Below are 57671 nucleotides of genomic sequence, written 5' to 3' on the forward strand. Positions count from 1 at the left end.
TTTTTCTAATCCAGTCTACTTATCAGCCCAGCGATAATTTAATGGAACTTTTGCTTATGGTTGATGCTGCTAAAAGGGCGTCAGCACATTATATTACGGCAGTTGTTCCTTATTATGGTTTAGCCCGTCAGGATAGAAAAGATAAACCACGTGTAGCAATCGGTGCTAAATTGGTAGCCAATTTACTAAAATCAGCAGGTATTCACCGTATCATGACGATGGATTTACATGCTGCACAGATACAGGGTTTCTTTGATATTCCGGTTGATCACCTGGATGGATCAGTAATCTTTGTGCCTTATATCAAAAGTTTAGGTTTAAAAAACTTAACCATTGCATCGCCGGATATGGGCGGTTCGTATAGGGCACGTACTTTTGCCAAGTTTTTTAATGCTGAAGTAATTATTTGCGATAAACGCCGTAAACGTGCCAATGAGATCGAATCGATGTCGATTATTGGGGATGTAGCCGGACAAGATGTGGTATTAATTGATGATATTTGCGATACTGCCGGAACCTTATCAAAAGCGGCTGCTTTGATTATGGAAAACGGTGCAGCAAGTGTTCGGGCGGTTTGTACACACGCTGTATTATCAGGCAAAGCAGTAGAAACGGTGGAGAACTCGGTATTAACTGAATTGATTGTTACCGATACGATCCCGTTAAAAAAGGAAAGTTCAAAAATCAGGGTACTGAGTACCGCCAGTTTATTTGCCAGGGCAATTGCCAATGTAAATGAACATGGTTCAATTAGTGACCTGTTTAGGGTTTAGTTGGGTTAACTGTAGTAACTGGTTAATCGGTTAATTGTAGATATTTTCAGTTAACCAATTTGAACAATAATCAGTTAAACATAAAAAAGAGTTTAAAGAAGGTGGAAGGTAGAGGGTTGAAGGCTTGCGGTCTTGATACTCGATACCAGATACTTACTACTAATAATTAAATATAAATAAAATGAAAACAATCGCAATTAGCGGTTCTCCAAGAGAGAACGTAGGGAAACGCGATGCCAAGGAACTTCGTTACGAAGGTAAAGTTCCGGCGGTATTGTATGGTGGAAAAGAGCAACAACACTTAGCTGTGGTTATTGCTGATTTAAGAGATGTTATTTATACCCCGGAAGTAAACTTTGTAGAAATCGATGTTAATGGTGCTAAAACCAAAGCTATCGTAAAAGATACTCAGTTCCACCCACTTACCGATGTATTATTGCACATCGATTTTCTTCAGTTATTTGACGATAAAGAAATCGTTATGGAAATCCCGGTTAAATTAACAGGAACATCTCCAGGTGTTAAAATGGGGGGTAAGTTGATCCAGAAATTACGTAAACTACGTGTTAAAGCTTTACCAGCTAACATGCCACAAAACGTAGAAGTAAGCTTAGAGAAATTAGAAGTAGGTAGTTTATTCCGTGTTCGTGACCTTCAGGGTGATAAATACGTAATCACTAACACTCCTGAAGATACTATCGTTTCTGTTGCAATGTCTAGAGCATTAAAACAAGCAGAAACTGAAGCTGCTAAAGGTAAAAAATAGTAAGCTGATCTCACAGATTAATGTGATTACACAGATTTTAAAAGCGGTGCAAAAGCAATTTTGTACCGCTTTTTTGTTTTTAATGCGTAGTCGCTACTTTAAGCTTTAAGCTTTGGTCTTTTTGCTTTTACCTTAAACCTTAAACCTTCAGCCTTCAGCCTTTTTATTTATCTTTGCCCCATGAAATATCTTATAGTTGGCTTAGGAAATATCGGACCGGAGTATGCGCACACCAGGCATAATATTGGCTTTGACATTGCCGATAAACTCGTAAAAGACCTGGGCGGTAGCTTCGATAATGTTCGTTTGGCTTATTATGCTGAGGTTAGTTTTAAAGGCAAAAAACTGCATGTCATTAAACCAACCACTTTTATGAACTTAAGCGGTAAAGCCGTGAACTATTGGATGAAAGAGTTGAAAATAGCGCCAGAAAATGTGCTGGTTGTGGTAGATGACCTTGCATTGCCGCTTGGAAAGCTGAGGTTAAAATTACAGGGTTCCAGCGCTGGTCATAATGGGCTAAAAAACATAGAAGAAGTTTGCGGTGGACAAAATTATGCACGTCTTCGGTTTGGCATCGGAAACGATTACCCTAAAGGCAGGCAAATAGATTTCGTTTTGGGTTTGTTTGATAAAAATGAACAGTTAGAACTTCCTGCATTAATCGATAAAAGTGTAGAGTTGATTAAAAGCTTCGTTACCATCGGGCCTGCCCATACCATGACAGCTTTTAATAAATAAATAGTTAATGGGCTAACTGTTCATACTGTCATCCTGAGCGCAGCGAAGGATCTTTTGTAATTTAAATCTCAAAGGAGTGTAGTCCAAAAAAGGTCATTTGAAGAGCAATTACAGTAGCTCTTTTAATGTTCATCCTGCTTTCCATTTCAAGTCCAGCGCTGTGGGCTTTCCATTTCAATCAGGTCTAAAATGGCAGTGTCTATGCTGTTATTGAAGGGTTAAATAGCATAGTTTGCCAACATCCCGTTAGTTCTAAGTATCCGTCAAAACCCAAATTCTATTACTGTACTTGCCACCTAAACCGAAGGGATCGCTTTAGATAAATTTACCATATAAAAATATACTTATATGCCCTTAAATGCCTTACATGTTAAATAACCAGGCATTTCTCTTTACACCTGCCACCACAGATAATTTTGCTGCCCTAGGCCACCTAAACCCGATCGCAGTGGTTCCGATGCCTCATCAGCAGCTTGTATTATGCAATAATTTGCATCGGAAAAAACGGAGAGCGGGACTGCATCAATCCAAAAGCATCTGCATTTGATTTCCAGCAAAAAGAAACTTATTGGTAATTGAGAGCAATGGTTGGAGTTTGCTGCCTTTAATAAGCTAATAAACTCAGAGATTAACATCTATTTTTTTAAAAAAAACACCCTGAAATAAATCCGATAGCAATCGGATCAGGGTGACGACTAAACAAGGTTTTGTTAAACAAAAAAAAAGACCATCTTTCGATGATCTTTCCTGTAAGTATGTTTAGTTTTGTTTATTTAACTTTTTCCTGAGCTCTGGCAATGTAAGCATCAATTAATTGTGCCTCTGCACTTTCCGGATATTGCGTTTTTACTTTGGTATAAGCTTCAACAGCACCTTTGAAATCATTTTGGCTTTCGTTAACCAATCCTAATTTCTTTAAAAACATTGGTGAAGTAAATTTACTTGCTTTATCAGCTGCTTTTTTATAATACGTAGCTGCTTGTTTATAGTCTTTCAACTCGCTGTAGGCGTCGCCTAATAAACCTAAAGCCAATGGATCTGCAACCGGGCTGCCTGTAGCACTATATTTGCTTAATGCCTCTATAGCTTGTTTATACTCGCCTTTACGTAAGTAGATGCCACCTAAATAAAGGTTAGCTAGGTTTGCCGATTTGGTGTTATCATATTCTTTAGCAATCTGCTCAAAACCCGGGTAACCGCCTTCACCTTTAACCGCTCTGTTCGATAATGAATCTACACCAACAAATTGTTCTGCTTTATACATTTTGCTGGCAGCTTCCTCAGCACGACCTTTTAAATACACGCCTTGATACCAAAGATATATTAACACTAATAAAACTACAGCACCTGCGATAAACAGTAAGCTCTTATTATTCTCTTGTAAAAATGAACCTTTTTTAGTTGGTTGAATTGTCTGGTTATCTGTTGTAGACATGTTTGTTTAAAAAATTTAAGATTGCAAAAATACATTTTTCAATCAAAGTATCAACCTTTATTTTGAAGTATTTAATTAAACATTAGTTATTTAGGGTTCCATAATTGCAAAACTGTCATGATCATTAACGTAACAAGCTGATTAGTGTATTAAACCAGGTTTGGTTATCGCTAAAAATCCCGGTGTGGTTAATTACCAGGTACACGGTTTGGCTTTCAGAGCGGCTCACAATGGATTTGATTCTGATCGGCTGCCAGAATGCACCAAAATTTTTGGCTGATGAAGCCGGAAATAAATCGTCGAATCCCATATAAACCTCTTCTATATGAGATAGTGGTAGCTCCAGTTGTTCGTCGCCGGTAATAAAAATGCCATTTGAGGCTAGTAGAATGTTACCCTCGTGATTGTGGACTGGCTTTAAAAACGAAAATAAATCAGCGATTTTTTTCATCCAGTTCGAATTTTTATTGCTGTTCAGTTCATGGTCATAAGACCATAGAACATTTCCTTCTAACATTTTTTGTGCAACCATTATGTTCTCCTTGAGATGAAAGTACAATTTTTTTAAATGTTATTAACGTTTATTTTAAACAATGGGTTTTAAGAAGCTAAAAAAGGGTAAATTTGTGACATATTTATGTGGTTAAAAAATATTACCCTTCTAAATTTTAAGAACTATACAGATGCAGACCTCCATTTCTCGGAAACTGTAAACGTATTTACAGGTAATAATGGCGCCGGCAAAACGAATATGCTTGATGCGATTCACTACCTCTGCCTGTGTAAAAGTTACTTTAATCCCATCGATAGCCAGCAGATCAAAGCCAGTGAAGAGGTTTTTATGATTCAGGGCGATTTTGACCGCAATGAAAAAAACGAAAAAATTTCCTGTGGTGTAAAACGAAACCAGAAAAAGCAATTTAAGCGCAATAAAAAAGAATATGAGAAACTGGCCGATCATATCGGCCTTTTTCCGGTAGTAATGGTTTCTCCCTATGATGTAAATCTGATTATGGAAGGTAGTGAAGAACGCAGAAAGTTTATCGATAATGTGATTTCGCAGACCGATGCACATTACCTGGATCAGTTGATTACCTATAACCGTATTTTGTTGAACCGGAATGCTTTGCTTAAACAGATTGCCATTACCAGAAAATATGATCCTACACTGCTCGAAATTTTAGATGAACAGTTGGTGATGGCCGGCAATAAGATATTTACGGTCCGTAAAGCTTTTATGGATGAGTTTATTCCGCTATTCAATCAATACTATACTTATCTTACCGAAAACAAGGAAACTGTAGAGCTGAACTATCAATCGCAATTGAATGAGGCAACTTTTGAAGAATTGTTGAAAAAATCGGTAGAAAAAGACCGTGTACTGGAGCGGACTACAACCGGTATCCACAAAGATGAACTGGCTTTTGTCATCAGTGGTATGCCTTTAAAAAAGTTTGGTTCGCAGGGGCAGCAAAAGTCTTTTTTGATTGCCTTAAAAATAGCACAATATGCCTATCTTGCTAAAAATAAAGGATTTAAGCCTTTGCTTTTGCTGGATGATATTTTTGATAAACTGGATGATAACCGTGTTCAGAAACTCATGCAAATGGTTTCACATCATGATTTTGGACAGATATTTATCACAGATACAGGAAAAGAAAGAGTAAAATCTATTTTTGAAAAAATAGAAGTTGATGTAACTTTGTTCGAAGTAGATAACGGAAACATACAAAATGCGTAAACCCAATGATGTTACCTTGAAAGATGCGATCAGCAAAATGCTGGACGTGTATCGGTTGCGCCGTAAGTTTGATGAAACCTCAATCTTATCCATCTGGCCAGAAATAATGGGGACTGCCATTGCCAACAGAACCAAGCAGATTTATATTCATGAAAGAAGACTGTTTTTGAGGATAGAATCTTCTGTAATCAAAAATGAACTGATCATGGTGAGACAGGGAATCATCCAGAAGTTGAATGAGCACGCCGGCAGCGAGGTAATTACCGAAATGGTGTTTTTGTAAGACATGACAAAAGGGCAAAATCGTAAATTTTTTTGCCCTTTATATTTAATAAGACTCCAGACTAAGAACTCTGAACTCCCAACTAACTCCTGCCTCCGCCAAATATCTTTGCCAAAATCCAGATTACCAGCGCAACCACCACTACAACTACAATTACGCCTACCCAAACGCCGGCTTTAAATATACCTTCTACCAGCTCACAACTGCTTAAGGTGGTGCATAAAAATGCAATCAGTACTAAAGGGAATGCTTTTTTCATATTTATGTTAATTTGTAATAGCTAACATTGAATACCGGAGAAAGTTTTAATAAATTCCTGGATTCGTCTTGCTGAACTTGTTTTCGCATTGTCATCTAGAGTTATATCTGTGGTGTTGGATGTTTCCACCTGATTGATTCAGTAGATTTCTCGACTTCGTTGCACGCCGCTCGAAATGACGGACTAAGGATTATTCTCAAAAAAAATCGCCATCTCTGCAGCCTGGGCTTGCCTGAAATGACGATTTTCGTTAATTTATTTCAGATGGTTTCTCTTACATTTTCCACCTGACATCCTCCATCCTAATTTATTTCCCGTTTACTTTTAACAGTTCAACTTCAAAAATCAAAGTGCTGTAAGGCGGAATATCCTGTCCTGCACCACGTTCGCCATAGGCCAGATTGTAAGGGATATAAAATTTATATTTCGAACCCGCAGGCATTAATTGTACACCCTCCGTCCATCCTGGGATCACACGGTTTAGTGGAAAAGAAATCGGCTCGCCTCTATCATAAGAGCTGTCAAATTGTTTTCCATTTAATAAAGTACCTTTATAATGTACCAGTACCGAATCGGTAGCCTGTGGCTTAACACCGGTGCCGGCAGTTAAAACCTCATATTGTAAGCCACTTGCAGTGGTCTGTACACCTGCGCGTTTTTTGTTCTGTTCTAAGAAATCTTGTCCTTCTTTCATGATGGGTGCGTATTTAATTTTATTTGCTGCCTCTTCAGCCTTGTTTTTTATTGATGATGCCTTGGTCAGCGCTTCGTTTATGCATTGTTGGGCCTGCTGTTGCGTTAACAAAACCTTGCCGCCGGTAAATGCATCTTTCAGGCCTTTTAACAGTACGTCGTAATTTAAGGTAGAAAGGCCGGTTGTTTTTAAACCTGCACCAATTGAAGTGCCAAAAGCATAACTGGTCGAATCTAAAGCAGATTTCAAACCTGCGGCAGGAACTGGTTGTTTACTCGTTATAGTGGTTTTTTTAGCAACAGGCTTTTTTGCTGCTGTTTTGGTTTGTGCATAAGATGCAACAGCGATACCAGACAGGCATACCGCTAAGAAAATTCGTTTCATTGTTTGTGATATGGTGTAGTTAATTCTAACAGGTTAAAATGATGGATCATATTTAAGGCCGAAAGATACAAAATAGATAAAACAATAAAACCCCGGATATTCGGGGTTTTATTGTAATTTTTTGTGTTTGCAATTAGAAACGTTCGTCTGCCTTGAAGAAGAAGTTACCTTCAATTTCTGCATTTTCATCAGAATCTGATCCATGAACCGCGTTTGCATCGATTGATTTTGCATATTTCTGACGGATTGTACCTTCTGCTGCTTCAGCCGGGTTAGTCGCACCGATCAATTTTCTGAAATCTTCGATAGCATTATCTTTTTCTAAAATAGCGGCAACAATTGGTCCTGAAGACATAAAGCTCACTAAATCTTTGTAAAAAGGACGCTCAGCATGAACCGCATAGAACTGACCAGCAGTTTCCGCTGTAAGTTTGGTATATTTTAATGCAATGATTTTGAAACCAGCATTAGTGATGTCGTTAATGATTGATCCAATATGGCCATTTGCTACTGCATCAGGCTTAATCATGGTAAAAGTTCTGTTTGTGCTCATCGTGTTTTGATATCAATTTTTTGCAAAAGTACATTTTAATTGATGAATAATCAATAAACCGCTCAGCATACTATTCCTATATCTTCTAAAATACGGACAGGCTACCCTAAAATCTTTAAATCCTGATCAATCCTATTTTAAATTTACTTAGCTTTGCAGCGCAAAAAATATATGCTTACACTAACTGAATTAAAAACATTATTGGCTACGCCACAACGAATTGTGATTACTACACATCACAAACCCGATGGCGATGCAATGGGATCATCCCTGGGTTTATATGGATATTTAATTCAAAAAGGCCACCATGTAAAGGTAATCACTCCAACCGATTACCCTACTTTTTTGCATTGGATGCCAAATAACAGCGATGTCATTATTTTCACAGAAGCGCAGGAAAAAGCGGCGCAGCTGGTGGAGGAAGCTTCTCTTATCTTTTGCCTCGATTTTAATACCTTAAGCCGTATTAATGAATTAGGTGAATTGGTTAGGGCTGCGGCTGCCAAAAAGATTATGATTGATCATCATCTCGAACCAGAAGATTTTGATGATTACCGTCATTGGGATATCAATGCCTGTGCTGCCGCACAATTGGTTTATGATTTTATTGTAAACCAGTTACAGGATGGTGAGCTGATCAATAAAGATGTCGCATCTTGCCTGTACACGGGGATCATGACCGATTCAGGATCTTTCCGGTTCTCATCGGCAACAGCTGAAGTATACCGTATTGCCGCGAACCTGATCGATTTAGGCGCAGACCAATCGAAAATCCATGAATTGGTATACGATAACTCCAGTGAAAACCGGCTGCGTTTTTTAGGCTATTGCCTGTCTAATAAACTGGAGGTTTTAAGAGACTACAATACTGCCATTATCTCGGTTACAAAAGAAGAATTGGCGCAATACCACAGCATTACCGGCGATACAGAAGGCGTGGTAAACTATGCCCTGTCCATTAACGGCATCCGTTTGGCTGCTTTAATCATAGAACGTACCGATAAAGTTAAATTGTCTTTAAGGTCTACAGGAGATTTTCCAGCCAATGAAATCTGTAAGAAATATTTTAACGGGGGTGGGCATAGAAATGCGGCCGGTGGTGCATCAGAAAAACCTTTAGCTGATGTAGTAAACGAATTTAAATCGATATTAGCAGAATACAAAGAACAATTGATAGCTTAGAAACAAAGAACTAAAACAATAAAAATTTTAAAAAGTCAAATTAATAAATGAAAAAGGGAATTATTATTCTAGCAGCAGCCGCTTTAGGTTTAGCAGCATGTAAACAAGAAAAAAAGGGAGCTGGTGGCTTGTTGTATACGATCCATCACTCGGCAGGTAACGAAAAAATCAAGGAAGGCGATATCGTTAAAATGAATTTTATTCAAAAAAACGATAAAGATTCAGTTTTAGCAAACACTTTCGATAGCGAAACTCCTGCAGTTTTCCCTGCACAGAAAAAAATGTACGCGGGCGATATGAACGATGTTTTAACATTATTTGGAGAAGGTGATAGTGCTACTTTTAAAGTGAACCTGGATACGATGGCATTTCATAGTAAACAGCCTAAGCCAGAGCAGTTCAAAAATGATAAATACATTACTTTTACGGTAAAAATCGAAAAAGTATTTAAGAAAAAAGCTGGTGAAGCTGACTCCACTTTTAATAAAAGAGCTCAGGAGTTTTTCCAGGCTGATTATAAAGCCAGTACTGAAAAGAAAAAAGCCGCTGAACCCGCTAAATTAAAAGCTTATTTAGAAGATACTAAACTAGCCACTAAAACTACCGCAAGTGGTTTACACTACATTATCGAAAATCCGGGAAGTGCGGAAAAACCGGCTTTAGGCGATACCGTATTAATTGAATATACTGGTAGGGTAACTAAAAAAGGAAAAGACGGTAAATATAAAATCTTCGATACCAGTGATGAGAAACTGGCTAAAGCAGAAAATGAATTTAAACCAGGTAAACCTTACGGCCCTCAAAAAATGCCAGTTGGCGGTACAATTCCAGGATTTACCGAAGCCTTACAATTAATTGGCAAAGGTGGTAAAATTAAAGTAATTATCCCTTCTAACTTAGGTTATGGCGAACAAGGCGCACCACAAGTAGGTATTATGCCTTTTAGCCCGATTGCTTTCGATTTAGAAATTAAAGATATTATCAAAGGAAAACCAGCCTCGGCAACTTCAGCTACAGGAACAACCGCACCGGTTAAAAAATAGTCTCTTTGAATATATTTTAAATCCTGCTTATTCATTTAAGCAGGATTTTTTTTTGCCTTTTTTTTTGACGCTGAACAAAGAAATAAAATCTTACAAAGATGTTCAAAAACTTATTATAGCCTATCTTTGTATGATCAGATGAAGTAGCTTGCTTTCCGAAAATGGATCACAGGCGAATTTTAATTAATATTATTAAATGAAAAAAGGATTAATTATTTTCTTGGCAGCATTAGGACTATCTGCCTGTAACAAGTTCGAAAAGGGTGAAGGAGATATGACTTACAAGATCTATCAAAGTGAAGGTAAGCCAAAAATTCAGGAAGGCGATTATGTAAAGTTAAATGGTGTTCAGACAGTAGAAACCAATACCAATCCCGATTCGGTAATGGTAAATACTTACGATAATGAACGTCCTGCATTCTTTGCTATTAGTAAATCGATGTTTAAAGGCGATTTGGCCTCTGGCCTGAAACTGCTGGGGGAAGGGGATAGTGCTGTTTTTAAATTGAATCTGGATTCGATGGAGAAATATTCTGGTCAGCCGAAACCAAAAGGATTAAAATCGAACATTGCATCGTTTACCATTAAAATTGAAAAGGTTTTACACAAAGGAAAGGAACCCGATTCTATTTTTGAGGCAAAGAAAAGACTTTTTTTCGAAGCCGAATACAAAGCATTAAACGAGAAAAATAAAAAGGTCGAGCCTGCCAAAATAGCCAAATATGTTGAAGAGAACAACTTAAAAGTAACTACGGCACCTTCTGGCTTGCAGTATGTAATTTATGCCCCTGGCAACTCAGAAAGAGCAACCTTAACAGATACTGTATTAATTGATTATACCGGCCAGTTTACCAATAAAAAATCAAATGGAGCATTAAATGTTTTTGATACTTCAAATGCTAAAATTGCAAAAGAGGCCGGAATTTTTTCTGAAAATGTACAATATGTGCCACGAGGTTTACCATTGGGCCAATTGCCACAGGGCGTAATCCAGGGTATTCAAATGATTGGAGTTGGTGGTAAGATTAAGATGATTTTGCCATCGAAACTGGGTTTTGGCGAAAATGGCGGTGGACCGATCAACCCATTTACTCCATTGGTATTTGATGTAGAATTAAAGGGCATTATTAAGCCGAATGCGGCCGCACCATTAGCAAAGTAAATTTACAGAATCTGGTAGGTTTTGAAACTTGCGGGGTTATTAAAGAAGTCAGGTTTTTGAAACCTGACTTCTTTTTTTGTGAATTAAAAGAACATTTAAGAAAAGTTTGGCTGCTGCAGATATTTAGCTAAACCCAATCCTTGAAAGGCCTAACCGTTAAATTGGAGTTATAATATCTTTCCTCTTCGGTTACCTCTTTACCTATCCAATCTGGCAGATCGAAAGTTTCTTCTTCGCTTTCCAGTTCAATTTCGGCAACAATTAAGCCTTCGTTATCGCCAGAAAATACATCAATTTCCCAAAGTTTGCCGTTAAATTCAATTTCGTAACGGGTTTTTGAAAGTTCGGAAGCCGAAAAGTTATCCAGTAATTCGGTGGCTTCGCCAACCGGGATTTCATATTCATATTCTAAGCGTGTGGCGCCAATGGTTTCACCTTTTATGGTTAAAAAACCTTTGCTTTCCGTTGCCCTTATCCTTATCGTTTTGGTTTTATCTGTTAACAGATAACCCTGCCTTAAAAGTTTTCCTTTAGGCTTAGCCAGCTTATCCCAATTTAGCTGATGAATCAAAAATTTGCGCTCTATTTCTTTTCCCATTTTATCTTGCCCTTTTCTGTAAATCTGCAACAGGCATACTGATCAACCTCCCGATAGGCTGTTTGCCGCGATAGGTGATTACGCGTAACATACTGGCGTCTTTAGGTACCTGTAAAGCTGCGGTGTATTTTGGATAAAAGCGATCGGGTGTGGAGTTATCAAAACTGTAGTAAATATCCAAGCCCTCTATTTCTGTGGTCAGTTCTACCATCAGCTGTTTATCAGCATTTCGTTTTACGGTAAAAATAGGATCATAAATAGCAGGTGAATACTTGATCTCTGCTAAATCCAATCGCTTGAAATGCTGTTGCGTACGATCAACAAAATTTGTCCAGTTTTTCTTTTCAACCGGACTCCAAATGGATTCGGCAATGGCAAATGCACGTGGATAAAGCATGTATTCAACCTGACGGAAGGTAAAAATCTGTTCTGTCCAAAGGTTTGCTTGTGCACCAATAATGTACTTTGCATTTACACCTGCAGGAACAGGATTAAACTGATAAGCTTTATTTAACCTAAGCGAAGCATATACTTTTGGCTCGGTAATGGCATCAGCCTGCATATAATCCAGATAGGCGAAATCAGTCGGACTCATCACCACGTTATGTTTATCGTTAGCGGCCTGGATGCCATATTTCATTCCTCTCCAGCTCATTACTGCAGCTGTTGGGGAAACACCTCCCTCAAGAATTTCATCCCAGCCCATAAATTTTTTTCCTTTTGAAATCACGATCTGTTCTACACGTTTTTCAAAATATGCCTGTACCTGCGGCATGGTTTTCAAACCTTCGCGAAGCATTATAGCTTTAATCTGATCGTTCTTTTCCCAAAAATTATGCGGAGCTTCATCGCCACCCATGTGGATGTATTCGAAAGGAAAAAGTTTGGCAACCTGGGTAATGACCGAATCTAAGAATACATAAACTTTTTCATTGGCCGGACAAAGTGTATTATCAATCAAAGCCGTTGGTGGCGCACCACGGCTCCAATCCATTATTTTCTCGCCTGAGCGAACTTTATAGTTTACCGCATCTGGCGTGCAGGATAACTCTGGATAGGAGGCAATAATGGCTAAACTATGCCCTGGAACATCAATTTCCGGTAATATGTTTACAAAACGTTCTTGCGCATACTGAACGAGTTCTTTAATATCTTCCTGAGTATAAAATCCGCCATAGGTGCGGGGCTCATCCGGCGTAGGTGGAATAAAATCACCGAAAGTTCCGGTTTTTTTAACATTCCAGGCACCGGTTTCGGTTAATTTTGGTAAGCCTTTTATTTCGATCCTCCATCCTTCATCATCTGCAAGGTGTAAATGTAAGAGGTTGAATTTATAACGTACCATGCCGTCAATAAACTGTTTTACTTCCTGTTTGGTAAAAAAATGACGGGCAACATCGAACATTAAACCTCGCCAGCCTAATTTCGGATAATCTATTACATCAACGCAAGGTGCTTTCCATTTGATGCCATTTACAAGCTCTTTACTTTCTATTTCGGCAGGGAAGAGCTGAAGTAACGATTGAACGCCGTAAAAAATACCTGCCGGCTGATTAGCCGCGATGACAACCTGCGTAGGATTAACGTTCAATTTGTAGCCTTCCTTGCCCAATTGTGCATCTTCTTGCGTATTTAAAATTAGTTTGATGGTAGGATGTGTCGAATTGCTTACCGAACTCACGAATTTTCCGGTGGCAGTAGTAATTCTGTCAGAAAGATAATTTATAGATCGACCTAATTCTGCACTTTTAACCGCCTGTATAATCACATTTTGGGGTAATGTAAAGGTTCCCGTCTTTTTTACCAACGATACAGGCTCAGGTATAATGGCGATTGGTGTTTGTGTTATTTCACTTTCAGCATCGCCGATTTCAGTTTCGCTAACAATAGACTGAGCAGAGATATTAGCTGCGAAAAAACAGCAGGAGATAATCAGGAATAATTTTTTCATTAATATCATTAAAACAGATTGACCGGATAAGTATAATCCGCAATTTATTAAAAAAGATTTTAAATGAAGTAATTTAGGTTGATAGAATATGAATAGTGTATGGCGTTTAAAACGCTTTTCTTCTCATCATTATGGTTTGCACAACGCTATACAAAACGCTGGTATTCCAATCATTTAGGTAGCTGTAGCTTTTATTAATCTTTGATGGGTGAACTTAAGCATACAATAAAACTTAATTTACAAAAACTGTTTCAACCATTCCTTGGCTTTCTGATCATCCGCAAATGATTCCATCGGGATGGGCGGATTTTTAAACTTAAATACAATCTTCATAATCAATTGCGATAAACCGGGTTTCGAAACCATTGCCATAGCCTTATAGATTTGAGGCAACTGCTCGGTTGAAAACTTTCGCGTTTCTTTGTCTGGTACGGGAGAATTTTTTAAGTAAATTAACAAGGGAACTTTTTTGTTATTGGTGATTTTCCTGACCAGCTCAACATTGGCCTTAATATTCTCTACGGTACGTAAAATGCTTTTACTGTATGAAATCAGTATGCCATCATCCGTTAATAAATAATCGGCAATTTCGCCTTCTACAAGCTGTTTATCTTCCATTTTATCAGCAGATCGTTTTTTTCCTATAATATTATTTAAACTCCTTTATTCAGATGTGATTTTTAAAATTCTATTTTTTGTAATCTTCGTTTCCAGTAGAATGAGTATAAAATAAATTGCTAACAATACCATGGTAGTAAAAAATGTTTCGACATTTTTCTGATTGATTATCAAATCTAAAAAGCAGGTTAAAAATAAAAGGGAAAGCACTGCCAGAATAACTGTTGATGGTACAGATAACCTGAATTTATAGTACTCTACATTTATTTCTTTTGGGAAACTGATAATTATTTTAGGTAAGAAACTTTCGAATGAGGTTTTAATCCTGGTGAATTTTAAAGTCTTTTTATCCTCATTACCAAGAAAATATTTATCGGTACCAATGTTTATTGTCTCAAAAACGAAATCAAGCATCTGGCTTCTCTTTAAACTTCTGTTCCTCAGTCCTCGCTCAAGATCCTCTTTTTCGGAGCGATTTAATAAATATGTTTTTTTAAAATAGAGCATTATATTATTCTTTTAAAATAAGTTTTTGATAAATCTTTAACTATAAAATAAAGGCTTGATCATGCTGTACCTATTGGCTTTCTTTATTGAGATTAGTCTTGATGGCACGAACAAAAGCTTCATGTATATTTTTGCAAAATGGGCTTTGCTGATCTTTCAACCGCTCCGGATGCCATTGTACAAATAGTAAAAAGGATTTTCCTTTAGGTTCAATCCGCTCCATGGCTTCGGTAACCCCATCAGGAGAAATGGCACTCACCACGAGTCCTTTCCCTGTTTTATCTGTACTTTGGTGATGATTGCTATTTACCAATCCCTTATCAGTATTCACAATCTGGCTTAGCCATGAAGAGGGATTAACGATAATCTCATGATAGCGGTCAGATTTATCGTGCATTTTGGAATGATCAAATTTGCCCCATGTTGGAATGTCGGGAATTAAAGTGCCTCCAAAAAACACATTTCCGACCTGCATGCCCCTACAAATGCCCAGAACAGGAATGGAATGGGCTTCCGTATAGGTTAATACCTTAAATTCGAATTCGTCGCGTTTTTCATTAACATCATCATCGTAACAGTAAGGATAATATTCAGGCTGGTTATAAAATCGAGGATGTACGTCTTCACCACCAGTTAAAACAATGCCATTACATTTTTTGATCTCGTCGAAATTATCATGTTTATATCCAAGTTGGATTACTGAAACATCTCTATCGTAAGATAATACCCAGTCGCGGTAAATTTCATATTTACTACAATCGGTAACGCCAATGATTATTTGATCAGCCATGATGGTTTTGGACTCGTTGTTTTGAGATTTAATTTAATCCGATAGACAACACTAAAGATGGGTAAAAAGGTATAAAATTAAAAGCAATTGCTATAAATTGTTTTTAAATCTGATATCTTCAGCTACAAAAAATCAAACAAAATCCAATCTTTTGTATTATAGCTGTATACTCTTATCTTAAGTCATATGCGAACATTGCTTACTTCTGCTCAAATGCGCAGCGCTGATCAGTTTACCATTGCCAACAAGCCCATCGCATCAATCGATTTGATGGAAAAAGCTGCCAGAGCTTTTGTGCAGTGCTTTTTGAGAGATCAGTTTAATACCAATAAAAGCGTGGCTATATTTTGTGGGAAGGGAAATAATGGAGGAGACGGACTGGCTATTGCGCATTTGCTTATTGCTAACGGGTATGAGAATTTAAAAGTTTACCTTGTTAATTTCGGCGAAAAACAAAGCAACGATTTTGCGATCAACCTGCAACGGATGGAGGAAACGCGCTGTAAAAAAACAATCATCAACCAGGCTTCAGATTTAAAAAGTTTGAAGGCCGACATCATTATCGATGCCATTTTAGGTTCCGGCTTAAATAAACCGCTAAGCGGAGAATTTGAAGCGCTTGCGGAGAACATAAACAAGCTGAATAAAAAAGTGTATGCGGTTGACGTACCTACAGGCTTTTTTGCTGAAGGCAAATTACCTCAAGATTATAATGGGATAAAAGCCTATAAAACCATTTGTTTTCAACGGCCAAAGATTAATTTTTTCTTTCCGGAGTCGGCCATGGCGACTGAAAAATATGAGGTAGTTGATATTGAGCTGGATGAAGTTTTTATCCAAAAGCAAGAGGCAGATTTCTATTTGTTAGAATCGCATGATATAGAAAAAATCCTGCAGGCGAGAAAACTGTTCAGTCATAAAGGTACTTATGGCCATGCATTGATTATTGCAGGGAATAACCAAACCATGGGCGCAGCCTTGCTTGCTGCTATGGCCTGTTTACATACCGGGGCAGGGTTAACAACTGCCTGTATTCCACAGGCTGGATTAACCGCCTTAAATGCTTCATTGCCAGAGGTAATGGCCTTGACAAGGGATGAATACACCAGGATAGAAAACCCTAAAAAATATCAGGCAATTGCTATTGGCCCTGGTTTAGGTATCGAAACTGACCATGAAAGACTATTGGAAAGTTTGATTATGGCAAAATACCCAATGGTTATTGATGCAGATGCGCTGAATATTTTAAGCGAAAGGTCCGATCTGTTAGATAAGCTTGCTGCAGATACCATTATCACCCCGCACATGAAAGAATTTGATCGATTATTTGGAGAACATGATAACTGGTGGGACAGGGTGCAAACGGCTAAATTACAAGCCAAGAAACATGGAATCGTTATCGTGCTCAAAAATCAGTATACTTTTATCTGTTTGCCAACGGGTAAGGTACTGATCAATCCTACAGGTAATCCGGCAATGGCACAAGGTGGAATGGGGGATGTGCTTACCGGCATCATTGCAGGGTTTAAAGCACAGCAATATTCAGCAGCAGATGCTGCTATTCTGGCCTGCTATATTCATGGAAAGGCGGGGGATCATTTAGCGGAGGAACAATTTGTGATTCCTGCATCTCATCTTGCTACTGGAATATCAAAAGAAATTAAAGCCCTCATGTCTCAATAGTCTAGCCGGCGTGGTGGGGAAAAACTTTATAAACCTACTATACTTCTGGTTCAGAATGTATAGCTTAAGGGAATATTTAAATAACAGATATCATAAATACGGAAAACAAATTTTATGGCACAAAAAGAGTACACGCTGAATGAGTTAATTCAGGAATCGGCAGAGAATCCAAATGAAAATGATTTTTTTGAATTAGAGAAACCGGCCATGCTGGAGGTAAATCTGAAAAATCAAAAAATCCTCGCAAAGGCAGGTTCAATGGTAGCTTACATTGGAAATATCGATTTCAAAAGAGAAGGGTTATTAAGTAAAGGGTTGGGTGGCTTAATAAAAAAAGCGATATCTGGAGAAGGTACCTCACTCATGCATGCCAAAGGAACCGGCAAATTATATCTGGCAGATGAGGGGAAGAAAGTAAAAATCATCAAACTGCAAAACGAGGCCGTTTTTGTAAATGGCAATGATGTTTTAGCGTTGGAAGAGAATATTAAAAATGAAATAAAGATGCTAAAAAGCATTGCCGGAATGATGAGTGGCGGTTTATTTCAGGTGAAACTATCAGGCAGCGGTTATATTGCCATAACCACACATGGCGAACCAATTTTATTAAGGGTAACGGCTAACCAACCGGTGTATACCGATCCGAATGCTACGGTAGCCTGGTCGGAAAATCTAACGCCAAACATTAAAACCAATTTAACTTTTGGTTCTTTTATCGGTAGGGGAAGTGGCGAGTCTTTCCAGTTGGAGTTTTTTGGCGAAGGATGGGTATTGGTTCAGCCTTACGAAGAAGTGAAGTACGCTGCGAAGTCTTAAATTCTCTTGGTTCATGGAGAAATGAACCAAGGCGATGTAATCGTCTCGACCGCAGCGCCTGCCCGTACAGGCGGGGAGAGATTTTCATACATAAGGTCTTTTTCTATATACGTTACTGAGGTATTATCCTGTTTATACGGGAAATATTCATCTTTTTTGGAAAGCAGTTGCAGAGGCATTTGGGTTTTGATAGTCCTGCCATCCGCTTTATCCCGATGAAAAATCGGCATGTCCGCTATTGTCAGGTTTAGGTGGCGTGGGTTATATTACTATTAAGGTTTGCAAGAACCAGATCTGTAGTAAAACTTTTGGTTCGTGCAGACACGAACCAGGGCGATAGTGAAGACCCTGAAATAAATTACCTTCGGTGAACCTGGTTAAGGCTCGGTTTACTGCGTACCTTTCGGCTGTGCTGCAGGTCAGGGTGAAGGTTACTAAACAAAAAATCCCTGCATTTTTGAATGTCGGGATTTTTATATAATTTAATTAATATTCTCTATACACCACCCATAACCGTTAGCTTATCCATTGTTGGATTGATACTTCCGCCCATGGGCTCTAATGTCACGGCAAAAGCCTGTGCTTCCTGGATAGCTTGCATTTTTACCAGTGCTTCATTATGGGTAGAATCTGTTTTCCCGAAAACCCCTAAACTTACCGGTTTGCCATTTACCAGTGCCCATAGCTGATATTCATGTTCGGCATCGGTTTTTGGAAGATCCATTGCCACATAATTAATCAATACACTTTTATCTTTTTTGTTCCAGTAAACTTTCATTTTAGAAGCTGGGCTAAAAGCCTGCCCTGCCAAACGGATGGTTGCCCATTCCTTGCTATCGGCCATTGCGGCCATATTACCTAAGCCCTGGTTTTCAAATTCAAGTTTGCTTACTATGCCGGCAAATTTCTGTTTATCCAGGTTTAAGCTGGCAATCTGGTCATGTGCAGCATTCAACTTATTATAAGTAATAAACAATGCTGCTGTACTTACGACCAACAAAGCTACGCAAGCAACTAAAGCATAACGTAAGGTTCTCAGTTTACCATCACTTCCATCTAAACGTACAATTCCTGCTTCTTCTGTATAAATTGGTTTTGATTGAACATCTACATGCTCTTCAACTTTATTTAATCCCAGTTTCTCAAATAATCTTGTTTCTATATCTGCAGATGGTTGCACGGCGTTTTGCATAGCATATTGTTCCATAGCTTGCTCAATGGCGGCTATTTCATCCCTAACCTCGGGGTATTGGGATGCTATTTCCTCCACCCGCAATGTTTCTTCAGGTGATAAATCACCTAAAACATACAGTTCAAGTACTCCAGATTCGATATATGCTTTTAAATTTTCCACGCTCAATTAAAACTCCTTCTCAATTCAATAATAGCCAGTCGGATCCGGGTTTTCACCGTACCTAATGGCAGATCTAACTTTTCTGCGGCCTCCACATGGGTGAAACCCTTGTAATAAACTAAATCAAGAACTGCTTGTAAATCCGGTTTAAGGTTATTTACAAGTTGCTTAACACCAAGAACATCGGGGTTAAACGTAACCTTGTTTTGCTCATCAACAAAACTTACGTTATTTTCTATATCTTGGTTTTTGAGTGAATTCTTAAAATCTTTAGAACGTAATTTGTCAATCGATAAATTGCGTGCAATGTTCATCATCCACGTGAATAAACGTCCTTTGGTATGATCATAGTGTGCAGCAGATTGCCAGATTTTTACAAAAGTTTCTTGTAGTACATCTTCAGCAAGTTCGGTGTGGGTAATAATTCTTGAAATAACGCCATAAAGTGCTGATGAATACATACTGTATAGCGTTTTTAGTACCGCAGGATCTTTCGATTGCAGCGCTAGCACAAGTTCTGGCTCAGTTAGGGTTAATTTTTTAAATGCAGTCACTATGGTTACTAAGATACAATACACAACAGCAAAAGCAAAAAAAAGTTTTATAAACACATTCCGCTCAGGAATACGATTATAAAACTTTTACAGCGTTAATTAAGGGAATGGACTATGCTATTCCTTCAATTGGGAAGAGGTGTTTTTCGGCATGGTAAGATGAACGCACCAGCGGGCCACTCTCTACATACTTTAAGCCTTTTGCCAGGCCAGCTTCCTTATACATGGCAAAGGTATCCGGATGGATCCAGTCCACAACAGGATGATGGTTGCGGGTTGGTTGTAAATATTGGCCCAAGGTTAGGATATGCACGCCATTGGCCACTAAATCATCCATTGCCTCGAAAATATCTTCTTCTGTTTCGCCCAAACCAAGCATAATGCCGGTTTTTGTTCTTAACCCAAATTCTGAAATTCTTTTGAGGGCTTCTAAACTTCTATCATATTTAGCCTGGATACGCACTTGTTTGGTTAAACGCCTAACCGTTTCCATATTGTGCGAAACCACTTCCGGGCGCTCTTCCAAAACGCGGTATAAGTTATCCCATTGGCCTTTAAAATCGGGAATTAAAGTTTCTAATGTCGTAATTGGACTTTCTCTACGGATGGCTTGTAAGGTTTCTGCCCAAATGATGGAGCCACCATCTTTTAAGTCATCGCGATCTACCGAAGTAATTACGCAATGTTTAACACCCATTAATTTTACCGAATCGGCGATGCGGTTAGGCTCATCAACATCAACAGCCAAAGGACGGCCAGTTGCAACAGCACAAAAAGAACAGCTGCGGGTACAGATGTTCCCTAAAATCATGAATGTTGCCGTACCCGCACCCCAGCACTCGCCCATATTAGGGCAATTGCCACTTTCGCAGATGGTGTGAAGCTTGTGTGTGTCAACCAGGCTGCGAACCTGGGCATACTCTTTACCAACGGGTAATTTTACACGTAACCAGTCTGGTTTACGCTTTATTTCAGTCACAGCAGGTACTACTGGTAAATCAATCATGGTACAAAGTTAACGAATAGGATTGAATTGTTGCAATGTCGAAATGTTTGAGCGTTGTAATAATCCTCTGGAAAACTTGCGGAGTCTGCTGGTAGAGGCGGAGCCAAACTTTGCAAGTTTAGGGCCCGCCTGTAGTGTCAGAAATTCCTGTCTGAAGCTATTGAAAAATTAAACCACATTTATTCTGCCCATAGTTTTATGTGGTCTGTTAACTGTTTTCCGATTGCGGTAAGCAGAATCAACAATCAATCTTCCAAGTCCGACAAAAGGATCTGACTCAATTCTTAAGGTATAAAAACCATGAATTCAGCCAACCACTTTTTTCGGGTGGGGCAACATAAGCTTCCTAAGTTTACTATCCCAAAAGCGCTAACCCCTGCTACCTAAACCCTATTGAAGCGGCAGCTCCCGATTTTTCCGTCGGGACTATAGCGGAAAGAGGGACTGCTGTTGCCAATGAGTACTACAGCACCTTTCCAAATAACAATTGAGCAAGAAAAACAACATATTTTAATCATTCTGTTTGGTATTAAATGTTAGTTAAAAATCATATGCACAACAATACCATTTTAAAGGTTTTAACTTTCTAACTAAATCTTACATTTGCAATATGGATACTGGCTTACAGCTTTACAATACGCTTTCGCGCAAAAAAGAACTTTTTCAACCCTTAAATGCACCCCATGTTGGGATGTATGTATGCGGGCCTACTGTTTACAGCGATGTGCATCTGGGCAATTGCCGCACATTTATCTCGTTCGATTTAATTTTCAGGTATCTTAAATATGCGGGTTACAAGGTGCGTTATGTACGTAATATTACCGATGCCGGCCATTTGGAGGGTGATCGGGATGAAGGAGATGATAAGTTTGCAAAACGTGCGAAATTGGAACAACTTGAGCCGATGGAGATTGTTCAGAAATATACCTTAGGTTTCCATGATGTATTGCGTATGTTTAACACACAGCCGCCCAGCATCGAACCTACCGCTACCGGACACATTATTGAGCAGATCGAAATGATCAAGGTGATTATAGCCAACGGCTACGGTTACGAAGTGGATGGAAATGTATATTTTGATGTAGAAAAATATAGTAAAGAATACAATTATACGATTTTAACCAACCGCAACCTCGAAGATATGCTGAACAATACCCGCGAATTGGGTGGGCAGGATGAGAAACGCGGAAGGTTAGACTTTGCGCTATGGATAAAAGCAAAGCCAGAAACCCTGATGCAATGGCAATCGCCATGGGGCATGGGTTTTCCGGGCTGGCATATCGAATGTTCGGCCATGAGCGCCAAATATTTAGGGGCCGAATTTGATATTCATGGTGGTGGAATGGATTTGGCAGCAACGCACCATACCAACGAAATTGCGCAATCTGAAGCTTGCAGCCATAAACAACCCGCGCGCTATTGGATGCATACCAACATGCTTACCGTAAACGGTACCCGTATGTCTAAATCGGCTGGCAATGGTTTTCTTCCATTAGAGTTATTTACGGGAGACCACCCTTTGCTAAAAAAAGGGTATAGCCCGATGACGGTAAAGTTTTTTATGCTACAGGCGCATTACCGCAGTACGCTGGATTTCTCTAACGATGCTTTAGATGCCTCGGAAAAAGGTTACCGGCGTTTAATGTCGGCAATTGGCCTGTTGGATAAATTATCGGTTTCTGAACAAAACGATTTTGATATTGATGCATTGAAGGAAAAATGCATTAATGCGATGAATGACGACTTTAACAGTCCGATTTTGGTTGCCGAATTGTTTGAGGCGGTTAGGATAATCAATACCGTTTATGATGGTAAGGGAAAAATTTCTGCTGAAGCTCTAGCAAAACTCAAACAGCTGATCAACGACTTCGTATTCGATATTTTAGGACTAAAGGATGAGGATGCCGGAAGTAACGATTTAAATGGCGTTTTAGATATGGTCATCAACCTGAGAACGGAGGCTAAAGCGAATAAAGATTATGCCACTTCTGATCGGATCCGTATTGGTTTACAGGAATTGGGCATTCAGCTCAAAGATGGTAAAGACGGTACCACCTGGAGTAAAGCTTAGCGGATTTTAAGTTCGGAGTTGGAGCCGGGCTTTACACAGCCAGTCTGTAACCCGCTCAAATCAGTGCTAATTTGTCTGTAAAATAATTTCTGGAAAATTTTAAGTGCGTCTCCCTTTTTAAAAGGGGGGACAACTTGATCTGGAACGAAAAATGAATAACCTTTATGTGTAATTGTTAATTACTTTTAGGGGCACACATTAAAGAAAATTTTATATTCGCCAAAACATATTATATCAATTAATAATGAAACACTTATTTTCAACTGCAATCGCTTCGCTTTTAGCATTAGGCGCCTTTGCTCAAAAAAGCGATGGAACAACCAAATCTTTAATAAATGCAGAAAAGGATTTTGCCAGGTCAATTGCCAAAAATGGAGATAAAGAAGCTTATATAGACTACTCAACCACCAGTACTTTGGTGTTCAGGCCAAACCCGGTAAATGCTAAAACTTTTTATGCAGGTAAAGCAAATGCAGAGAATGATATTACATGGACGCCAAACCTGGCGAAAGTATCGCGCAGTGGTGATTTGGGTTTTACCACAGGGCCATACGAAATTGGTGCTTCAGAAAAAAAATATGGGCAATACTTATCGATCTGGAAACCGGAAAATGGCAGATGGAAATTAGCTATTGATTTAGGAACGGAAAGCAATAAGCCCTTGGCTAAAGTTACACCATCATTTGTAGAGCCCAAAGATCATGTTGCACCGAAATTTTTGAATGAAAGGGAAATTAAGGCCGGAAAAGAAATTATCTTAACCACCGAAAAAACGTTAAATACATTATTAAAAACACATGGAATTGCAGCATTTGGTGGTTTTTTAACCAGTGATGCACGTTTGCTTTTCCCTGGTAACGAAGCCATTGAAGGGAAAGGGAAAATTATTGCTTTTTATAACAGCATGATCAGTAAAATTAACTTGAAAACAACTGGTGTTGATAAAGCAATTGGTAGTGATCTCGCTTATACCTATGGTGTTGCCACTATCGATTACAAGGCCGATTTACGGGAAAGTTTTAATTATGTTTTCGTTTATGAAAAGGCGGCAGATGCAAGCTGGAACTTAATTGTACAGGCTTTTGTACCAGCAGAAAGATAAATACCAAAAATGTGAATTAAAGAGGGGCTATCTGTAAAAAAGAGGCCCTTTTTTTATTTTCAGGGATTTGCGTGGTTTGCTGACTGGCTCAGGCGTGGCCCTGATCCGATAATTATCGGATGAAGCGGCATCCTTGTAGCGCAGCGGAAAGATATAGGGGGAAAGCAGGAACAACATTAAAAAGGGCAATGTATATGCGCTACGAAAGAAAAATATTGCCAATAAAATTATCTATTTTACGTTTAAAAATCATGTATAAAAATTTACTTATTTTCTCTGTTCTCCTTTTGTTTTGTTTTAATGTTTCGGCACAAAAAAGGAAATTCGATGTGCAAGGCAAAGCAGGTGTTCGGGGCGTTATGCCTGAAAATACCATTGAAGGCATGTTAAAAGCGCTGGATTTAGGCGTTACCACTCTAGAAATGGACGCTGTAATTTCAAAAGACAAACAGGTGGTACTTTCGCAGGAGCCTTATTTTAATAACGAAATTTCGCTGCAGCCCAATGGAAAAGAAATAACATTGAAAGATCAAAAGAAATTCAACATCTACAAAATGGACTATGAGCAGATTAAAAAGTTTGATGTGGGCAGTAAAGTTCACAGTCGTTTTCCCGGACAGATGAAGTTTAAAGCTTACAAGCCTTTACTTTCCGAAACCATAGATGCTGTGGAGGCTTATGTTAAAGCACAGAAACTGGCTAAGCCTGTTTACAGCATCGAAACAAAAACGATAAAAAACGGTGATAATGAATTTCATCCGGAGCCTGCAGAATTTGTAGAACTGATTATGGATGTAATTCATGCAAAGAAAATTTCAAAAAGAGTAATTATCGAATCATTTGATATGCGGACACTGCAATATCTGCATGAGAAATATCCAAAAATACAAACCTCTTTACTAATTGATGAAAAAGAGCCTCTTGAAGATTATATTGAGAAATTAGGTTTTAAACCGACTATTTATAGTCCTTATTCGGTACTGGTTGGTAAGGGTCTGGTAGATCGCTGCCATGAAATGGGAATCAAAATCATTCCCTGGACCGTAAATACAGTGAAGGAAGTAAAATACTTTAAAAGTTTAGGCGTAGATGGCATTATTACCGATTTCCCAAACATTATGGGGCAATTGGATAACTAGTCTTGGTTTATTGGTCGGTGTCTCACCGACTGAAATAAAAGTTTAGCTGGCTGGTGTGACACCAACCATTAAAAAATAAAATAAAAAAAGCGCTGATTTCAGCGCTTTTTTTATGAATTTAAATGCCTAGTGGTGCGATTCAGGAGTTTCTGTGTGGTGTGCTTCAGTTTTTTCATGTGAAGAGGTTTCTTCTCCATGGTGAAAAATTGGTCTGGTGAAAGCCACAAGCAGGATTAAAACAATAATCCATACCGTTAATGGCAAAGCCCAAATGCCTTTTGTTTGCTGAACCGGTGCGTGTGAATCGTGAGCTGACATATTGAATATTTTTGATTTAAGAATTTATGCTTTGTAATTATGTGGTAAAGATAACAACAAAATTAAAATAACAAGGGCAATTGGCGAATAGTATTTTAAGATTATCCTCTTCTTAAAAAGGACAAAAGGCACTGCCTTTTATCCCTGTAAATCGTAAATCATCATTTTCATGCTATTCATTTTGCTTTTAATACGGGTTTGGTGTTCCTGCAAAGTGCTTTGCTCTTCCTGAACGGCATTAAAAAGTGCTGCCTTTCTGAAATAATTGGCCGCTTCATCGAAATTTTGTTGTTGCTCGGCATATAAGCCTAAACATTCGTAAATGTGCGATTCACAAACACCAGGTATCAGTAAAGCCTTTTCTGCAACCTGTTTTACCAGTTTGTGCATTTTAAGGGTGATCACAAGTTTCAGGTATGGTTTGTACACCTCAGGGAAATCAGGATCAAGTTCGATGCAACGTTTGTAATAATAACCTGCGGTTTTGTAATCTTTAAAATGATGCTGAAAAATGTTGCCCAGCTGAAAATAAGCCCTGGCATAATCAGGGTCGAAAACCAGAATTTCGTTAAAATACTGAAGTGCTTGTGGTAATTCGCCCCAATGCAATTCTTCGATAGCCTGTAGATATTTTTCATCTACAGTAGTATAAATGTCCATAACGGATATCATTAATTTTGATAAGCAGTAATTGCTTAGCAATGTGTAATAAATTGATTTTAAAATAGGATTTTAAATTGTTGAAACTTAAAACCGACTAAGGGTTGGGAAGGAAACTTAAATCAATACCCAAGCCCTTTATGCCACAAGACGGGCTAAAGCTTAACTGCTGGATATGTAGTTGACGTAGCATTTCTATGATTTTTTGCAAAGATATTTATTTTCAGTGAATTGCAAATTATTTTGATAAACTCTCTGAAAATTTCTCATTATTGTGCAGACCGGAACCAAGTAATAATCAGGGAAATTAAATTAGCTGCAATAGGTATTTACAGTCGGGCTTATAAATCCCGACTAGCCAGGCTAATGTTACAATAAATCCTTAATGATTTTTTCAATTGATAAACCTTCAGCTTCTGCGCGGTAATTACGCACAATACGGTGGCGTAGAATAGGTTCGGCAACTGCTTTTACATCTTCAATATCAGGAGCGTATTTTCCGGTTACTGCTGCATGGCATTTGGCACCCAGCACCAGAAACTGCGAAGCACGTGGACCTGCACCCCAGCTGATGTATTTATTTACAGCATCAGTAGCAAATTCTGTATTCGGACGGGTTTTCGCTACGAGTTTAACAGCATATTCCAATACATTGTCTGTTACCGGAATCTCTCGGATCAATTTCTGGAAATATTGAATATCATCAGCATGGATAATTTTTCGCAGCTCAATGGTTTTATTACTGGTGGTGTTTTTAACAATGTTCAGTTCATCAGCAAAAGCCGGATAGTTTAACTGAATATTGAACATGAAACGGTCTAACTGGGCCTCCGGAAGGGGGTATGTTCCTTCCTGCTCAATCGGGTTTTGCGTGGCAAGAACAAAAAATGGCTTAGGCAGGGAATGGGTTTGTCCGGCTGCCGTTACCGATTTCTCCTGCATGGCTTCTAACAGTGCCGCCTGTGTTTTTGGAGGGGTACGGTTAATTTCGTCAGCGAGGATGATATTGGAAAAAACAGGTCCTTTTATAAATTTAAAGTGTCTGTCTTCGCCTAAAATCTCTGCACCGATAATGTCGCTTGGCATTAAATCTGGTGTAAATTGGATCCGGTTAAAATCAAGATCGAGAACGGAAGCCACAGTTTGTACAAGTAAAGTTTTAGCCAATCCGGGTACGCCCACCAACAGACAATGTCCGTTGCTAAAAATGGCGATTAAAACAGATTTTATGATGTCATCCTGTCCAACTACTACCTTGCTTATTTCAGCTTTAATGTTGTTGAAAGATTGATGAAGTGCATCAACAGCTTCTACTTCGTTTTGATATTGCATTGGTGTTATTTTGCGGCTGTGGCGGTTTTAGTCCAGATTTTTAATTCATCACAGTTATTAAATTCATCGTCGATTTTAATGTATGTGCTTTCGCGACGTTTTTGAAACCATTCACTTAAAGTACGATTAATTTTATCACTTTGTGCAGCATCTCTGATTTTTGGGAAATCCTGGGCTAAGTTTGCCTTGTGCGGCGGAATTTTAGATTTTAAATATAAAATACGGTAACCTTGTTTTCCATCAGCAGCAGTAAATAAATTAGGCTGAGAAATACCACCTACTTTCATGCTATCGATAACCAGAAAAACTGAAGGATCTAATTTATCAACCGGTATAAAGGTGCTTCTAGACTGAACGTCTTCAGCATTAAGCATCATACCACCGTTGTATTTACTATCTTTATTATCAGAATAAAGGTTTGCTGCGGCTGCAAAGCTTAATTTTTTGGCCATCAGGTTGTTGTAAATACTATCTGCATGTAATTTTAAACGCGTTAAACTTTCTGGTGTAGTTTTAGGCATAATTAAAATGTGCCTAACATGTACCTGCTCACCCCTGCGTTCTAAAACCTGTAAAAAGTGGAAACCGTACTCAGTTTCGAACACTGGTGAAATTTCTCCGGCTTTTAATTTAAATGCCCAGGCTGTAAATTCTTTAACCATGGTGTTCCTATCGATAAAACCATAATCACCACCATCCGAGGCCGAACCTGGATCTTCAGAATAGGTTTTGGCTAAAACACCCATATCTTCACCACTTTTAACCCTTAAACGAAGCGCTTCAATTTTATCGCGGAATTTTTGTTTTTCCGCTCTGGTTAACTTTGGATTTAAAATAATTTCACCAACCTCAACTTCTGTATTGAATTCCGGAACGCTATCGCCCAACGATTTGAAGTATTTCTCCACTTCCATTGGGGTTACGTTAATATTTTCGGTGATTTTTTGTTGCATTTTATGTGCAATCAGTTCATCTTTTATCGATGGTCTGATTTCATCTTTATACTGTAATACCGATTTGTTTAAAAACTGTTCCAAACGCTCCTGTCCGCCGGCACGTTGCATGCTGTAACGCATACGTTTATTTACTTCGTCATCAACAGCACCATCTTCAACCATTACCGAATCGATTTCAGCCTGTTGTTTAAGTAATTTTTGGGTTAAGGTTTGCTGCAATATTTTACACTTAATGTCGCTGTTTTGTGGATTTCCCTGATAAAGATATTGCGTGTATTGCTGGTTTAAGTCAGATAGCAGGATAATATTATTCCCTACAACAGCAGCAACCTTATCTACGGTGTGTTTTTGAGCAAAACTGTTTAAAAACAGGCCAATTAAAGCGGTTACTACTAAAAAAACTTTCTTCATTCTATTTATTATATTTTCAAATTTAATACTTATCAGTAAAAAATCAGACAGATTACAACTTGGCAAGCTTTTTTAACTCACTTTCATTAATTTTGATCTGATATTTTTGTTTGAGGCTTTTCAGCCATTTTTCTTCTAAACTTTGCTGGTAATCAGCAATTACCATCCCTCTCACATCGCCTAACGGCTTACTGTACTTTTTTTGGTTTTTGGCATAAAATTCATTTATCGCTTCTTCGTCTTCCTGTGCCTTGTTCCAGATTTTTTGTTCCGAAACATTAAACATTAAAACACCTTCCCGATATTCATTCAGTAAGAAATCATGATCTTTGCTGCTGGCACCAGCTTTTTTATGTGTGGCCAATGCATCCTCATAAGTTTTAATTTCTTCCTGGTAATCTGCGCTTTTATCCAATCCCATCTCTCGGGCATCTAAAACCTTCAGCTTAAAATTTATGTACAAATTTAAATAGGCCTGCAAAGTATCGTATGGAACACTTACATTTCCGTTATGGCTTTTTTTGTATGCCCACATCAATTCTTTAGCACTTATCGATTTCCCGTTTACCACAGCAACGTTTTGAGCAAACGAAATGCTATACATCAAGCAGAAAAAAAATAAGGAGTAAGCTTTCTTCAACCAGAGCACTCTATAAATTTTAAGGGATAAAAGTAACAATTAGCGGCGCTATTATAAGATATTTAACTAATTTTAACAGAAATTATTATCCGGCAAAAATACGAATGGAAAACCAGGTTACCAACAATGCGAATGCTTTACGTTTATTTTTTACTGAAGAGGTTTTTCTGGTAAAAGATGAAAACGTAGAAATTCAGCCTTTGCGTCATGCTGAGCCAGTTTCTGCTATCGAAAATGTCTCTGTAAAACCATCAGTTGAACCTGTTTTAAAGTCAGATATAGCGCAAATTCCGGAGATTAATCCTGTAAATCAATCTAAAGTTTATCCGAAAGCTCCAGAAATTCCGCATCAGGTGGCAGAATCTGCGCCTGAAAAAACGTTTAAATTTTTGGGTGGGAATAAAAAATCGGTACTTATTTTGGTTAATGATCATGAGCATGAGGTAAGTACCGAGCAGGGAAGGGAACTCTTGAGGAAAATTGTTAAAGCTGTAGATTTGGGTACGCCTGATTTTGCACTGCTAAATTATTCAAATTATAAAGGAACAGATTTTGCAGAACTGCACCGGTTTTTCAAACCTGCCATTATGTTATCTTTCGGGGTGGAGTTTGCCGATTTGAGATTGAACTTTACCTGGCAGAATGAAATCATTGTTCATGAATCCACCAGAATGATCTTTGCCCCACACCTCCATCATCTGGATAGCGATTTAAATGCTAAGAAAAAATTGTGGGGGCATCTGCAGAAAATTAAATAGCATTGTTTAGTATAGGGTATTTGGTATGGAGTATCAAGTATTAAGTATCAAGATGTGACGCCGTCGCCTTTATATAGAAAGCCTTAACCTTTCAACATTTCAACTTTTTTATCTTTCAACTTTTTTATCTTTCAACTTTTTTACAATGAAAAAACTTGTATTTGCGACCAATAACCAACATAAAACGGAAGAAATACGTGCTGCACTAGAAGGCAAATATGAAGTATTGAATCTGGAAGATATTGGTTGTTTGGTTGATATTCCTGAAACTGCTGATACTTTTGAGGGTAACGCAACTTTAAAAAGCAGCTATGTAGTTGAACATTTTAACCTGGATTGTTTTGCCGATGATAGCGGTTTAGAAATTGAAGCATTAAATAACGAACCTGGTGTTTATTCTGCAAGATATTCCGGAAGCAGGGATAGCCAAGATAATATTAACTTGGTTTTGGCAAAGCTTGAGGGAAATCACAACAGAAAAGCGAGGTTTAAAACAGTGATCTCTTTAATGCAGGACGGCAAAAATCATATTTTTGAAGGGATAATAGATGGAACAATCAGAACTGCCTTGTCAGGTTCAAAGGGTTTTGGTTATGATCCTATTTTTCAGCCAGATGGTTATGAAATCACTTTTGCTGAAATGGATCTTGCACAAAAGAATAAAATCAGCCACCGAGCTATAGCGCTAAAAAAGATGTTGGAGTTTTTGAAGGGTATTTGAGTGATCGTTATGCTGGATTTATTTTACAAGCAGAAATGATAATGTCAATTGCTTTGTAGCTGCTTCGTGGTCAGCATCTTACAGATTGCGTAGGCCCTGAGATAACTTACCTTCGGCGAGCTCGCTTAAGGCTCGGTTTACTACGTAGCCTTTCGCTGCACTACAGGTCAGGGTCAAGACTATCAGAATAGACTACATTTTACCAACTGGTTTTTTCACCTCGCTCGAGTCTTTTTTCGGTAAGATGGGTTTGATGCCAAAGTTGGTCGTATCTGCCGGTTTACTTTGAGGCGATTGCTGATCAACCTTTAAGCTGTCTTTCCCCAACGTAATTTTTGGATTAACAGCGGATGTCTTTATTGAGGGTTTGTTTGCAGAGGTTGCTAATCGTTTTGCACCTTTTACCGTTTTACCCGCAATGGTTTTAGCCTTTACTTTGTTTTTAGGTTTCCCGGCTGAACCAATAGCGTCTTTCTTTGACTTCGGACGTTCGGTGGGTTTCCACGAAAAGCCTTTTAATACATGGTCTTTTGCAATGGTGTTCTCCGGATTCAAAGCCCCTTCTATTCCTTTGATATACACAATTTCCTCAATGGCATTTTCCTTATCCTTAAAAATAAATTTTATCCTGCTGCTCAGGGTTTGATTCATTTCTTTGTACACTTTTGTACTGTCATCGTGGGTGTAATAAATACTTTCGGCATTGCCATCCACATATAAGGTTTTGAATTTTCCGTTGGTAAAGAATCCTGTCATCAATCTTCCTTTTATCTGGTTAAACCTTAACGAATCTTTCGGTGTATTCACTAAAAATGCGTTCCTGAAAGCCTGTAAATTATTCAGTTTTTTATTCTTAAACTGAACAAATATGGTGTCGCCAACCTGTTGCGAACCTTCCGACCAGATGATTGGGTTGTTGTAGCAACGTAAGGTAGAATCGGCACTGGTATAAAACAGACTATCGGTTTTGGCCTGGATATTGGTTTTAAAAATCTTAACACCATGGTAAGCCTTAATGATACGCGTTTTAACGGTATCGGCTGGATTAAATTTGGCCGTATCTGTTTTTAATGTGCCACCTTTTAAATTCCCGAGAACTTTTGTTAAGCTATCTTTGACACCAGGTTTTGCGATTTTTTTTGGCAGGCTATCAACATTGGCTTTGGAAATATCCTTTGTTAAAGTTGAAGTCTTGTCTGTAATCTTTTTTTGTAAACTATCAATTTTGCTTTTTGATAGGTTCTTTACAATTGGATTAGTTTTGTCACTGTCAGCAGGTTTTTTCAGGCTGTCTGTTTTAAGTTTAGGTAGGTTTTTAATAATTGAATCGGCCTTTTCCTTCAAAATATTACGCTTTTGTAAACTGTCCAGATTAATTTTTGGCAGCCCTCTGCCAAGCGAGTCTGCTTTTAATTTTAAGCTATCGATACTCTTATCTTTCAGATTAAGCTGGCCATCTGTTTCAGCCTCACCTTTGTTGTTTTTGTTTTTATCAGCCTTGCCATTTTTGGCATTAAGCTTATTTTTATCTGATTTTTGGCTTAATTCGGCTTCTGGTTTATATTTCGGTTCCCCTTTTTCTTTCTTTCCGCCATCTTCATCATCTTCCCCAACCTGGTTATCGGCTTTTATCGAAATTTTAGGCACTAATTTTAAGGTTTTTTGCAGTACCATCTGCGTTTCCAGCGTATCTGCACCCATCCATAAACTATCGGGCCTTTTTTTATTGTTTACCATAACTGAATCTTCGGTACCTATACCCAGGTAGGCGTTTCGGGTGACCAAAGTCCGCTGATCCAGTTTATAGTAATAGCCTAAATCGCCAAACATTTTCATCTTGTCTTTCGTGTCAGAGAAAACAATGTTTTTAACCGCTTTTCCAACGCCCTGTTTACCATAGTAATACAAACTATCACCTTTTAAAGAACGTGTACCCTGCGTGTAAAGATTTTTCTTTCCAAAAAAGGCATCCTCCGTCATGGTATTATACTGGCCATTTTCGGTGTAAAGATTATCGTCTTTTCCTTTGATATTGGTTGGTCCGTAAAAAAAAGTCCACTTACTCTGCGTGTTGTAGCTCATGGTATCCGACTTTATGGTCGACTGTGGCGTAACCACAACTACATCATATTTAAAATAGGCATCATTCGAGTTGCTAAAATAATAGCCGTTTTTACTGGTTAACGTTACTTCTTTATTTACGATTTTGCCCCCGCTGGTATAAGTTCCGATCTTGCTCAGGGTATTGTAATCTAAAATATTGGTTGTTAAAATCGATGTTGGATCGATCATTTTCACATTTCCGGTTAAATGCGCATGTTTCTTATTGCCATCATACTCCAGTTGATCTGAATAAATATCTGTTGTAAGCTGGTTGATATGAACGTTTTTAAAAGCTTCGAAATAGTTACGTTCGCTATAAAATACGGCACTGTCGCAGGTTAAAGTTGCGTTGTCCTGTTGAAAAACAGGGTTACGGAGATAACTGATTTTTTTCTTGGTATCTCCGGTTATTTTAGAAAATGAAACGATTTTAATCTTCGAAGCAGGTTGCTGGCCGAATAAAAGTACCGGACTGATTAAAAAGAGTAAAAAGACAAATAGTTTTTGCACACTACAAAGTTAGTTTTTTGTTCCGAACGTTCGGAATACCAGTTAAAATTAAATATTTTTGATGGATGTTACCCCTAAGCCAATTCCAGGATTTTATTGAACAGCAAAAATTATTTGTTCAGGGCAATCGCATTCTTTTGGCTGTAAGCGGGGGGAAGGACTCGGTATTAATGCTGCATCTGTTTAAAGCGATAGGTGTTGATGTTGGTGTGGCACATTGTAATTTTAATTTGCGTGCCGATGAAGCGCAACGCGATGAAAGTTTTGTTGCCTTATTGGCCAAAAATTTTGATTTACCTTTTTATGTAACGCATTTTGATACCAAAAAATATGCGGCTGAAAATAAAATTTCTACTCAGATGGCAGCACGTAATCTGCGTTATAACTGGTTTGAAGAAATCAGGCGTAATGAAGGATACGATTACATTGCCCTGGCGCAACATCAGAACGATGCAGTAGAAACCGTACTCATCAACCTTACGCGTGGCACCGGCATCAGCGGATTGCACGGCATTTTACCTAAACGTAATTTCCTGATCAGACCTTTGCTCTTTTTAAACCGCCAGCAGATTGAGGAATTGGTAATCGCCAATAACATCGGTTTTGTGGAAGACAGTTCGAATTCAAGTACCGCTTATACACGCAATAAAATCAGGTTACAGGTTGTACCGCATTTGCAGGAAATCAATCCCAATCTCGAGAAAACTTTTGCCGAGAATAGCGCACGTTTCGCCGAATTGGAGGCTTTTTTGAATATACAGGTACAGAAACTCACTGTTGAAATCCTGAATAAAAGAAATGATGGTACCTATATATCCTTAGCGGAGATTTCCAGATTAAACCCCCAAAAGTTATTGCTTTACGAGTTGCTTAAACCGTTTAATTTTGCTGAAAATGTGGTGCAGGAGATCTTAAACAGCTTAAAGGCCTTAAGTGGTACGCATTTTTTCAGCACTACGCATCAGGTGATTATCAACAGGAACGACCTGGTTATTGTTGAGCAGCATTCATCGGTTACAGCCAATCAATTTATCCACCCCACAACTGAAAACGTTGTTTTTGGCCGGGAGGAAATTTCATTGGTGTTTACAGCGGAGTTGGAATTCGAAGCAAATTTGAATAAAGCTTTTGTCAACGCAGATAAATTAATTTTTCCATTGGTAGTGAGGAACTGGCAAAATGGAGATAAATTTATTCCATTGGGTATGCGCAACCTTAAAAAGGTAAGTGATTATTTTATTGATGAGAAAGTCCCCCTGCATTTGAAAAGCGTTACGCCGATTCTGGTTAACGGGAACGGTGAAATTATCTGGATTGCTGGTATGCGGCAGGATAACCGATACAAATTAACTGCTGCAACAAAAAAAGTTGCTATATTCGAACTCAAAATTAAATAAGTGGAAAGCAAATACGCCTATATCGAAAAACAATACATCGGCCGTGATTATGTCCGTATTTTCATCAGGCTGATTATGGCTGCGTTCTGTTTCGCCGCTTATGTTTACGAGCGCGATCGTGACAATACGCAAGATTTGTTCCTGGTTGTCGGTTTCGGAATCATAGGTGTTTCTATGCTTTTGCTTTTTCTGATCCAGTACAAAATCGTAGTAGATAACGGCAGTATCATTCTGGATGGCCTATGGACAACTAAACGCGTTAAGATCGACCTGAATAGTATTGTAGATGTACGTAAGGCTACCTATAGCCGTTATTTTTTCAATAACCCGGTTTACAATCTGCACACAAAAGGAACAATCCGCTTTTATTCATCAGGTAAGGATGCGGTGGTGTTAACCGATCGCGATGGCCTGGAATATTTTATTGGTACCCAAAGGCCTAATGAACTTTTCCTTGTCATTAAAGAGGAAATGAGAAATCTGAAATAGTTTTCTGGCTAGGCTAGATTTGAGATCAAAAAAATGTCGGTTGTGAAAGCAATCTGGAGTCTGTAAATATGTTGGAAAGAGTTGTAGCAGATTATTGGCAATCCTGTCCCGCTATCTCTGCTGCTGCCCTTAGAAAAAACGGCGAGCATTCGTTCGATCGGGTTTTGGCTCGTTGGGTTTATGCTACTATGTCTGTTTGCGCTGCTACCGCCTTAAGTTTTTAGCCCTGATTGTATCGACAGCCCGAGGTACGAGGGCTATAGCGTAAAGCAGGAACTAGCTTTAATAAGTTCCAAAAGCCCTGCGCTCCAAAATAAAGACATGAGCTATTAAAAAAGATAGATAGTCATCCTTTGATTTTTCATTAATGTTGCTATGAAACTTCGGGAAAGGATAAACAAAAAAGGTTGCCGTTTTTATTGCAATAAACCGACACGTATTATAGATTAAAATCGGCTACATTTGCGGTAACAACAATACATTTACGATGAAGATAGGAATTGTTTGCTACCCCACTTTCGGCGGTAGTGGAGTAGTTGCAACAGAACTGGGTAAAGCACTGGCTAACGAAGGGCACCAGGTTCACTTTATTACTTACAGTCAGCCTGCCAGGCTCGATTTCTTTTCTTCCAATCTTTTTTATCATGAGGTATCGGTAAGGGATTATCCACTTTTCGATTACGCCCCGTACGAATCGGCACTGGCCAGCAAACTGGTAGATGTTGTCCGGTTTGAGCAATTGGATGTATTACACGTTCATTATGCCATTCCACATGCATCTGCTGCTTTTATGGCGAAGCAGATTTTGGCAAGTTATGGCCTTCATATTCCGGTGGTTACTACTTTGCATGGCACCGATATTACTTTAGTGGGTAAAGATCCAACCTACAAGCCCGTGGTTACTTTTTCCATTAACCAGAGCGATGGGGTAACTACCGTGTCGGAAGATTTGAAAGAAGATACCTATAACCACTTTGAGATTACAAAAAAAATTAAGGTAATCCCGAATTTTATAGATTTTTCACGCTTTAGTTTACAGGCCAAAGGTCATTTTAAAAAAGCAATTGCGCCAAATAATGAGCGTATTTTAATCCACACCAGTAATTTCAGAAAAGTGAAACGTACTGCTGATGTGATCAGGATTTTCGAAAAAGTACAGGCCGTTATTCCGTCGAAACTCCTAATGGTAGGCGATGGACCTGAACGTGCTTACGATGAGCAGTTATGCAGATCATTGAATATTTGTGAAAATGTAAGGTTTTTAGGTAAGCAGGATGCGGTTGAAGAGATCTTATCGGTTTCGGATCTTTTCTTAATGCCTTCAGAATCTGAAAGTTTTGGTTTGGCTGCATTAGAAGCAATGGCGTGTAAAGTACCGGCAATTACCACAAATGCTGGTGGTTTACCTGAGCTTAACATTGACGGATTTTGTGGTTACATGAGCAATGTTGGTGATGTAGAATCGATGGCTGCACATGCCATTGAGATTTTAAAAGATGATGAAACACTTAACCGTTTTAAAGAAAACGCATTCAAAAGGGCACAGGATTTCGATTTAAAAAAGATTTTACCGGTTTATGTCAGTTATTATAAAGAAGTTATTGAAAACTCTTTGCAAGCTAAATATTAACTACGTCTATCTTTATATTTTAACTACAAGAAAAACAAAGGTTTGCAGATAATAAACTCACACTGATCTTTAAACATCTGTGGTAAAAAAGATAATTACAGTATAGGAAAATTGTCCGCTTGATCATTGGTGTCGGCAATAATTTAAAAATGTAAACTTTCTCAAAATCAAATGATTATAAATCGTATCTTTGCGGCTTGAAAAGGTTTGGTGTTTAAAAATTCCTGAATCATTTCCGCAAAATTAAAAAGAGGTTATTCCAAATGAAGAAAATTGTTGATTACAGAAAGCTTTTAAACGTAGATAAGAATGCTGAATTAAAAGAGCTTAAATCTGTGTACCGTACATTGATGAAAGATTGTCACCCTGATAAATTTCAGCAGGAAGAAGAGAAGTTGGATGCAGAAGCCAGAAGTAAACAAATTATTGAAGCTTATCATTTCCTGGTGAGTATTGCGCCTGAAACACGTGAACAGAATATCGAAACCTACACACAAACAACTACCTTGTCGAATATTCAGGATTTCGAGTACAAACAACAGGTTTTAAATATCCAGTTTTTTGATGGAAGTGTTTACGAATATTTTGATGTGCCAAAAGCAATCTACGTGAAATTGGTTAATGCTGATTCGCCCGGCCGTTTTGCCCGCAGGCATATTTTTAATGAATTCCCGTATCGTAATGTGACCAGGGTTGCAGAACCGGCATAAGGATTGATGATATATTATTTTAAAGGCTCCAATGAAAATCGGGGCCTTTTTTTATTTCGTCATAATGAACCGTTTTCGGTATCTGTCCCGCTTCAAAGACCCTGAAACACCCGCCCGGCTAGTCGGACGGGTGTTTCAGTATTTATCATGCAGATGTTTAGTAATTTATTCCTCGTGATTTAGCCATCTTCTAAAGTTTCAAATAAATCTACCCAGTTAGGATTTCTTCCGTTAATAAGATTAATCTTCCATTCCCTCCTCCAGTTTTTTAATTGTTTTTCTTTTGCAATAGCTTCCTCAATAGAATCAAACTGCTCGAAATAGACGAGTTTACTACAGTTGTATTTGGCTGTAAATGAATCTGGATATTTCTTCTCTCTATGCTCAACTACCCTGAAATATAAGTCTGATGTTACACCGATGTACAAAACCGTATGTGTGTGATTTGTTAATATGTAAACGCAGCCTCCTCTTTCCATGATTATATGTTAAATGCGGCCTTTATAGACCCTGAAACAAGTTCAGGGTGACGATTGCATGTGGAATCCGTCATACTGAACTTGTTTCAGTATCTATTATACGACTATAGCTTGACCAATAAGAGTTAAGAATTAAGCTGGCAATTTTGATTATTTGCCATTTTATCTAATTTCCATTTCTTGTATACATTTCTCAAGTTTAGCTTTTATGGCAATCCTGAGCGTGAATTTTGTCCAATCGAAATTTTCCATGAATAAAGTTGACTTTTTAATCAAAAGCTAAACATACCGGAGCGCCAACCTCAATTCTTTTGCCGCTATCGGTTAATTTTCCGGTGTTTTTATTTCGGTCAAAAATAACAATGTTGTTGGTGTACTGATGTCCGATCAAAAGAAATTTTCCAGTCGGATCGATGGCGAAATTTCTTGGTCCTTTACCTAACGTGCTTACGGTTTCAATCAATTTTAGTTTACCGTTCGGCAGGATTGAAAAGGCAGAAATGCTATTGGCATCTCCCCGGTTGGTTTCATAAAGAAATTTTCCATCAGCAGAAACGTGGATGTCCGCCCCGTCAATTTTTCCGGTAAAATCTTTTGGTGTAGTGCCAATTTCCTGGATTTTGGTCAAATTTCCATTTGAGTAGGCGAAAACAGTTATGCTGCCGTTAAATTCATGTACTAAATAGCCAAATTTTCCATTCGGACTAAAAGTAATGTGCCTCGGACCACTTCCTGCATTGGTTTTAAGGACCGATTTTACGGTCAATATCTTTTCTTTTGCATTTGGGTTATAATTGTAAATGTAAGTCTGATCTTCACCCAGATCATTAACAATCAAATATTGATGATCTGGTGTAAATTTAACCATGTGTACGTGTGCACTTTCCTGCCTGCCCTTCGGATCAATACTTTTGCCTGTATGTTTAATGATCTGTAGCGCTTCGGTTAACGACCCATCTGCTTTTCTTGAAAATACTGCTAAACTGCCACCGCTATAATTGGCCACAATTACGTTTTTGTCGTCAACGGTAATGTAACATGGATCTGCACCATGACTATCAACCTTGTTCAGAAAAGTCAGGTTCCCGCTTGCTGCATCATATTTAAATGCACTAACCGTGCTGGCTGCACCGGTTTCGTTAACGGCATAAACAAATTGATGATCTGGTGAAACAGCTAAATAGCTTGGGTTTAGTGTGTTTTTTGTAATACTTTTTATAGTTGTAGCAGCGGTTTTAGTATTAAAATTGTAAATGTAAATCCCTTCACTTTTTCCAGGTGCGGTGTAAGTACCAACCATTAGGTTGTAATTGCTTTTTTGGGCAAATGTTAAGGTAGATAGTATGGTGAGTATAAGCAATGAACTAAATTTTTTCATGAAACGATGTGTTGATTTTAGCAAATATAAAGAAAGTTGGTTACGGAGTCACAGCAAATACATAAGATGTTCCGTGATCGATCGTCCCGGTTTGCAATCGGGATGCATGAGAATGGCGATTTTATCGCTGTCTGGTATGTATAAATGTAATGTTTATTCCTCTGCTTTGCAAACAAGGTTGATGCGATTCTCTATATGCTTAGTGTTAAAAAAAACAATAAATAAAAAAGGCAGCCGATCGGCTGCCTTACCCTATTTAATTAAATGTTTAATTTGGATCAATTCATGTTCTTCAAGATAACGCCATCTGCCGCGCGGTAAATCTTTCTTGGTTAAATTACCATAAACCACACGGTCTAATTTTTCTACGTTATAACCTAAATGTTCAAAAATACGGCGAACAATCCTGTTTTTTCCACTGTGGATCTGGATACCGATTTCTTTTTTTGTTCCGCCTGCAACGTAAGAAATATTGTCGGGCTTAATCAGGCCATCTTCAAGCTCTAAACCAAAAGCAATTTTGTTTAAATCGCCCTGTGATAAAGATTTATCCAATTCAACGTTATAAATTTTTGTGATACCGTTTTTAGGGTGCGATAATTTATCGGCTAAATCACCATCATTTGTCATTAACAACAAGCCTGTGGTATTGCGGTCTAAACGGCCAACCGGATAAATACGTTCACGACTCGCTTTGTCAACCAGTTGCATTACGGTACGGCGTTCCTGAGGATCATCTGTAGTGGTAATGTAGTCTTTTGGCTTATTCAATAAAACGTAAACTTTTTTCTCACGTTTTAATAATTCTCCATTGTAACGAACCAAATCTTTTGCCGGGTCTACTTTGTGTCCCAGTTCGGTAATAGCTTCGCCATTTACGGTAATAATACCGGCAATGATCAGTTCGTCGGCTTTACGGCGAGAGCAGATGCCTGCATTTGAAATATATCTGTTTAGGCGAATTAAGCCTTTATCTTCATTTGTTTTACGGCTCGGAGCAATTACAGTGCGTTGCGGATGATTAAATTCCGTATCTCTTGGCTGCGTCTCATCACGTTTTCTAAACGGACGGGTATCGCCTTCCCTCGGCTCTCTGGGTTTTACATCTCTTGAACTTCCTGCACTTGGCTTGAAATCTGATTTTCCTCTGGATTTGTAATCTTTATAGCCGCCTTCTCTCGGTTTAAAATCGCGCGAATCTCCATCCTTAGATCTGAAATCACGTTCTCCTGTTCTTGGCTTATAATCTCTTGCACCACCTTCTCTTGTTTTAAAATCTCTTTCTCCCGTTTTTGGTTTGTAGTCTCTCGATTTGAAGTCACGGTCGCCCGTTCTTGGTTTGTAATCTCTTGATTTGGAACCGCGATCTTCAGCAGTTGAATCTTTAGACCTGAACTCACGATCGCCGAATTTGAAACTCTGCGGTTCCGAATCTTTCGATTTGAAATCACGTCCTCCTGATCTGGGTTTGAATTCTTTTTGGTTTCCGAAAGATTTTGATTTGAAATCTTTACCATCTGTGCTTCTGGATTTGAAGCTGTCTTTTGGATCGGATGATTTTTTGAATTTGCTGTCTTTGTCGTCCGATCTTTTTCTGCCTGATCCGGCCGAACTGCTTCTGCCTTCTGTTTTCCGACCGCCTGTTTTGGACTTGTCATCCCGACTGTTCCTGTTGTTTTTGTTTATCATGATACGCTTTTAACGCATTAAAAATGCGGGCTGCAAATTTATGAAAAATTGGCGAATATTACAACTACTCAAGCAGAAAAAGTAGATAAAAAAATAGCCTCTAAAATAGGAAAAATCGTTCAAAAATCAAAATTTAAAATCCGCCTTTAAAGCACTTTAAAGGCGGATTTTTGCACTTATTTTTGTAACTATTTGATAGTGTGCTTATTATTTTATAGCTTTGCCAGCGTTTTTATTTAAGTTTCACCAAAAAAAGGAGGAGAATGTTAAAGAAACACATCGTACCATTTTCAGTAGTGGCAACACTATTTATCTTGGCAAAAGTGTTCACTTACCAAATGCCCTTAGCACAAAAAAGTCTTTTTAAGGAAGAAAAATTAAGCTCTACAATAACAAAAACTGATAGCATAAAAGTTGAAGACGTTGCGAAACCTCTTTCTTTAATGGCCCAGTTAAATTTCGCGGATGAAACCCTGCCTTTAGGCGATAAAAGGGTGGAAAGAAAAATGAAGAAAATTTTGGCCGCACACAGTTACAAGAACACACAAACCAATCTTTTGCATCAAAAAGCAGCAAAATGGTTCCCGGTTATCGAACCCATACTTGCCGCTTATGGTATCCCAAACGATTTTAAGTATTTGGCTTTGGTCGAATCTGGAATGACTGAAGGGACTTCGCCTAAAGGCGCTGCCGGAATCTGGCAGTTTATGCCGGGTACTGCACGCAATTATGGATTAAAAGTAAACGGGAATGTTGATGAGCGTTATAACCTACGCAAATCTACAATTGCTGCCTGCAAATACATTAAAGAAATGTATAAGGGTTTGGAAAGCTGGACATTGGTGGCTGCGGCCTACAATGTGGGCGACGGCCGTTTGCGCAAGCAGATCAATAATCAAAATCAGGACAATTACTACAAAATGAGGTTGAACCGTGAAACCGGGGGCTACGTTTATAAAGTAATTTCCATGAAGCAGATTATGGAACACCCGAAACGTTACGGTTACAAAAAACCGAGGGTATTATTGGCCTATAACGGCGGATAATATAATTAAGATAAAGACAAGCATTTGGTAAGGCGTCCCGGTTTGAGTATCGGGACGCTTTTTATTTGAAGGCCACGGCAGCATGGATTAACACGGAATGGTTTTACCACATAAGAAATGTAAGGTCATTTAAGTGCACGTATATCTTAATATATTTGATCATTATTATAAATTTCCATTATTACAAAACACAAGTTTCTCTGATCGGTGTTTCTCCTAAACCCTAAACCCTAAACCCTAAACCCTAAGCCCTAAAACCTGTTAACAGTTTCTATTTGGCGGTTTGCAGTTGCCAATAAACAAATGGCTAATGAACCAATTAACAGTTTACGATTTGCATTCACCAATGAACTACCGGCCAATGAACTAATAAACTAATAATTTCCTTTCTTTGCAATATGTTCAAACTGCGCATCAATAAAATAATCAACCAACCTGGAGATAACATTACGTTTCAGTTAGAAGAGATGGATCAAAAATATCCGGAGTATCTTGCTGGTCAGTTTGTTTCGTTGGTTTTTCAGGGTAAACATCAGGAGATAAGAAGATCATATTCATTTAACAGTTCGCCTGATGTGGATGAGCCTTTGGCCATCACGGTAAAGCGGGTAGAAAATGGAGAGATCTCCAGGTTTTTGCATCATAGAACTTCGGTAAATGATATTCTTTTGGCACAGGAACCACAGGGTTTGTTTAGTTACATTCCAGATGAAAATCTGGAAAGAGATCTTTTTCTTTTTGCTGCAGGCGTTGGGATTACACCTCTATTCTCGATTTTGAAAACAGCACTGGTGCGTGAGAAAAAATCGTTGATTACTTTGATATATAGCAACCGATCGAAAGAAGACGCATTATTTTATGACGAATTGATTGAATGGCAACAAAAATATCCGGATAGATTAAAAATAGTCTGGGTTTTTAGCAACAGCAAAAACCTAATGACGGCCAGGCTAAACAGATTTTATATCGAAAAACTGGTTAAAGAACATTTACATTTCGAACGGGATCAAGCACTGTTTTACAGTTGCGGACCTATCATCTATATGGATTTATGCCGGATTACCTTATTGGGAATGGGCTTCGATATTAAACAGATCAAAAGAGAAACCTTCGTGTTGCCAGAGGATGAGGTTGATGAAGATGACAGCTCTGAAAAAGTAGTGGATAAAAATACCTACTCCGTTATTTTAAATTTTGAAGGCAAAACGTACAATTTTGCTGTGCCATGGCCAAAAAGAATTCTGGATGTTGCGCTTGAAAATAAGATTAAATTACCTTACAGCTGTCGTGGGGGCGTATGCAGTACCTGCGTGGCCCATTGTACCAAAGGTGGGGTAAGAATGGATTATAACGAAGTGCTTACCGATGATGAGTTGGAAAGGGGCCGGGTTTTGGTTTGTACCGGCCACCCTACGGAGAACGGAACGACGATTGAGTGGTAGTAATAGCTATAGTAATTTCATTGTTGCTGGATATAATGTTGATAGCAATGTTTCCATTTTAAAAGTAGTCATCATAATCTCAATTGTCATGCTGATCCGATAGCTATCGAATTTATTTCAGCATCTTTTTATCGATAAAGCCCCCGAAATAATTCAGGATGACGATACGATAAATATAAAACATATGTGTAGTTGATTGTGTTGTTTGTAGCATGTGATTTTTGTAGAGATTAATGCTGATATTATGACAATTAATCCTTAATACATATCGGTTTAAACTTTCTTTTTGATAAAATTTTTAGCATTTTTGCGGATTGAAATCTGGCCTTTTTTAAGCCCGGTTTTAGGTCCCAACTTTAAATAAAATATGAGCAATAAATCTGTCGACCTCGGTGAGCAAAAAGATGTAGAAGTATATGGTGCGAGGGTACATAATTTAAAGAATATAGACGTAAGCTTTCCGCGAAACGAACTCGTGGTGATTACAGGTTTAAGTGGAAGCGGTAAATCTTCCCTGGCTTTTGATACCATTTATGCTGAAGGTCAGCGCCGATACATGGAAACTTTCAGCGCCTACAGCCGCCAGTTCATGGGCGGTATGGAGCGCCCGGATGTAGACAAAGTTTCGGGTTTAAGTCCGGTTATTGCCATTGAGCAAAAAACCACCAGCAAGAACCCGCGCTCTACCGTAGGTACCATTACCGAAATTTACGATTTTATGCGTTTGCTTTATGCCCGTGTGGCTGATGCTTATTCGTACAATACGGGTGAGAAAATGGAGCGTATGAGTGAAGATCAGATCCTCCAGAATATCTTCAATAAATTTGATGGTTTAGCGGTAAATATTCTTGCGCCGGTGGTTAAAGGCAGAAAAGGGCATTACCGTGAGCTTTTTGAGCAGATCCGTAAACAGGGTTATGTAAAAGTGCGTGTAGACGGGGAGATTAAGGATATTACCGCTAAAATGCAGGTGGATCGGTATAAAATCCACGATATTGAGGTGGTGATCGACCGTTTAATTATTGATGTAAAAGATAAAAAACGTCTGCTGGATTCCCTTCAAACCGCAATGAAAATGGGTAAGGGTGTCATCAAAATCAGCGATAAAGATAATAATGTAGCGCATTTTAGTAAATTTTTGATGTGTCCGACCACGGGTATCTCTTATGATGAACCTCAACCCAATAGTTTTTCTTTCAATTCGCCTTATGGGGCTTGTGAGCGTTGCGATGGTTTAGGCTATATTTTTGTGGTGGATAAAGAATCGGTTATGCCGAATCCAAAATTGAGTATTTTGAATGGTGGCCTGGCTCCATTGGGTGAATACCGCGACATTTGGATGTTCCAGGTATTAAAGGCGTTAGCCAAAAAATACAGTTTCTCACTTTCTACTCCAATCGAAAAGTTAAGCGACGAAGTCATCAATATCATTTTAAACGGTTCACCTGACCTGATCAAGGTTGAGGTAGAATACAATAAATGGAATGTTCAGAATTATAATATTACTTTCGATGGTATTATTAAAATGCTCGAAGAGCAAAATGAGAAAAGAAGCGAATCTGCATCGGATGACATGGACGAATTCAGGAAACTGAAAACCTGTCCGGAATGTCATGGGGCGCGTTTGAAAAAAGAAAGTTTACATTTTAAAGTAGATGGCAAAAACATTTTCGAACTTTCGTCGATGGATATCAACAATCTCCATCAATGGTTCGAAAAAGTTGAGGAGCGCCTGTCTGAACGTCAGAATATTATCGCCAAAGAAATTCTAAAGGAAATCAAAGCCAGGATCGGTTTTTTAACTGATGTAGGGTTAACCTATTTAACTTTAGACCGTACTGCACGTACACTTTCTGGTGGTGAGGCGCAACGTATCCGTTTAGCTACGCAGATCGGTTCGCAATTGATGAACGTCATGTACATTCTCGATGAGCCAAGCATTGGTTTGCACCAGCGTGATAACGAACGTTTGATCAATGCCCTTAAAAATCTGCGTGATCTTGGAAATACGGTTCTGGTGGTAGAACACGATAAGGATATGATTCTGGAGGCCGACTGGGTTATTGATGTTGGTCCGGGTGCGGGCATTCATGGAGGGACAGTGGTTGCAGAAGGAACCGCAGCACAGATTCTGAAGTCGGATACTTTAACCGCTGACTACCTGAATGGTAAAAGAAGTATTGAAACACCAAAAGTCCGCAGAAAAGGCAATGGGCATAAGTTGTCACTAATTAAAGCCACAGGCCATAATTTAAAAAAGGTTTCTGTCGATTTCCCTTTGGGTAAATTTATTGCCGTAACCGGCGTTTCGGGCAGTGGAAAATCGAGTTTAATTACCGAAACTTTATATCCGATTTTAAATCATCATTTCTTCAGAGCTAAGAAAACACCTTTGCCTTACGAAAAGATCAATGGCTTAAAAGAAATTGATAAGGTAATAGAGATCGATCAGGCGCCCATTGGCAGAACGCCACGTTCAAATCCATCTACCTATACCGGGGTTTTTTCTGATATCAGGAATTTGTTTGTTCAATTGCCTGAAGCGAAAATCCGTGGTTACAAACCCGGCCGTTTTTCTTTTAACGTAAAGGGTGGCCGTTGCGAAACCTGTCAGGGCGCGGGTTTAAAGGTAATCGAAATGAACTTTCTGCCTGATGTGCAGGTGCCTTGCGAAGAGTGCGGTGGAAGAAGATACAACAGGGAGACCCTGGAAGTTCGTTTCCGTGGAAAATCGATCAGTGATGTATTGGATATGAGTATCGAAGACGCTTGTACTTTCTTTGAAAATATTCCGGTTATCTATAGAAAGATTAAAACCTTAAAAGATGTTGGCTTGGGATATATCACTTTAGGCCAATCGTCGGTTACGCTATCGGGAGGGGAGGCCCAACGTGTAAAACTGGCCACTGAACTTTCTAAGAAAGATACCGGAAAAACCTTCTATATTTTAGATGAACCAACTACAGGACTTCATTTCGAAGATATTAATGTGCTTTTAGGTGTGTTACAGGAACTGGTTGATAAGGGAAATACCATTTTGGTGATTGAACATAATTTAGACGTGGTTAAAGTTGCCGATTGGGTAATCGATCTGGGTGAGGAAGGCGGTGCTGGCGGCGGAAGGATTTTATTCGAAGGCACACCGGAAGGTTTGATCCAGAACCCGATCAGTTTAACCGGAAAATTTTTGAAAAAAGAAATGGAATATCGTCCGGAGCACGCAGCCGGAAGTCCGGAGCCGGAAATTAAAGCGCCGAAGAAAAGCAAAGCTGTGAAGAAATAGGCTGCGGAGAATCGTCATTACCAACTTGATTGGGAAGTTTAATGCAAGCGCTTTAAGATTAGTTTTGCGGAGCAGTTCAAGGTTCCCGCTTGCGCGGGAATGATGAATAATCTGCCGGAATCTGTTATTGGTGGCCTGTAGAAGAACTTTTTTAAACTGAGTTGTTTCGAGGAGTTTGAGCTGACACGTCCGGTTTAAATTAACTTTTACAATACAATTAATAAACCGTTAAGATCCATTTTTACATCATCCATTTTACATTAAAAATATGCTTTTTACCGATACCCATACCCATTTATATTACGAACAGGATGCCGAGAAACAGGCTCAATTAATGGAGCGTTGTTTTGAAAACAATGTAAACCGTTTGTTTTTGCCAAATGTTGATGTGAAATCAATTGCGATGATTGATGACCTGGTGGCAAAATATCCGGCAAACTGCTTTGCAATGGCTGGTTTGCATCCCTGTGACGTTAAGGAGGACTATCCCGTGCAACTGGACTTCATTTACAACAGTATTGCCGGGCGGAAAATTTATGCCATTGGAGAAATTGGAATTGATTTGTATTGGGATAAATCAACTTTGGCTATTCAGCAGGATGCTTTCCGTAAACAGATTGGCTGGGCAAAAGATTTAGGATTGCCAATTGTGATCCATTGCAGAGAAGCTTTTGACGAAGTTTTTGAAGTATTGGAAAGTGAAAGGGATGAAAAATTACGCGGTATATTCCATTGTTTCACCGGGGATTTGGCGCAGGCACAACGGGCTATTGATTTAAATTTTTACCTGGGTATTGGTGGTGTGGTTACCTATAAGAAAGCAGGTTTGGATGCCGTACTTGCCGATATTCCGTTGGCTGATCTGGTTCTCGAAACAGATTCACCTTATCTGGCTCCAGTTCCATTCCGCGGTAAACCCAATGAAAGCAGTTACCTGATTTATATTGCACAAAAACTGGCTGATATTTACGGCGTTGCCATAGAAAAAATAGCAAATGTGACTACGGAGAATTCGAAAAAGATTTTTGGAGTTTAAGGTTTAGTCCGAAGTCTTCAGTCAATCCTTACAATTCGTTATTTCGATCCGATAGCTGTCGGATGAAGCGTGGTCCGGAACGTTCGGTAGGGAAATCTATATCGATAGGTTTGTCTGCAGCATCATGTTGAACCTGTTTTACAAGTAGTGCCAGTGTTTTCAATTGCCTTGTAGCTACTGCGTGATCAGCATCTTTCCTGCACATAATATCGAACTTAAGTTAGTCGTTAGCCTATAGCGTTTCGGGAGGAATACAACATAGCCGAGAAATTTTTCGGGGTAATTTTTTCGTCCTGCGCATTAGTCAAAAATGACACCCCATCTTTGGGACTTTTGAATAATCACGAAGCGTGTTTTAACGGAGAAGCCTGCCGAGGTCTTTCCAATACATAACTTGGTGCTAATGATTTCTTATATTGCAAAATATCGCCTTTCATTTTATTATTTTGATAAAAATATGTTGTTTTTTAGTTTTTTTATTGCTGGTTTAAAAATATCGCCCGATCATTTCTAAATTTTTAGTTTCTTTGCGCTGAGCAACCTTCACTAAACCAAATGACCAAAATACTTATTATCTATACCGGTGGCACCATCGGTATGGTTAACGACCCTATAAACGGAATGTTGGTTCCGTTTGATTTCGAGCAGATCAAAGAAAACGTTCCAGAACTGGGCCGTTTAGATTATCATTTAGATGTACATTCTTTTAATCCGGTTTTGGATTCATCAAATATGGATCCCGAAATATGGAAAACATTGGCAGAACTCATTTACCATAAATATGATCAGTATGATGGCTTTGTGATCCTGCACGGATCAGATACGATGGCCTTCACCGCTTCGGCACTGAGTTTTATGCTCGAAAATTTGGATAAACCGGTTATTTTGACCGGGTCGCAACTCCCAATCGGGGAAATCAGGACCGATGCGAAAGAGAATCTGATCACTGCTTTAGAGATTGCGGCAACCAAAGAAGATGGTAAAGCATTATTTCCTGAAGTTTGCATTTATTTTGATGCACAATTATTCAGGGGCAACCGCTCAATAAAATATAACAGCGAAAAGTTTGAGGCTTTCCGATCGCCAAATTATCCGGTACTTGCAGAAGCTGGGGTACATTTACAGTTTCACAGAAATTATATTTTGAAAGCTACTGGTGGCAAGTTAAAATTGCATACCAATTTTAATTCAAACATTGGCGTACTCAAATTATATCCTGGGATTACACCACAAGCGGTTCAGGCTATTACCGATTCTAAAGTTGATGCCATTATTTTAGAAACTTTTGGTTCAGGCAATACTTCCACTGCGCGATGGTTTTTAGATAGTTTGAGGCAGGCCATTTTAAACGGAAAAATCATTATCGATATTTCTCAATGTAAAAAAGGCTCTGTGCAGTTAGGACGCTACGAAACCAGCAGGGAATTGTTAAAAATGGGGATTGTAAGCGGTTATGATTTAACTTTTGAAGCCACGGTAACCAAATTGATGTTCGTAATGGGCTTAGGTTTATCGGTAGAAGAAAGCCGGAAACTGATGGATGAACCGTTAAGGGGCGAGTTGAGTAAAGATTAATGTCGTAATCCTGTAAGGCGTGGGAAATGTTTAGGGCAGACAAGTTAATTGTAACGGCTAAACAATCCCGATGAAAAATCGGGAAAGGGTCGGGCTTTTCAGGGCTACGCTTCGCTCCGGTGCCGATAAAGCTCGGCACTAAACCCTTACAATCCCTAACGCAAAACCCACCCTTTCAAAATCTCACACATCACCGAAACCCGCGGGCTCTGTATTAGAATAAGTAAAACTTCTGCAATTATGAGCAGCATCATTTCGGTTATCAGTATTTAGCGCTATTTTTGCTATGATAAATCGTCATGCTGAACTTGTTTCAGCATCTTTTTGTAAGACCCTGAAATGAATTCAGGGTGACGTTACAAAGAAACATGAAAATAGAACAGATATATACAGGTTGCCTGGCAGAAGCTGCTTACTACATTGAGAGTGATGGCGAAGCTGCCATTATAGACCCTTTAAGAGAAGTTGCAACCTATTTAAAGAAGGCAGAAAAAGCTGGCGCCACCATTAAATATATTTTCGAAACGCATTTTCATGCCGATTTTGTTTCCGGTCACGTTGATTTAGCCGAAAAATCGGGTGCTGAGATTATTTACGGACCAACTGCCAAAACCGAATTTAAAGCGCACATTGCTAAAGATGGCGAGCAATTTAAAATCGGTAAGCTAACCATAACCGCGCTACACACACCAGGGCATACCTTAGAATCGACCACTTACCTGTTGACCGACGAAAATGGAAAAGATCATTGCATTTTTAGTGGCGATACTTTGTTTATTGGTGATGTTGGCCGGCCTGATTTAGCGCAAAAAGGTAATTTAACAATGGATGATTTAGCCGGAATGCTTTACGATTCGTTAAATGAAAAGATAAAGCCACTGGCTGATGACGTAATTGTTTACCCGGCCCACGGCGCTGGTTCGGCCTGTGGTAAAAGCATGAGTAAAGAAACTTTCGATACCTTAGGGCATCAGAAACAGGTTAATTATGCTTTAAAGGCTGAAACCAAAGAACAATTTATTACCGAAGTTACGGATGGTATTATGCCTCCTCCACAATATTTTGCTAAGAATGCAGCCATCAATAGAGGTGGAGTAGAAAGTATTGATGATATTTATGAGAAAGGATTAAATGCCTTAACTCCACAACAGTTTGAGGATCTGGCGAACCAAACCGGTGCCGTTATGCTGGATACCCGGGATCCGCAGGTTTTTGCAAAAGGCTTTATTCCTAATTCGATCAATATTGGTTTAAATGGGCAGTTTGCGCCCTGGGTTGGTGCTTTGATCAGCGATTTGCAACAACCGATTTTATTGATTACCGAACAAGGGAAAGAAGAAGAAACCATCACCCGTTTAACCCGCGTGGGTTATGATAATACCATTGGTTATTTGGATGGTGGGTTTGAAAGATGGACAGATGCCGGAAAAGAAATTGATACCATTGAAACGATTTCTGCAGATGCTTTTGAAGAGGCTGCTTCAAATGGAGAAATTACTGCGCTCGATGTGCGTAAGCCGGGCGAATATGAGGCGGAACATTTGGAGTTTACGCTTAGCCGTCCGTTGGATTTTATTAACGACTGGACTGGCGAGATCAATCCTAAAGCTACTTATTACATTCACTGTGCAGGTGGTTACCGCTCCATGATTGCCGCCTCTATTTTGAAATCGCGTGGGGTAGAAAATGTAATTGATGTAGCGGGTGGTTATGGCGCCATAAAAAATACCGGCTTAAAAAGAACGGATTTCGCCTGTCCAAGTAAAGCAATGAAGGTGTCATAATTCGTCACTGAAAAAGATCGTCATTTCGAGCGGAACGCGGTGTAGTCGAGAAATCTATTGAAATGGATCTCTTCCCGAACAGCGTGGAAGACTGTGCTTTAGTCGATATGACGATTACAATTTAAAACATTCAGATGTCTGAAAATCAAAATCACTACGACGTACTAATTATTGGTGCCGGCCCGATTGGGATGGCCAGTGCAATTGAAGCCCAGAAAGCAAACCTAAGCTACATTATTATCGAAAAAGGGGCTTTGGTTAATAGCTTGTTCAATTATCCGGTATTTATGACCTTCTTTTCCACTTCGCAAAAGTTGGAGATAGGAGGTGTACCTTTCGTCACCATCAACCCAAAACCAAACCGTAACGAAGCTGTAGAATATTATCGTCGCGTGGCGGAAAAATTCGATTTAAACATCCATCTTTTCGAAAGGGTACAGCAGGTGGTTAAAAACGATCATAATGTTTTCGAAGTTAATACCAGTAAAACCAATTATACGGCTGCTAATGTGATTGTGGCTACAGGTTTTTATGATGTGCCTTTATTGATGAACGTTCCGGGAGAGGATTTACCAAAAGTAACACATTATTATAAAGATCCGCATTTGTATGCTTTTCAGAATGTAGTAGTGGTTGGTGCCAATAACTCAGGGGTAGATGCCGCTTTGGAAACTTATCGTAAAGGTGCAAATGTAACCATGGTGGTGAGAAGCGGTGAACTTGGTCCCCATGTTAAATATTGGGTTCGTCCGGATATACAGAACAGAATAAAGGAAGGCGAAATTACTGCTCTTTTCCATTCGGAATTGGTTGAAATACGAGAGGGTGAGGTTGACATTAAAACGCCCGAAGGAATAAAAACCATTCCAAATGATTTTGTAATTGCGATGACGGGTTACCAACCGGATTTTTCGATGTTAAGAAAATTCGGAATCGACCTGCCCGAAAGCCTTTGCCCGGCTTACAACGAAGAAACCATGGAAACCAATGTAAAAGGATTGTACCTTGCAGGTGTAGTTTGCGGTGGATTAGATACCCACAAACTGTTTATCGAAAACTCGAGGGTACATGCTGAAATGATTGTGAAGAATATTTTGGGCTAAGGGGAGCATTCTTCCGAGTCTTTGCAATTGTCCAGTTCGGCAAGCAACCCCTAAGTCTGCAACGCTAAAGCTCTGAAATCATTTTCTTTGATTTACCATATTTATAAGCCGCACGCAACATTAATGCGATTACCAAAATTTGGATAGCCAATAGTGCATTGAGTGGGGTAAAAACAGTTGCTGCAAATCCTGTTGCTGCGTTAACCTCCGTTGATTTGGCTTTTACTGATAATGGTGGATAGACTGTTCATCCACTTTTCCAGGGATTAAAAAATGCTGCAATCACACTCGTTTTGACTAATAATACATTAAAGCCTAAACCTAAAGTTAAAAAGATACTGAGTGGTAATTTCCGATTAAAAGCATGCCTGTTTTCTTTGATAAAATAGAATACAAAAAAAAAGTAGTAAAAAAACAGATGAAATAACTTCGCTTATTGGCTGCATATAGGGGATGAAGCCATTATTGAACGTCGACCTTTAGCGTACTTCTTACAAAACTTTCAATTGCGGTTTCTACACCCGGCAAATCTTTCGAAGTAATATACGAACCCATCACATGGTTTCCAACATTTGGTAGAGCCACTTTTATTTTTAAGTGATCCGGCGTAGCCAGTTCATCAAACATTTTCAGCATAGCATCCACGCGAACAACGGGATCCTGTTCGAGTTCATTTTTATAATAATAGAGCATTAAAACAGGTTGTTTTACCTTTTGGAATGTTTTTTTAATCATACTCCTCTCAATAAACTCTTCTAGTTCTACCAACGATTCGAGCCGATAATTGGTGTACCAGTATTTTTTGTATGCTACGGTGCGGTCGTCTACCTTACGTTCATCGCCTCCAACAACTCTTCTGGCAATCTGTAGCCCCCAGGGATTGTTCAGCAGCCAGGCGTTTTTATCATTGATGGCCACATTTGGCGACATTAAAATCAGACTGTTGATCTCAGGATAGGTTGCTGCTAATTTTAAGGCCACTGTGCCGCCAGTAGATGTCCCTACCAAAATTACTTTTTTGCCCAGTTTTTTACCGATGGCATATGCCTGTTTACTGGTTTCCCAAAGGCGGTCGGCCGTAAAATATTGCATAGGTGCCAGGGTATCAATACCGTGATCGGCCAGGCGGGCAAGGTATAGGTTGGCATGCAGCGCTTTAGCTAAATTTAAATGTACCGGATTGCCTTCAGTTTTTGAGGCTGAAAAACCATGTAAATAAACAATGGCATAATTGGTTTGTTGGTGCAGGTGATCGGCCCAAACAATTTCAGCTTCATTGCCGGGTTTTATGTTATGCATGGATTCGATGCTGGCTACGTAGCTGTCCAGATCAGCCAGATCGGGTACTTTCGTCAACACTTTGCTAAATAATGGCTTTTTGGGCTTTGGGCCCAATAAATAAGTAGCAATCACAAGTACAGACAGCCCAAGAATAATTTTGTAGCGTTTTTTCATTGATGCCAGCTTTAGAGAAGCTTAAATGTAAAGCTTGAAAGTAAATAATGCTAATATTTCTGAGATTTATTGTGCGCAATGAGGGGACCTTGCCGGCACAGCCCTTTCGGCATAAACCTGATAACGCCAAATAGCCCACAGTCCGAAGCATGAGGGCGAGGACTATAGGCAATAGCAGGACTGGAGATGTTAAAGATTACCGCCTGTGGTTTTCCAGATCCTTAATAATAAGCGTGCAGATTACCTTTTTATGGGAAATTAGCTTAAGTTTGCAATCAAAATTTTTCGACTTAATGCCGGGAATCGAACAGATAAAAACACCTATAGCTGCTGATATTAAAGCGTTTGAAAAAACCTTTAAAGATTCGATGCACAGCGACGCACCGTTGCTGGATAGGATTACCCATTATATTGTAAAGCAAAAAGGCAAACAGATGCGGCCGATGTTCGTGTTTTTTGCGGCTAAATTATGCGGCGGAATTACCGAATCAACCCACCGTGGGGCGGCTTTGGTTGAGCTTTTACATACCGCCACTTTGGTGCATGATGATGTGGTAGACAATGCTTATGAACGCCGTGGCTTTTTCTCGATCAACGCTTTATGGAAAAATAAGATTGCCGTTTTGGTTGGCGATTATCTGCTGGCCAAGGGATTACTACTTTCGGTAAACAATAATGAACACCGTTTGTTACAGATTGTATCAGAAGCGGTAAAACAGATGAGTGAGGGCGAGTTGCTGCAGGTAGAGAAGGTACGGAGAATGGACATTTCGGAAGATTTATATTTTGATGTGATCCGCCAGAAAACAGCTTCTCTCATTGCTTCCTGTTGTGCTGCGGGTGCAGCTTCGGCAGGTGCTGATGACGTAACGATTGAAAAAATGCGCCTGTTTGGCGAAAAAGTTGGCATTGCCTTTCAGATTAAAGATGATACTTTCGATTTCGGGACAGATGATGTAGGCAAGCCTGTGGGGATTGATATTAAAGAGAAGAAAGTAACGCTACCTTTAATCTATGCCTTAAACAAAGCGGAAAAAGCAGAACGTAAAAAAATGATCAACCTGGTGAAAAACCATCAGGACGATCCGGTTAAGATACAACAGATTATCGATTTCGTAAATGCCAAAGAAGGCGTTTATTATGCAAACCAGAAAATGTTGGATTACCAAAATGAAGCATTTGAGATCCTGCACAGTTTTGATGCAGGCGAAGCCAGAACGGGTTTAGAACAACTTGTACTCTATACCACTGAACGTAAAAAATGATGGGTAACGAATTACTTTTTAGCTTAGGTTTTCTACTTTTTATTGTATTGATTCTGGCTTTAGACCTTGGTTTATTCAGCAGGAAAGACCATGTGGTGAGCTTAAAACAAGCAGGCATCATGAGTGTGATTATGGTGGCCCTGGCGATAGGATTTTATTTTATCCTGCTGGTTGAGGGGCATCAGCTGCATGGAATAAAAGATTTTGCCCATCTGCAGGAAATTGTAAACCTGCACCAGCACCATATTAAATTAATCCCTAACGATTTTGATGCCAGTTTAGCGGTTTACAAACAAAACCTTGGGCTCGAATTTTTAACGGGTTATGTCATCGAGTATGCGCTTTCGGTTGATAATATCTTTGTTATTGTACTCATCTTTTCTGCATTTGCGGTAGAAGAAAAGTATTATCACCGGGTATTGTTCTGGGGGATACTGGGTGCCATTATCATGCGCTTTATTTTCATTTTTGTGGGGGCTGCTCTGATTACCAAATTTGCCTGGATACTGTATGTTTTCGGGGCCTTTTTGGTATTTACCGGGGTAAAGATGTTCTTCAGCAAGGAAGAAGATGATAAAATTGATCCCGAAAACCATCCTGTAGTAAAATGGGCTTCCAAAATATTTTCCATTCATCCAAAATACGAGGGTAAAAACTTCTTTGTTAAAATAAACCATAAAAGAATGGTTACTCCATTGTTTCTTGTATTATTGATTGTAGAATTTACCGATCTTTTATTTGCGGTGGATTCTATTCCAGCCATTTTTGCGGTAACCAAAGACCCTTACATTGTATTTTTCTCCAATATTTTTGCCATCATGGGCTTACGGTCTATGTTCTTTTTACTGGTCAATATTATTCATAAATTTCATTATTTAAAAACGGGTCTGGCTTTTTTACTGGCTTTTATTGGCGTGAAAATGTTGGGGCATACCTACCTGGAAAAATGGGGTTTTACCACCGAGCATTCGCTGATTGTGATTTTAAGCATCCTGGTCATCAGTATTGTAGCTTCGTTGGTTTTTCCGAAGAAAAAGATACCTGTAAAGCCTTAGTTTAAGTTTTGTCATTTTGAGCGCAGCGAAGAATCTTTGACTCCTATTGGGACTGTTTCGTAGGTTGGAGATGATTCGTGCCTGTAGTGAACATAATCTGTAATGAGGTTGTCATTCTCGCGTAGGCAGGAATCTTGACGCTACAACTGGTTGAGTATTATTTCCCGTTAAAAGCATTAAAATGCCCAGTCAAGCTGAGCATGAGGAAACTGCACGATTTAATTCTTGATAAATTTTTGAATTTTTAATTCTGATACAGCCTCATGACGGCTCGATTGAGCAAAATAAACGTTACAGCTGGCAATCTGTACTGAAAATTTGTACTTTCAGCATATAAACTAAACTTCATGAAATATCTTTTTTCTACCGCGATACTTTGTACCACCTTATTTGCTAATGCACAGGATAGATTTGGTGATGTTTTTGCTAAAATCAATGCCGATGTACAGCAAAACTCAAAAGCTTATCAAACCCTTAAAGATGAAACCGAAACCATCGGTCACCGTTTAACAGGATCGGCAAATGGAGCAAAGGCAGAGCAATATGCCTTCGATTTATTAAAGTCCTATGGCTGCGAGGTGAAGTTTCAGCCTTTTGAAGTAGAGAGCTGGTCCAGAAAAACCCTCAATGTAGAAATTGGTAACGATAAAAACGGCCTCACCAAAATGAAGGCGGTTACGCTGGCGCATTCGCCGGTAAATGCGGATATTACTGGTGAAATTGTAAATGCTGGTAACGGATTAGAAGCAAATTATCAGGCCAGTCCTGAAAAGTTTAAAGGTAAAATCGCTTTAATTTATCTTGGCGTGCTGCCTGGCTCTGCTGCGCGTACGAAGTCTTTACATCGTTCAGAAAAAACCGCTATTGCTACAAAATATGGTGCTATTGGCGTCATCATCATCAATACGGTAAAGGGTGGTGTGCTTTTAACCGGAACCGCCTCAGTAACGGGCAAATTGATTCCGATACCAGCCGTTTGTATCGGTTTGGAAGATGGAATGGCTTTGAAAGAGAAGATTAAAGCCCAACCACAGATTGCGCATATCGCCATGACCAATTTCTCTGGTTTGATCAAAGCAAGAAACGTGATCGCTACTTTTAAGGGTACCGAACTACCCAAAGATAAAATTGTAGTGGGTGGACATTTGGATAGCTGGGATTTGGCAACTGGCGCTATCGACAATGGAATTGGCTCATTCGCCATTATGGACATGGCCCGGACTTTTAAAAAGCTGAATTTG

Annotated in this window: 53 protein-coding genes (2 of these 53 running past the window's edge); 29 read left to right on the top strand and 24 right to left on the bottom strand. The window is 39.0% G+C overall.

Features of this window, described 5'->3' with window-relative positions; genetic code table 11:
• The 3 genes from ACK1I8_RS21460 to pth all read left to right on the top strand — a co-directional run.
• Positions 1 to 773 carry the 3' portion of a ribose-phosphate pyrophosphokinase gene (locus ACK1I8_RS21460; RefSeq protein ID WP_293785480.1) on the top strand. 169 nt of this gene lie to the left of the window's left edge, so the window shows 773 of its 942 coding nt (coding positions 170–942); its start codon lies off the left edge, out of view; it ends in the stop codon at positions 771 to 773.
• Between the two features lie 181 nt (positions 774 to 954).
• Positions 955 to 1539, top strand: coding sequence for a 50S ribosomal protein L25/general stress protein Ctc (locus ACK1I8_RS21465; RefSeq protein ID WP_090986510.1), 585 nt, complete (start codon positions 955 to 957; stop codon positions 1537 to 1539).
• A 180-nt stretch (positions 1540 to 1719) separates the two neighbouring features.
• A complete protein-coding gene (pth, locus tag ACK1I8_RS21470) occupies positions 1720 to 2280 on the top strand; it encodes an aminoacyl-tRNA hydrolase (RefSeq protein WP_412467292.1) in 561 nt (186 codons plus the stop codon).
• Between the two features lie 769 nt (positions 2281 to 3049).
• Here pth and ACK1I8_RS21475 read toward each other — a convergent pair.
• Both ACK1I8_RS21475 and ACK1I8_RS21480 read right to left on the bottom strand, forming a co-directional pair.
• Positions 3050 to 3715: a tetratricopeptide repeat protein gene (locus ACK1I8_RS21475; protein ID WP_205058624.1), complete on the bottom strand. Its 666-nt coding sequence runs from the start codon at positions 3713 to 3715 to the stop codon at positions 3050 to 3052.
• Positions 3716 to 3839: 124 nt separating this feature from the next.
• Positions 3840 to 4232 (bottom strand): hypothetical protein, encoded by a 393-nt coding sequence (locus ACK1I8_RS21480; RefSeq protein ID WP_412467293.1) that lies wholly within the window; start codon positions 4230 to 4232, stop codon positions 3840 to 3842.
• A gap of 120 nt (positions 4233 to 4352) precedes the next feature.
• Between ACK1I8_RS21480 and recF the strand changes: the two genes are divergently transcribed.
• Both recF and ACK1I8_RS21490 read left to right on the top strand, forming a co-directional pair.
• The gene (gene recF / locus ACK1I8_RS21485) at positions 4353 to 5456 is read left to right on the top strand and encodes a DNA replication/repair protein RecF (protein WP_412467294.1); all 1104 of its coding nucleotides are present in this window, start codon (positions 4353 to 4355) and stop codon (positions 5454 to 5456) included.
• The gene (locus ACK1I8_RS21490) at positions 5449 to 5739 is read left to right on the top strand and encodes a DUF721 domain-containing protein (RefSeq protein WP_412467295.1); all 291 of its coding nucleotides are present in this window, start codon (positions 5449 to 5451) and stop codon (positions 5737 to 5739) included. Before recF ends, ACK1I8_RS21490 begins: the two co-directional genes overlap by 8 nt.
• An 82-nt stretch (positions 5740 to 5821) precedes the next feature.
• On the opposite strand, the gene ACK1I8_RS21495 is transcribed toward ACK1I8_RS21490, so the two are convergent.
• From ACK1I8_RS21495 to ACK1I8_RS21505, 3 genes are all read right to left on the bottom strand, one after another.
• Positions 5822 to 5998 (bottom strand): hypothetical protein, encoded by a 177-nt coding sequence (locus ACK1I8_RS21495; protein ID WP_244278902.1) that lies wholly within the window; start codon positions 5996 to 5998, stop codon positions 5822 to 5824.
• A 307-nt stretch (positions 5999 to 6305) separates the two neighbouring features.
• Positions 6306 to 7076, bottom strand: a complete 771-nt coding sequence (locus tag ACK1I8_RS21500; RefSeq protein WP_412467296.1) for an FKBP-type peptidyl-prolyl cis-trans isomerase — start codon at positions 7074 to 7076, stop codon at positions 6306 to 6308.
• A gap of 133 nt (positions 7077 to 7209) precedes the next feature.
• Positions 7210 to 7629, bottom strand: coding sequence for a nucleoside-diphosphate kinase (locus ACK1I8_RS21505; protein WP_116252393.1), 420 nt, complete (start codon positions 7627 to 7629; stop codon positions 7210 to 7212).
• Between the two features lie 171 nt (positions 7630 to 7800).
• Between ACK1I8_RS21505 and ACK1I8_RS21510 the strand changes: the two genes are divergently transcribed.
• The 3 genes from ACK1I8_RS21510 to ACK1I8_RS21520 all read left to right on the top strand — a co-directional run bounded on the left by ACK1I8_RS21510 (position 7801) and on the right by ACK1I8_RS21520 (position 11016).
• Positions 7801 to 8811: a DHH family phosphoesterase gene (locus ACK1I8_RS21510; RefSeq protein ID WP_412467297.1), complete on the top strand. Its 1011-nt coding sequence runs from the start codon at positions 7801 to 7803 to the stop codon at positions 8809 to 8811.
• A gap of 47 nt (positions 8812 to 8858) precedes the next feature.
• Entirely contained in the window at positions 8859 to 9854 is a 996-nt protein-coding gene (locus tag ACK1I8_RS21515; protein ID WP_412467298.1) for an FKBP-type peptidyl-prolyl cis-trans isomerase, read from the top strand.
• Positions 9855 to 10050: 196 nt separating this feature from the next.
• Positions 10051 to 11016 (top strand): FKBP-type peptidyl-prolyl cis-trans isomerase, encoded by a 966-nt coding sequence (locus tag ACK1I8_RS21520; protein ID WP_412467299.1) that lies wholly within the window; start codon positions 10051 to 10053, stop codon positions 11014 to 11016.
• A gap of 127 nt (positions 11017 to 11143) precedes the next feature.
• On the opposite strand, the gene ACK1I8_RS21525 is transcribed toward ACK1I8_RS21520, so the two are convergent.
• The 5 genes from ACK1I8_RS21525 to ACK1I8_RS21545 form a co-directional block, all read right to left on the bottom strand.
• Entirely contained in the window at positions 11144 to 11614 is a 471-nt protein-coding gene (locus ACK1I8_RS21525) for a CYTH domain-containing protein (RefSeq protein ID WP_412467300.1), read from the bottom strand.
• Position 11615: 1 nt separating this feature from the next.
• A complete protein-coding gene (locus tag ACK1I8_RS21530; protein WP_412467301.1) occupies positions 11616 to 13565 on the bottom strand; it encodes a beta-N-acetylhexosaminidase in 1950 nt (649 codons plus the stop codon).
• Positions 13566 to 13802: 237 nt separating this feature from the next.
• A complete protein-coding gene (locus tag ACK1I8_RS21535; protein ID WP_412467302.1) occupies positions 13803 to 14183 on the bottom strand; it encodes an STAS/SEC14 domain-containing protein in 381 nt (126 codons plus the stop codon).
• Between the two features lie 45 nt (positions 14184 to 14228).
• Positions 14229 to 14690 (bottom strand): hypothetical protein, encoded by a 462-nt coding sequence (locus tag ACK1I8_RS21540; protein WP_412467303.1) that lies wholly within the window; start codon positions 14688 to 14690, stop codon positions 14229 to 14231.
• Between the two features lie 70 nt (positions 14691 to 14760).
• Positions 14761 to 15480, bottom strand: a complete 720-nt coding sequence (locus ACK1I8_RS21545; RefSeq protein ID WP_412467304.1) for a gamma-glutamyl-gamma-aminobutyrate hydrolase family protein — start codon at positions 15478 to 15480, stop codon at positions 14761 to 14763.
• Positions 15481 to 15666: 186 nt separating this feature from the next.
• On the opposite strand from ACK1I8_RS21545, the gene ACK1I8_RS21550 reads away from it, so the two are divergent.
• Positions 15667 to 17163 carry an NAD(P)H-hydrate dehydratase gene (locus ACK1I8_RS21550; RefSeq protein WP_412467305.1) on the top strand — a complete coding sequence of 499 codons (1497 nt, stop codon included), beginning with the start codon at positions 15667 to 15669 and terminating at the stop codon, positions 17161 to 17163.
• Positions 17164 to 17277: 114 nt separating this feature from the next.
• Positions 17278 to 17979: an AIM24 family protein gene (locus ACK1I8_RS21555; protein ID WP_412467306.1), complete on the top strand. Its 702-nt coding sequence runs from the start codon at positions 17278 to 17280 to the stop codon at positions 17977 to 17979.
• Positions 17980 to 18475: 496 nt separating this feature from the next.
• Here ACK1I8_RS21555 and ACK1I8_RS21560 read toward each other — a convergent pair whose 3' ends face one another.
• Genes ACK1I8_RS21560 through lipA form a run of 3 tightly spaced genes read right to left on the bottom strand, consistent with a single transcriptional unit; the run spans position 18476 to position 20893 of the window.
• Entirely contained in the window at positions 18476 to 19333 is an 858-nt protein-coding gene (locus tag ACK1I8_RS21560; RefSeq protein WP_412467307.1) for an anti-sigma factor domain-containing protein, read from the bottom strand.
• A 2-nt stretch (positions 19334 to 19335) separates the two neighbouring features.
• Complete coding sequence (locus ACK1I8_RS21565; RefSeq protein WP_412467308.1) at positions 19336 to 19944, bottom strand: RNA polymerase sigma factor; 609 nt, start codon at positions 19942 to 19944, stop codon at positions 19336 to 19338.
• A 55-nt stretch (positions 19945 to 19999) separates the two neighbouring features.
• Positions 20000 to 20893, bottom strand: a complete 894-nt coding sequence (gene lipA, locus ACK1I8_RS21570) for a lipoyl synthase (RefSeq protein ID WP_412467309.1) — start codon at positions 20891 to 20893, stop codon at positions 20000 to 20002.
• Between the two features lie 610 nt (positions 20894 to 21503).
• On the opposite strand from lipA, the gene cysS reads away from it, so the two are divergent.
• The 3 genes from cysS to ACK1I8_RS21585 all read left to right on the top strand — a co-directional run bounded on the left by cysS (position 21504) and on the right by ACK1I8_RS21585 (position 25205).
• Positions 21504 to 22964 (top strand): cysteine--tRNA ligase, encoded by a 1461-nt coding sequence (gene cysS / locus ACK1I8_RS21575; protein ID WP_412467310.1) that lies wholly within the window; start codon positions 21504 to 21506, stop codon positions 22962 to 22964.
• A gap of 244 nt (positions 22965 to 23208) precedes the next feature.
• Positions 23209 to 24066: a nuclear transport factor 2 family protein gene (locus ACK1I8_RS21580; RefSeq protein WP_412467311.1), complete on the top strand. Its 858-nt coding sequence runs from the start codon at positions 23209 to 23211 to the stop codon at positions 24064 to 24066.
• A 251-nt stretch (positions 24067 to 24317) separates the two neighbouring features.
• A complete protein-coding gene (locus ACK1I8_RS21585) occupies positions 24318 to 25205 on the top strand; it encodes a glycerophosphodiester phosphodiesterase family protein (protein WP_412467312.1) in 888 nt (295 codons plus the stop codon).
• 126 nt (positions 25206 to 25331) lie between these two features.
• Here the strand turns inward: ACK1I8_RS21585 and ACK1I8_RS21590 are convergent, their stop codons facing one another.
• The 5 genes from ACK1I8_RS21590 to ACK1I8_RS21610 all read right to left on the bottom strand — a co-directional run bounded on the left by ACK1I8_RS21590 (position 25332) and on the right by ACK1I8_RS21610 (position 29486).
• Positions 25332 to 25523, bottom strand: coding sequence for a hypothetical protein (locus ACK1I8_RS21590; RefSeq protein WP_412467313.1), 192 nt, complete (start codon positions 25521 to 25523; stop codon positions 25332 to 25334).
• A 138-nt stretch (positions 25524 to 25661) separates the two neighbouring features.
• Complete coding sequence (locus tag ACK1I8_RS21595) at positions 25662 to 26183, bottom strand: hypothetical protein (protein WP_412467314.1); 522 nt, start codon at positions 26181 to 26183, stop codon at positions 25662 to 25664.
• Between the two features lie 369 nt (positions 26184 to 26552).
• On the bottom strand, positions 26553 to 27515 hold the full coding sequence (locus tag ACK1I8_RS21600) for an AAA family ATPase (RefSeq protein ID WP_412467315.1): 963 nt from the start codon (positions 27513 to 27515) through the stop codon (positions 26553 to 26555).
• 5 nt (positions 27516 to 27520) lie between these two features.
• Positions 27521 to 28882 (bottom strand): peptidylprolyl isomerase, encoded by a 1362-nt coding sequence (locus ACK1I8_RS21605; protein WP_412467316.1) that lies wholly within the window; start codon positions 28880 to 28882, stop codon positions 27521 to 27523.
• Positions 28883 to 28934: 52 nt separating this feature from the next.
• Positions 28935 to 29486 carry a hypothetical protein gene (locus ACK1I8_RS21610; protein WP_412467317.1) on the bottom strand — a complete coding sequence of 184 codons (552 nt, stop codon included), beginning with the start codon at positions 29484 to 29486 and terminating at the stop codon, positions 28935 to 28937.
• 140 nt (positions 29487 to 29626) lie between these two features.
• On the opposite strand from ACK1I8_RS21610, the gene ACK1I8_RS21615 reads away from it, so the two are divergent.
• Both ACK1I8_RS21615 and ACK1I8_RS21620 read left to right on the top strand, forming a co-directional pair.
• Positions 29627 to 30280 (top strand): hypothetical protein, encoded by a 654-nt coding sequence (locus ACK1I8_RS21615; protein ID WP_412467318.1) that lies wholly within the window; start codon positions 29627 to 29629, stop codon positions 30278 to 30280.
• 145 nt (positions 30281 to 30425) lie between these two features.
• Positions 30426 to 31001: a non-canonical purine NTP diphosphatase gene (locus tag ACK1I8_RS21620; protein WP_412467319.1), complete on the top strand. Its 576-nt coding sequence runs from the start codon at positions 30426 to 30428 to the stop codon at positions 30999 to 31001.
• Positions 31002 to 31193: 192 nt separating this feature from the next.
• Here the strand turns inward: ACK1I8_RS21620 and ACK1I8_RS21625 are convergent, their stop codons facing one another.
• A complete protein-coding gene (locus tag ACK1I8_RS21625; RefSeq protein WP_412467320.1) occupies positions 31194 to 33614 on the bottom strand; it encodes an OstA-like protein in 2421 nt (806 codons plus the stop codon).
• Between the two features lie 65 nt (positions 33615 to 33679).
• Between ACK1I8_RS21625 and tilS the strand changes: the two genes are divergently transcribed.
• The 4 genes from tilS to ACK1I8_RS21645 all read left to right on the top strand — a co-directional run bounded on the left by tilS (position 33680) and on the right by ACK1I8_RS21645 (position 37840).
• Complete coding sequence (tilS, locus tag ACK1I8_RS21630) at positions 33680 to 35011, top strand: tRNA lysidine(34) synthetase TilS (protein ID WP_412467321.1); 1332 nt, start codon at positions 33680 to 33682, stop codon at positions 35009 to 35011.
• Complete coding sequence (locus ACK1I8_RS21635; protein WP_090988355.1) at positions 35012 to 35500, top strand: hypothetical protein; 489 nt, start codon at positions 35012 to 35014, stop codon at positions 35498 to 35500.
• A gap of 487 nt (positions 35501 to 35987) precedes the next feature.
• Positions 35988 to 37130 (top strand): N-acetyl-alpha-D-glucosaminyl L-malate synthase BshA, encoded by a 1143-nt coding sequence (gene bshA, locus ACK1I8_RS21640; RefSeq protein WP_412467322.1) that lies wholly within the window; start codon positions 35988 to 35990, stop codon positions 37128 to 37130.
• Between the two features lie 263 nt (positions 37131 to 37393).
• Positions 37394 to 37840, top strand: a complete 447-nt coding sequence (locus ACK1I8_RS21645) for a KTSC domain-containing protein (protein WP_412467323.1) — start codon at positions 37394 to 37396, stop codon at positions 37838 to 37840.
• A 179-nt stretch (positions 37841 to 38019) separates the two neighbouring features.
• Here ACK1I8_RS21645 and ACK1I8_RS21650 read toward each other — a convergent pair whose 3' ends face one another.
• From ACK1I8_RS21650 to ACK1I8_RS21660, 3 genes are all read right to left on the bottom strand, one after another.
• Positions 38020 to 38319 carry a GIY-YIG nuclease family protein gene (locus tag ACK1I8_RS21650; RefSeq protein ID WP_412467324.1) on the bottom strand — a complete coding sequence of 100 codons (300 nt, stop codon included), beginning with the start codon at positions 38317 to 38319 and terminating at the stop codon, positions 38020 to 38022.
• 268 nt (positions 38320 to 38587) lie between these two features.
• Entirely contained in the window at positions 38588 to 39697 is a 1110-nt protein-coding gene (locus ACK1I8_RS21655) for a lactonase family protein (protein WP_412467325.1), read from the bottom strand.
• A gap of 252 nt (positions 39698 to 39949) precedes the next feature.
• Positions 39950 to 41386 carry a pseudouridine synthase gene (locus ACK1I8_RS21660; RefSeq protein ID WP_412467326.1) on the bottom strand — a complete coding sequence of 479 codons (1437 nt, stop codon included), beginning with the start codon at positions 41384 to 41386 and terminating at the stop codon, positions 39950 to 39952.
• Between the two features lie 263 nt (positions 41387 to 41649).
• Between ACK1I8_RS21660 and ACK1I8_RS21665 the strand changes: the two genes are divergently transcribed.
• The 4 genes from ACK1I8_RS21665 (at position 41650) to ACK1I8_RS21680 (ending at position 48193) form a co-directional block, all read left to right on the top strand.
• On the top strand, positions 41650 to 42432 hold the full coding sequence (locus ACK1I8_RS21665) for a lytic transglycosylase domain-containing protein (RefSeq protein ID WP_412467327.1): 783 nt from the start codon (positions 41650 to 41652) through the stop codon (positions 42430 to 42432).
• 398 nt (positions 42433 to 42830) lie between these two features.
• A complete protein-coding gene (locus tag ACK1I8_RS21670; RefSeq protein ID WP_412467328.1) occupies positions 42831 to 43874 on the top strand; it encodes a 2Fe-2S iron-sulfur cluster-binding protein in 1044 nt (347 codons plus the stop codon).
• A 367-nt stretch (positions 43875 to 44241) separates the two neighbouring features.
• Positions 44242 to 47157 carry an excinuclease ABC subunit UvrA gene (gene uvrA / locus ACK1I8_RS21675; protein WP_412467329.1) on the top strand — a complete coding sequence of 972 codons (2916 nt, stop codon included), beginning with the start codon at positions 44242 to 44244 and terminating at the stop codon, positions 47155 to 47157.
• A gap of 268 nt (positions 47158 to 47425) precedes the next feature.
• Positions 47426 to 48193 (top strand): TatD family hydrolase, encoded by a 768-nt coding sequence (locus ACK1I8_RS21680; protein ID WP_412467330.1) that lies wholly within the window; start codon positions 47426 to 47428, stop codon positions 48191 to 48193.
• A 28-nt stretch (positions 48194 to 48221) separates the two neighbouring features.
• On the opposite strand, the gene ACK1I8_RS21685 is transcribed toward ACK1I8_RS21680, so the two are convergent.
• Positions 48222 to 48398: a hypothetical protein gene (locus ACK1I8_RS21685; protein ID WP_412467331.1), complete on the bottom strand. Its 177-nt coding sequence runs from the start codon at positions 48396 to 48398 to the stop codon at positions 48222 to 48224.
• 350 nt (positions 48399 to 48748) lie between these two features.
• On the opposite strand from ACK1I8_RS21685, the gene ACK1I8_RS21690 reads away from it, so the two are divergent.
• The 3 genes from ACK1I8_RS21690 (at position 48749) to ACK1I8_RS21700 (ending at position 52655) form a co-directional block, all read left to right on the top strand.
• A complete protein-coding gene (locus tag ACK1I8_RS21690; RefSeq protein ID WP_412467332.1) occupies positions 48749 to 49768 on the top strand; it encodes an asparaginase in 1020 nt (339 codons plus the stop codon).
• A 368-nt stretch (positions 49769 to 50136) separates the two neighbouring features.
• Positions 50137 to 51552, top strand: a complete 1416-nt coding sequence (locus ACK1I8_RS21695) for an MBL fold metallo-hydrolase (protein WP_412467333.1) — start codon at positions 50137 to 50139, stop codon at positions 51550 to 51552.
• A gap of 134 nt (positions 51553 to 51686) precedes the next feature.
• On the top strand, positions 51687 to 52655 hold the full coding sequence (locus ACK1I8_RS21700) for a YpdA family putative bacillithiol disulfide reductase (protein WP_412467334.1): 969 nt from the start codon (positions 51687 to 51689) through the stop codon (positions 52653 to 52655).
• Between the two features lie 462 nt (positions 52656 to 53117).
• Here ACK1I8_RS21700 and ACK1I8_RS21705 read toward each other — a convergent pair whose 3' ends face one another.
• Positions 53118 to 54110, bottom strand: coding sequence for an alpha/beta hydrolase (locus tag ACK1I8_RS21705; protein WP_412467335.1), 993 nt, complete (start codon positions 54108 to 54110; stop codon positions 53118 to 53120).
• 293 nt (positions 54111 to 54403) lie between these two features.
• Between ACK1I8_RS21705 and ACK1I8_RS21710 the strand changes: the two genes are divergently transcribed.
• The 3 genes from ACK1I8_RS21710 to ACK1I8_RS21720 all read left to right on the top strand — a co-directional run.
• The gene (locus ACK1I8_RS21710) at positions 54404 to 55375 is read left to right on the top strand and encodes a polyprenyl synthetase family protein (protein ID WP_412467336.1); all 972 of its coding nucleotides are present in this window, start codon (positions 54404 to 54406) and stop codon (positions 55373 to 55375) included.
• The gene (locus tag ACK1I8_RS21715; RefSeq protein WP_412469400.1) at positions 55375 to 56430 is read left to right on the top strand and encodes a TerC family protein; all 1056 of its coding nucleotides are present in this window, start codon (positions 55375 to 55377) and stop codon (positions 56428 to 56430) included. Before ACK1I8_RS21710 ends, ACK1I8_RS21715 begins: the two co-directional genes overlap by 1 nt.
• Positions 56431 to 56777: 347 nt before the next feature.
• Positions 56778 to 57671: the 5' portion of a M28 family peptidase gene (locus ACK1I8_RS21720; RefSeq protein ID WP_412467337.1), read on the top strand. Its footprint extends 555 nt past the window's final position; the window shows 894 of its 1449 coding nt (coding positions 1–894); its start codon is at positions 56778 to 56780; its stop codon lies off the right edge, out of view.

The sequence above is a fragment of the Pedobacter sp. KLB.chiD genome (assembly GCF_047040275.1).
In the GTDB taxonomy this organism is placed as follows: domain Bacteria; phylum Bacteroidota; class Bacteroidia; order Sphingobacteriales; family Sphingobacteriaceae; genus Pedobacter.

Coding starts and splice junctions, on each gene's coding strand:
- ACK1I8_RS21465 (WP_090986510.1), top strand. CDS start 955: ATGAAAACAATCGCAATTAGCGGTTCTCCAAGAGAGAACGTAGGGAAA.
- pth (WP_412467292.1), top strand. CDS start 1,720: ATGAAATATCTTATAGTTGGCTTAGGAAATATCGGACCGGAGTATGCG.
- ACK1I8_RS21475 (WP_205058624.1), bottom strand. CDS start 3,715: ATGTCTACAACAGATAACCAGACAATTCAACCAACTAAAAAAGGTTCA.
- ACK1I8_RS21480 (WP_412467293.1), bottom strand. CDS start 4,232: ATGTTAGAAGGAAATGTTCTATGGTCTTATGACCATGAACTGAACAGC.
- recF (WP_412467294.1), top strand. CDS start 4,353: ATGTGGTTAAAAAATATTACCCTTCTAAATTTTAAGAACTATACAGAT.
- ACK1I8_RS21490 (WP_412467295.1), top strand. CDS start 5,449: ATGCGTAAACCCAATGATGTTACCTTGAAAGATGCGATCAGCAAAATG.
- ACK1I8_RS21495 (WP_244278902.1), bottom strand. CDS start 5,998: ATGAAAAAAGCATTCCCTTTAGTACTGATTGCATTTTTATGCACCACC.
- ACK1I8_RS21500 (WP_412467296.1), bottom strand. CDS start 7,076: ATGAAACGAATTTTCTTAGCGGTATGCCTGTCTGGTATCGCTGTTGCA.
- ACK1I8_RS21505 (WP_116252393.1), bottom strand. CDS start 7,629: ATGAGCACAAACAGAACTTTTACCATGATTAAGCCTGATGCAGTAGCA.
- ACK1I8_RS21510 (WP_412467297.1), top strand. CDS start 7,801: ATGCTTACACTAACTGAATTAAAAACATTATTGGCTACGCCACAACGA.
- ACK1I8_RS21515 (WP_412467298.1), top strand. CDS start 8,859: ATGAAAAAGGGAATTATTATTCTAGCAGCAGCCGCTTTAGGTTTAGCA.
- ACK1I8_RS21520 (WP_412467299.1), top strand. CDS start 10,051: ATGAAAAAAGGATTAATTATTTTCTTGGCAGCATTAGGACTATCTGCC.
- ACK1I8_RS21525 (WP_412467300.1), bottom strand. CDS start 11,614: ATGGGAAAAGAAATAGAGCGCAAATTTTTGATTCATCAGCTAAATTGG.
- ACK1I8_RS21530 (WP_412467301.1), bottom strand. CDS start 13,565: ATGAAAAAATTATTCCTGATTATCTCCTGCTGTTTTTTCGCAGCTAAT.
- ACK1I8_RS21535 (WP_412467302.1), bottom strand. CDS start 14,183: ATGGAAGATAAACAGCTTGTAGAAGGCGAAATTGCCGATTATTTATTA.
- ACK1I8_RS21540 (WP_412467303.1), bottom strand. CDS start 14,690: ATGCTCTATTTTAAAAAAACATATTTATTAAATCGCTCCGAAAAAGAG.
- ACK1I8_RS21545 (WP_412467304.1), bottom strand. CDS start 15,480: ATGGCTGATCAAATAATCATTGGCGTTACCGATTGTAGTAAATATGAA.
- ACK1I8_RS21550 (WP_412467305.1), top strand. CDS start 15,667: ATGCGAACATTGCTTACTTCTGCTCAAATGCGCAGCGCTGATCAGTTT.
- ACK1I8_RS21555 (WP_412467306.1), top strand. CDS start 17,278: ATGGCACAAAAAGAGTACACGCTGAATGAGTTAATTCAGGAATCGGCA.
- lipA (WP_412467309.1), bottom strand. CDS start 20,893: ATGATTGATTTACCAGTAGTACCTGCTGTGACTGAAATAAAGCGTAAA.
- cysS (WP_412467310.1), top strand. CDS start 21,504: ATGGATACTGGCTTACAGCTTTACAATACGCTTTCGCGCAAAAAAGAA.
- ACK1I8_RS21580 (WP_412467311.1), top strand. CDS start 23,209: ATGAAACACTTATTTTCAACTGCAATCGCTTCGCTTTTAGCATTAGGC.
- ACK1I8_RS21585 (WP_412467312.1), top strand. CDS start 24,318: ATGTATAAAAATTTACTTATTTTCTCTGTTCTCCTTTTGTTTTGTTTT.
- ACK1I8_RS21590 (WP_412467313.1), bottom strand. CDS start 25,523: ATGTCAGCTCACGATTCACACGCACCGGTTCAGCAAACAAAAGGCATT.
- ACK1I8_RS21595 (WP_412467314.1), bottom strand. CDS start 26,183: ATGGACATTTATACTACTGTAGATGAAAAATATCTACAGGCTATCGAA.
- ACK1I8_RS21600 (WP_412467315.1), bottom strand. CDS start 27,515: ATGCAATATCAAAACGAAGTAGAAGCTGTTGATGCACTTCATCAATCT.
- ACK1I8_RS21605 (WP_412467316.1), bottom strand. CDS start 28,882: ATGAAGAAAGTTTTTTTAGTAGTAACCGCTTTAATTGGCCTGTTTTTA.
- ACK1I8_RS21610 (WP_412467317.1), bottom strand. CDS start 29,486: ATGTATAGCATTTCGTTTGCTCAAAACGTTGCTGTGGTAAACGGGAAA.
- ACK1I8_RS21615 (WP_412467318.1), top strand. CDS start 29,627: ATGGAAAACCAGGTTACCAACAATGCGAATGCTTTACGTTTATTTTTT.
- ACK1I8_RS21620 (WP_412467319.1), top strand. CDS start 30,426: ATGAAAAAACTTGTATTTGCGACCAATAACCAACATAAAACGGAAGAA.
- tilS (WP_412467321.1), top strand. CDS start 33,680: ATGTTACCCCTAAGCCAATTCCAGGATTTTATTGAACAGCAAAAATTA.
- bshA (WP_412467322.1), top strand. CDS start 35,988: ATGAAGATAGGAATTGTTTGCTACCCCACTTTCGGCGGTAGTGGAGTA.
- ACK1I8_RS21645 (WP_412467323.1), top strand. CDS start 37,394: ATGAAGAAAATTGTTGATTACAGAAAGCTTTTAAACGTAGATAAGAAT.
- ACK1I8_RS21650 (WP_412467324.1), bottom strand. CDS start 38,319: ATGGAAAGAGGAGGCTGCGTTTACATATTAACAAATCACACACATACG.
- ACK1I8_RS21655 (WP_412467325.1), bottom strand. CDS start 39,697: ATGAAAAAATTTAGTTCATTGCTTATACTCACCATACTATCTACCTTA.
- ACK1I8_RS21660 (WP_412467326.1), bottom strand. CDS start 41,386: ATGATAAACAAAAACAACAGGAACAGTCGGGATGACAAGTCCAAAACA.
- ACK1I8_RS21665 (WP_412467327.1), top strand. CDS start 41,650: ATGTTAAAGAAACACATCGTACCATTTTCAGTAGTGGCAACACTATTT.
- ACK1I8_RS21670 (WP_412467328.1), top strand. CDS start 42,831: ATGTTCAAACTGCGCATCAATAAAATAATCAACCAACCTGGAGATAAC.
- uvrA (WP_412467329.1), top strand. CDS start 44,242: ATGAGCAATAAATCTGTCGACCTCGGTGAGCAAAAAGATGTAGAAGTA.
- ACK1I8_RS21680 (WP_412467330.1), top strand. CDS start 47,426: ATGCTTTTTACCGATACCCATACCCATTTATATTACGAACAGGATGCC.
- ACK1I8_RS21685 (WP_412467331.1), bottom strand. CDS start 48,398: ATGTGCAGGAAAGATGCTGATCACGCAGTAGCTACAAGGCAATTGAAA.
- ACK1I8_RS21690 (WP_412467332.1), top strand. CDS start 48,749: ATGACCAAAATACTTATTATCTATACCGGTGGCACCATCGGTATGGTT.
- ACK1I8_RS21695 (WP_412467333.1), top strand. CDS start 50,137: ATGAAAATAGAACAGATATATACAGGTTGCCTGGCAGAAGCTGCTTAC.
- ACK1I8_RS21700 (WP_412467334.1), top strand. CDS start 51,687: ATGTCTGAAAATCAAAATCACTACGACGTACTAATTATTGGTGCCGGC.
- ACK1I8_RS21705 (WP_412467335.1), bottom strand. CDS start 54,110: ATGAAAAAACGCTACAAAATTATTCTTGGGCTGTCTGTACTTGTGATT.
- ACK1I8_RS21710 (WP_412467336.1), top strand. CDS start 54,404: ATGCCGGGAATCGAACAGATAAAAACACCTATAGCTGCTGATATTAAA.
- ACK1I8_RS21715 (WP_412469400.1), top strand. CDS start 55,375: ATGGGTAACGAATTACTTTTTAGCTTAGGTTTTCTACTTTTTATTGTA.